This is a genomic window from Streptomyces sp. NPDC050422 (genome assembly GCF_044458665.1).
Classification (GTDB): Bacteria; Actinomycetota; Actinomycetes; order Streptomycetales; family Streptomycetaceae; genus Streptomyces.
Window position 1 is genome coordinate 170,967 of record NZ_JBITIE010000002.1, and the last position, 57,671, is coordinate 228,637.

General features: G+C 72.7%; 17 protein-coding genes (2 of these 17 cut by a window edge). 2 read left to right on the top strand and 15 right to left on the bottom strand.

Annotation, left to right across the window (positions count from 1 at the left end; translation table 11 throughout):
• The 4 genes in view from ACIBJG_RS03695 to ACIBJG_RS03710 are tightly spaced (at most 16 nt apart) and all read right to left on the bottom strand, a layout consistent with a single transcriptional unit that may run on beyond the window.
• Positions 1 to 465 carry the 5' portion of a type I polyketide synthase gene (locus tag ACIBJG_RS03695; protein WP_399303540.1) on the bottom strand. 2,493 nt of this gene lie to the left of the window's left edge, so 465 of the gene's 2,958 nt are visible here — the first part of the coding sequence; its start codon is at positions 463 to 465; the stop codon falls past the left edge of the window.
• Positions 465 to 785, bottom strand: coding sequence for an acyl carrier protein (locus ACIBJG_RS03700; protein ID WP_399303542.1), 321 nt, complete (start codon positions 783 to 785; stop codon positions 465 to 467). Before ACIBJG_RS03700 ends, ACIBJG_RS03695 begins: the two co-directional genes overlap by 1 nt.
• Positions 786 to 801: 16 nt before the next feature.
• Positions 802 to 2,568 (bottom strand): acyl-CoA dehydrogenase, encoded by a 1,767-nt coding sequence (locus ACIBJG_RS03705; protein ID WP_399303544.1) that lies wholly within the window; start codon positions 2,566 to 2,568, stop codon positions 802 to 804.
• Positions 2,565 to 4,388, bottom strand: a complete 1,824-nt coding sequence (locus ACIBJG_RS03710) for a fatty acyl-AMP ligase (RefSeq protein WP_399303546.1) — start codon at positions 4,386 to 4,388, stop codon at positions 2,565 to 2,567. Before ACIBJG_RS03710 ends, ACIBJG_RS03705 begins: the two co-directional genes overlap by 4 nt.
• Before the next feature lie 175 nt (positions 4,389 to 4,563).
• Here ACIBJG_RS03710 and ACIBJG_RS03715 point away from each other — a divergent pair, with 175 nt between their 5' ends.
• Complete coding sequence (locus tag ACIBJG_RS03715; RefSeq protein ID WP_399303548.1) at positions 4,564 to 5,529, top strand: ACP S-malonyltransferase; 966 nt, start codon at positions 4,564 to 4,566, stop codon at positions 5,527 to 5,529.
• A 134-nt stretch (positions 5,530 to 5,663) separates the two neighbouring features.
• Here the strand turns inward: ACIBJG_RS03715 and ACIBJG_RS03720 are convergent, their stop codons facing one another.
• Together ACIBJG_RS03720 and ACIBJG_RS03725 are read right to left on the bottom strand one after the other, a co-directional pair.
• A complete protein-coding gene (locus ACIBJG_RS03720) occupies positions 5,664 to 7,259 on the bottom strand; it encodes a PQQ-binding-like beta-propeller repeat protein (RefSeq protein WP_399303550.1) in 1,596 nt (531 codons plus the stop codon).
• Positions 7,260 to 7,309: 50 nt separating this feature from the next.
• Complete coding sequence (locus ACIBJG_RS03725) at positions 7,310 to 8,905, bottom strand: AMP-binding protein (protein WP_399303552.1); 1,596 nt, start codon at positions 8,903 to 8,905, stop codon at positions 7,310 to 7,312.
• A 73-nt stretch (positions 8,906 to 8,978) separates the two neighbouring features.
• On the opposite strand from ACIBJG_RS03725, the gene ACIBJG_RS03730 reads away from it, so the two are divergent.
• Positions 8,979 to 9,248 (top strand): phosphopantetheine-binding protein, encoded by a 270-nt coding sequence (locus ACIBJG_RS03730; protein WP_399303553.1) that lies wholly within the window; start codon positions 8,979 to 8,981, stop codon positions 9,246 to 9,248.
• A gap of 59 nt (positions 9,249 to 9,307) precedes the next feature.
• Here ACIBJG_RS03730 and ACIBJG_RS03735 read toward each other — a convergent pair whose 3' ends face one another.
• The 9 genes from ACIBJG_RS03735 to ACIBJG_RS03775 form a co-directional block, all read right to left on the bottom strand.
• Complete coding sequence (locus ACIBJG_RS03735) at positions 9,308 to 10,558, bottom strand: pyridoxal phosphate-dependent aminotransferase (RefSeq protein ID WP_399303555.1); 1,251 nt, start codon at positions 10,556 to 10,558, stop codon at positions 9,308 to 9,310.
• Positions 10,555 to 11,937: a KamA family radical SAM protein gene (locus ACIBJG_RS03740; RefSeq protein ID WP_399303557.1), complete on the bottom strand. Its 1,383-nt coding sequence runs from the start codon at positions 11,935 to 11,937 to the stop codon at positions 10,555 to 10,557. The genes ACIBJG_RS03735 and ACIBJG_RS03740 overlap by 4 nt, the downstream gene beginning before the upstream one ends.
• 241 nt (positions 11,938 to 12,178) lie before the next feature.
• Entirely contained in the window at positions 12,179 to 13,804 is a 1,626-nt protein-coding gene (locus ACIBJG_RS03745) for an MFS transporter (protein ID WP_399303559.1), read from the bottom strand.
• A 237-nt stretch (positions 13,805 to 14,041) separates the two neighbouring features.
• Complete coding sequence (locus tag ACIBJG_RS03750) at positions 14,042 to 15,637, bottom strand: AMP-binding protein (protein WP_399303561.1); 1,596 nt, start codon at positions 15,635 to 15,637, stop codon at positions 14,042 to 14,044.
• A 92-nt stretch (positions 15,638 to 15,729) separates the two neighbouring features.
• The gene (locus ACIBJG_RS03755) at positions 15,730 to 32,154 is read right to left on the bottom strand and encodes an SDR family NAD(P)-dependent oxidoreductase (protein ID WP_399303563.1); all 16,425 of its coding nucleotides are present in this window, start codon (positions 32,152 to 32,154) and stop codon (positions 15,730 to 15,732) included.
• 112 nt (positions 32,155 to 32,266) lie between these two features.
• Complete coding sequence (locus ACIBJG_RS03760; protein WP_399303565.1) at positions 32,267 to 37,225, bottom strand: type I polyketide synthase; 4,959 nt, start codon at positions 37,223 to 37,225, stop codon at positions 32,267 to 32,269.
• A gap of 88 nt (positions 37,226 to 37,313) precedes the next feature.
• A complete protein-coding gene (locus ACIBJG_RS03765) occupies positions 37,314 to 40,652 on the bottom strand; it encodes a type I polyketide synthase (protein ID WP_399303567.1) in 3,339 nt (1,112 codons plus the stop codon).
• A gap of 238 nt (positions 40,653 to 40,890) precedes the next feature.
• Entirely contained in the window at positions 40,891 to 51,225 is a 10,335-nt protein-coding gene (locus tag ACIBJG_RS03770; protein WP_399303861.1) for an SDR family NAD(P)-dependent oxidoreductase, read from the bottom strand.
• Positions 51,226 to 51,265: 40 nt separating this feature from the next.
• Positions 51,266 to 57,671: the 3' end of a type I polyketide synthase gene (locus tag ACIBJG_RS03775; RefSeq protein WP_399303863.1), read on the bottom strand. 9,998 nt of this gene lie beyond the right edge of the window; 6,406 of the gene's 16,404 nt are visible here — the last part of the coding sequence; its start codon lies beyond the right edge, outside the window; it ends in the stop codon at positions 51,266 to 51,268.

Below are 57,671 nucleotides of genomic sequence, written 5' to 3' on the forward strand. Positions count from 1 at the left end.
GGGTCCGGTGAGGTCGAAGTGGTACGAGATCCTGTTGGCCGCCATTCCGGCGCTGCTGCCGGAGCCGAGCAGCGGGGTGACGCGGGCCAGGTCGCTCATGGTGAGGCGGCCCCATTCGCCGCCCATCACACCGATGAACACCCCGGTCTCCGTACCCGCGAGTTCCCCCGGGGCGCGGCCCGAGTCCTCCAGGGCCCGCCAGGCGCAGGGCAGCAGCAGCCGGTGGTGCGGATCCATCGCGGCCGCCTCGCGCGGGGTGACGGAGAAGAAGTCGCTGTCGAAGACATCGACGTCGTCGACGAAACCGCCGCTGTCACCGACGGCGGGAAAGTCCCGCGCCTCCCAGCGCTGTCCGGGCACGGGGCCGATGCCGGCCCCGCCGGACATCAGCAGGTCCCAGTACGCCCGCACGCCCGCCGCTCCGGGAAACGCGCAGTCGATCCCGACGACGGCGATGTCGCCCATCAGAGCCGGCCCTGTGCCGGGGCCGTGTCCACGGCCGCGTCCGGCAGTACGGCCGTCAGATGGCGGACCAGGCCCGCGACGGTCGGGTAGTCCCACAGCAGGGTCGGCTCGACCTCCAGGCCGAACTCCTCCTCCAGGTCCCCGCACAGGCTGAGCGCCGCCACCGAGTCCATGCCGTACTCGGCGAGCGGCACGGTGGGGTCGATGGCCTCGGGCGCCCGCCGCAGGTAGAGCGCGACGCGGGCGGACAGCCACTCGTACACGCCGTCGGCCTTCGCGGTGTCGGCTGCCACGGCCTGCCGGCCGGTGGGAATGGTCATGGCGGGACTCCTTCGGTCAACCCGGGATCGGGGTCGAGTAGAGGTCGTAGCTGGTCCGGGTGGAGAAGCGGAGCTGGACCTCGTGCCGGATCCGCGTCTCGCACTCCGGCGGGAGTGCGGCGACGCGGGTGCCGAGCCGCCGGCAGATCCGGTGCAGCGCGGCGGCGGCCCAGGACGGGTCGGCGAGGAACGGATCGGAGCCGTAGCGGCCCTGGTCCCACACACCGAGCACGGCGGCCCCGGCCAGCAGCAGCGTGTACCGGTCCATGAGGGCGAACCTGGCGGGCTGCGCGCGGGAGGCGGGACCGGCGGCCTCCAGCCTCAGCACCCGGCCCCGGACGTCACGGAACTCCTCGACGAGCAGGCCCGCGAGCGTGCGCAGGGCGCGCTCCACGGGTCCGTGGCCACGGATGCCCGCGGCGACGGCGAGCATCGTCGCGCTCAGCGAGTCGCGTCCGCAGGCGAGGGCGAGCCGGTCGCCGCGCAGCGGCGGCAGGTCACCGTCCAGCCGGAACAGCGCGGCGGGCGCCTCGTCCTCGACGAACCAGGAGCCCCGGGCCAGCCGTGGCATCTGCGGGATGACGGTGGCCTGGCAGGCGACGGTCCCGGCGTGGCCGAGGCTGAGCACCGGTACGTCCCTGACGTGTTTCTGGAAGATGCCGAGGGTGCCCTCGCGGGTGTAGAAGTCCGAGCCCAGCACGATGGACAGGTCGTACATCGTCTCGGTGAGCACCCGGGGCAGCAGGTACTTGAGCGCCGACGAGTAGACGCTCGTCTCGGCGGGCAGCAGGTGCAGGGCGCGGGTGGCGACGACCGCGAGGCTGTCGTAGAGCAGCAGGTCGACGAAGGCGTGAGTGAGGGCCGCGCCGGTACGGCTGTCGTCGGTGCCGCGCGCCTGCCAGCCGCCGGACTGTTCCCGGTCGATGCGGACGGCGGTGCGCAGGCTGGTGTCGAGGGCGGCGACGGCGGTCGCGGCGATCACGGTACGGCTGATCTGGAAGGAGCGCAGCGCGGTCTCGATGCCGCTGCCCTCGGGGCCCAGCAGCGCGGACCGCGGCACCGGGCAGTCGTCGAACTCCACACCGGCGAAGCGGCATCCGCGCAGCCCGACGGGGGTCCTGCGGGCGGTGACGGCCGCGCGGGCGTCGCCCAGCTGCCCGGGCTCCAGCAGCAGCACCGAGTGGCTGCGGCTGCCGGGATCCGGATCCGTACGGCAGAACAGGACGAGCGCACCGGCCCGTTCCAGGTTGTTGACCAGCGGCTTGCCGCCACTGATCAGATAGCCGCCGGTGCTGCGGCGGGCGGTGACCTGACTGCGTACGTAGTCGTTGCTGTGGGCGGTCTCGTGCTGGGCGATCGCCGCTCTGCCGCCCTTGCGCAGCAGATCCGCCAGCCAGTGCCGCTGCCGGTCACTGCCCGTCGCCCATACGTCTGACGCGGCCATGAAGGTGGTCATGCCGTGCCCGATGGCCAGGCCCACGTCCCGGCGCATGACCGGGCGCATGACCCTGACCAGGGTGTCCATCGCGTCGAGCCGGCCGCCGAGCTCCTGCGGTACGTACTCGTCGACGATCCCGAACTCGTCGAGGAGCGCCTCCCCTTCGGCGAAGGGAACGGCCGCCCGGTCGGCTTCGAGCAGCGCGGTGTAGCCGGCCGGGTTGGCCGGGTCCGACGGGTCGCCGAGCAGGGCCTCCAGATCGGCGACGCGGGCCCGCACGGCGCTCTCGCGCCGCTGCGCGGCGGCCGCGTTGGCCTCCGGCCGCTCGACGGGCAGGGTCGTCACCACCGCCTTCCTCCGTCGGCTCCTTCCGGCCGCAGCAGGTCGCCTCCGAACAGCACGTCCTCGGCGCGGGCCAGTGCCCACACGTCGGGGGTGAGCACCTCGTACTCGCCGCGTACGGCCCCGTCGAGGAAGAGCTTGCGCATCAGGGTGCGCTGGACCTTGCCGCTGCTGGTGCGGCGGACGGTGCCGGGGCGCACGAGCAGGACGTTGCCGGCCGGGATCTCGAACTCCTGGCCGATCAGGGCCTGGATCTTCTGGGCGACCGGCCGCAGCTCGGTGCTGCCGACCCCGCGCACCTCCTGGACGAGAACCAGGTGCTCGCGGCCGGCGTCCACGGAGAACGCGGCGCCCGCGCCGAAGGTCAGGGCGGGGCTGACGGTCCGCGCCGCCCATTCGACGTCCTGCGGGTACACGTTGCGGCCGTTGATGATGATGACTTCCTTGAGCCGCCCGGTGACGAACAGCTCACCGTCCACCAGCATGCCCAGGTCGCCGGTGCGCAGGAAGTTGCTCTCCTCGTCGTTGAGGCTGGCGCGGAAGGTCCTTACGGTCTCGGTGGGGCGGCGCCAGTAACCACGGGCGATGCTGTAGCCGCGCAGCCAGATCTCACCGACGGCGCCGGGCGGCATCTCGTGGTGGGTCAGCGGGTCGACGATGCGCACCTCCATGTCCACGGGGGTGCCGCAGCCGACGAGGGTCTGGTGGCGCGCCGGTGTCCCGGCGGTGTCGGTGGCGTCCGCGACCCGGTCGTACTCGAGCTCCGTCTTGTCGAACACCTTGCGCACGTGCGGGGTACCGGGCACGCCGCCGGAGACGACCAGGGTCGCCTCGGCCAGTCCGTAGCAGGGGCGCAGCGCCTCGGGGCGGAATCCGGCGGGGGCGAAGCGCTCGGCGAACGCGTCGAGGCTCTCGGCGCGCACCGGCTCGGCGCCGTTGAGGGCGAGGCGCCAGCGGGACAGGTCGAGGGTGGCGATCTGCTCGTCCTTGACACGGTGGACGCACAGGTCGTAGCAGAAGTTGGGGCCGCCGCCGACGGTGACGCCGTACTCGTCGATGGCCTGGAGCCAGCGCAGGGGGCGCTTGACGAAGGACAGCGGGGTGACCTGGACGCTGTGGCTGCCGAGGAAGACCGGGTGGAGCAGGTGCGCGACCAGCCCCATGTCGTGGAAGTAGGGCAGCCAGCTGCCGAAGACGTCCTCGCGGGTGGTGCGCAGCAGCTTGTGCAGCGTGGCCTGGTTGGCGAGGAGGTTGCGGTGCGAGACCGTCACCCCGCGCGGTTCGGAGACCGAGCCGGAGGTGTACTGGAGGAAGACGAGGTCGTCGGGGCGTGCGGCGACGGGCTGCCACTTCTCCGGGTCGCCGATGTCGGAGACGTCGGTGACCAGGCAGGCGGCGCCGGAGCGGGAGTTGCGGGCGAGCCACAGCGCGACCTCGGGGGCGGCGGAGGTCTCGGTGAGCACGACCTCCGCACCGGTGTCCTTGAGGACGGCGGTGGTGCGGTTGAGCCGCTTGTCGCGGCCCGCCTCGCCCGGCAGCGGAACGGGGACCGCGACGGCTCCCGCGTACAGGCAGCCGGCGAAGGCCTTGAGGAACTCCACGGTCGAGGAGTAGGCGAGCAGCACAGGCTGTCCGGCCGCCCCGTACTCCTGGAGGCAGGCCGCGATGCGTCGCGCCTCCCGGTCGAGCTCTCCGTAGGTGAGGTGCTCGGCCACGGTTCCACCGGCGGTGTCGCGGAGGAAGATGTGCACGTCCTCGTCGGCGAGTTCGGCCGTCCGGGCGCGGAGCAGTTCGGTGAAGGTGGCGAAGCGTGACTCTGACATCCGCGGCATCCCCTCGCATCTGCGGGCCCGTGGATGGTGCGGCCCTCGTTCCCGCCGATCCTCCGCAAACGCCCTTAAGGCTCGCTTGCGCGGGCGGCCGGTCAGCGGCTGCCGGGCGGCCTCTCAGGGGGCGACAGGGGTGCTCGCGGGCCGTGGTTGACGCGAGGCTCGGGCCATGAACACTCACACCGAAACCGGGAGTGCGCCGAGCACGGCCATCGTCTTTCCCGGGATGCAGCCGACGGCCTTCTCCGAGGTCGCCCGATTCATGCTGGTCAACCCGTACGCGCGCGAGCTGTTCGCGATCGCCGACGAGACCCTGGGGTACCGGCTGGCCGACCGCTACCGGGACACCGACGGCGACTACTCCGTCTACGGACAGATCTCCTTCGTGGTGAACTGCCTCGCCCTGGCGCGCTGGGCCGGTGAGCGGCTGGGGATCCAGCCGGCCTGGGTGACGGGGCCGAGCTTCGGCGCCCGCGCCGCGGCCGTGCACGCGGGAGTGCTGGACTTCGCCGACGCCGTGACGATGACCGCCCGGCTGGCCGACACGATGGAGGAGTACTTCACCCGGGAACACCCCGCCCTGGTGACGCAGTCGATCGCCCGGGTGCCGCAGGACAGGATCGGGGAGCTGCGCGGGGAGCTGGAGGAGCGGGGCGAGTGGAGCGACATCTCCTGCGTCGTCGACCACGACTTCACCATGCTCACCGTGCACGAGTCGGTACTGGAGTGGCTCCAGCGCAGGATCAGGTCGCTGGGCGGGATGGCGATGTACACGATGAAGCCGCCCATGCACTCGCACCTGTTCGGCGGGCTTCGTGACCGGGTCGCCGAGGAGATCTTCGGCGGGCTCACCTGGTCCGACCCGCGGCTGCCGGTCGTCGCCGACCAGGACGGCCGGGTCGTGACCACCGGCGCCGGGGTGCGCGACATGCTGCTGGACGGCTTCGTCCGCACGGTGCGGTGGCCCTCGGTGGTCTCCACGCTCCAGGAGGCGGGCGTCGGCCGGCTGTACGTGGCAGGCGCGGACGGGCTGTTCACCCGGGTCGCGTGCACCACCCGGGCCTTCGAGGTGGTGCCGGTGACGCCCACGTCGGCGATGCGTCCGGTGCGGCGGCGGCTGCCCGTCGCCGCCTGACACCTCCGGGAACGGACAACGGCGGGAGCGGCCGGCGACCCGGAAGGCGCCGGCCGCTCCCGCCGCGTATGAGAGGGTCCGGCAGTTGGGGGGCGGCGTCACGTGCTGGGCACGCCCCCCCATTGCCGGCCCTCTTACCTGCCGTCCACGGTGAAGGCGTAGAAGGTGCCTTCGGTGCTGCTGCCGGTGGTTCCGGCGCCGGCGGAGAATCGGGCGTACCCGTTGCCCCAGTAGACGGTGCCGTCGACGACCGCGGGCCCCGCGTTCGAGGAGTACGGCGCGGTGAACTCCCACAGGTAGTCGCCGGTCGCCGCATCGAGCGCGTACATGTGGCCGCTGGTGGAGCCCCCGAAGACGACGCCGTTCGCGGCGGTCAGGGCTCCCCAGGCGAGTCCGTCCGTACGGTCGGCGACCTGCCAGAGGATCTTGCCGGTCTGCGGGTCGAGCGCCGCGAAGGAGCTGCGGGTCGTGGTGGTGCCGTCGGCCAGCTGGTAGCTCAGCTTGTTGAAGTTGGCCTCGGCGATGTAGATCCGCCGGTCGTCGTTGGCCGTGCCCCACTCGATGCCGCCGACGTGGCCGCCGGGGCCTGCCGCCGCGCTCCAGATCACCTCTCCGGTGGTGGCGTCCATCAGCCAGTACTCGCCGCTCTTCTCACCCGCGCCGATCACCTTGCGGGGGCAGCCGTCCGGGCCCTTGATGGTGAACAGGTGCGCGCCGTCACCGAAGTCGTAGTCGTAACCGGGGTTCGGCGGGCAGTTGTTGGGCGGGAAGCCCGGGAGGCAGCCGGTGTTCCAGGCGTCGAAGCGCTTGGCGCCGGTGTTCCACTTGATCCGGCCGGTCTTCATGTCGAGCGCCAGCACGGTGTCCACGTAGTTGTCGGACGCGTAGCACTCGGCGGGGGTGCCGCCGGCCGTCTGGCAGTCGGAGACCGACTTCGGAACGGTGTAGTTGTTGCCGGTGGTGAAGTACACCGTGTTCGTCGACGGGTCCAGGGCCGGGGTGCCCCAGACGGCGACGCCGCTGTAGCCGCCGGCCACGCCGCCGTTGTCCGGGGTCGTGAACTGGCGCCACAGCACCTTGCCGGTGGCCGCGGAGACGGCGTTCACGCTGCCGCGGAAGGTGCAGCAGGGATACGAGGGGTCGAGCGCGCCCTCGGACTCACGGGAGGAGACACCCTGGTAGATCACGCCGTTGTGCACGACGGGCGACTGCGTCAGGACCGCCTTGTACTGGGTGTCGATCTCGCGGGCCCAGACCAGGTTGCCGGTGGTCGCGTCGACCGACATCAGGACCGCCTTGGTCCAGTCGGCTATGTAGACCTTGCCGTCCACCACCGTGGGGCTCGACCGGGAGACGGAGGCCGCGTCACCGGTGTACTCGGACACCTTGTGCGACCAGATCGGCCGGCCCGTCTTGGCGTTCACCTTGTGCAGGTAGCCGCCCCAGTCCGGGAAGTAGACGGCACCGTCGACCACGGCCGGGGTCGCCGACACGTCACCGTGCGTGGCGTACGTCCACTTGGCCTTCAGCCGGTTCGCGTTGTCCTTGGTGATCGTCCGCTCCTGGGAGGCGGAGCGGCTGTTGCTCAGGTCGTGACCGCCGGTCGGCCACTGGGGCCGGGGCGCGGCCGCGTTGACCGGAGCGGTGCCCAGCGTGGCCGCCAGCGTGATGACGGCGAGCAGCGTGAACCTGCGGACCGTCTTCCGCAGGGACCAGGGTCTTGTGTACATGGCTGACTGTCCTCCTGAGGACGTGAACGACGGAATCGGTACGAGGCGGTTCATGGGACGGGCACCGGCACCCGGGTGCCGTGCCGTTCGGCCGCGAGCGCGGCGAGCGCCAGCCGGTCGGTCTTCTTGTTGGTGTTGAGGGGGAACTCGTCCAGCCGGTGGTAGTGGCGCGGGATCAGCTGGGCGGGCAGCACGGGGGCCAGATCGCGGTGGAACTCCTGCGGCGAGCGCTGCTCACCGAGGTAGAAGGCGACCAGTTCGGTGCTGTTGGCCACGGGTACGCCGACCACGACGGCCCCGCCGACCGGCGAGGCGGCACGCAACGCGTGCTCCACCTCGGCGAGTTCGACGCGATAGCCCTGCACCTGCACCTGGGAGTCCATGCGGCCCAGGTAGACGAGCTCACCACCGGCGAGGCGCCGGACCCGGTCGCCCGTGCGGTACCAGCGCACCCCGTCCTGCTCCAGGTACTTGCCCCGGCCGTCCTCCGGATCGAGGTAGCCGTCCGACAACTGCGGCCCGGACAGCCACAGTTCTCCCTCGTCCGCCGAGGGCTCACCGAGTTCGTCGAGCAGCAGCTCAGCGTGGCCGTCGTGGAGCAGGCCCAGCGGGACCACCCCGTTCACGCCGAGCCGGGTCGACTCCTCGGGCGACCAGCGGTGCCGGTGGGTGGTGATGGTCATCTCGGTCGGCCCGTAGACGTTGATCACCGCCGAGTCCGGCGCGGCCTGCTGCCAGGCGTCGGTGTCCTCGAACTGGAGGGCCTCGCCGCCGAAGAACGTCCAGCGCAGCGAGGGCATCCTGCCGGGCGCCAGCCGGCCCGTGCGGCGGGACAGCGAGATCACGCTCGGCGCCGAGAACCACACGGTGATGCCGTGCTCGGCCACGAAGCCGGGCAGGTCGCGGTAGGCGTGCGGGGGGACGGAGACGAGCGGGGCACCGGCCGCCCAGGCGCACCACAGGTCCGAGACCGCCGAGTCCCAGTTGAGGTTCGCGGCCTGGGAGAAGACGTCCGCCGCGGTGAAGTCGTACCAGGCGTCCATCAGGGCGAAGTAGTGCGCCATGTTGCCGTGGGTGAGCCGGACCCCCTTGGGCCGGCCGGTGGATCCCGAGGTGAACAGGATGTACGCCACGTCCTCGGGCGCGACGGACCGCGGCGCGTCCAGCGCGGTGCCCGGACCGGCCACCAGCGCCGGCAGCCGGGTGGCGCCGGCCAGGTCCCGCGCACCGGCGGCGTCGAGGTGCGGCGCGAGGACCGGCAGGCTCCCGAGCTCCGCCCCCATGCCCCCGGCGAGCAGGGCCGCGCCCTCCTCGTCCACGACCAGGGCGGAGACCTGCGCCGAGCCGAGCATCGAGACGATCTTGCCGGACGGGAAGTCGGCCGGGACGGGCACGGCGGGCAGTCCCGCGTACAGGCTCGCCAGAATGGCGAGGTACGCGATCGGGCTCCGGCCGGCCAGGATGCCGACGGCCTTCGGCGGACCGCCGGGGGCGGCCAGGAGTGCGCCCGCCCAGGCAAGGGCCGTCTCATGGGCCGTCGTGTAGTCGACGGTGTCCCTGCCCACGCGCACCGCCACCCCGTGCGGCGATTTCTCCAGGCCGCGCAGGAAACGTGCGTGCAGCGCCTCTGGCGCCATTGATTCCATTTCCGCTCCTCATTTCCCGGAACATTCACGGGACACGTTGACAGCCATCGACGGCCGCCCCCATCATTCCCTTATGCCAGAACTCACGAATCACACCTGGGACGAAGCCTTCGAGGACGTCATCCGCCCGTTCCTGCCCTATCTCCCCCCCGGCGAAAAGCTTGCCGAGCATTCCCCGCTCAAGGAACTGGGGCTGGACTCGATGGGCACGATCGAGCTGCTCGCGGCGCTGGAAGGCGCCTATTCCGTGCGCTTCCTGGATGATGCGCTGAAGCTGGAGAATTTCGCCAGCCCGGACATCCTCTGGAATACGTTGATAACCAAGACAGAATCCACCGCGTGAGAAAGCGGACCCACCGCCCGGCCCGACACGGATATCACATCCGAGTCGGGCCGCTCCTTTTACAGAAGCTGCTGGAAACTCTCCTCGATGCGGTCCAGCACGGACCGGACATGGGGGAGAGCGAGTGGGTCCTCGGCAGCCAGCGCCCTTTCCTGCTGCTCCGCGTTCTCGCCGTACAGCATGCTGGTGGCGCACTTGAACCGGAGGGCCCCGGCCTCGTCGCCGAGCAGGTGTCCGGCCAGGACGACGATCCCCAGGTCCAGCATCCGCCGCGCCAGCGACACCGAGTCGTGCACCTCGTGCTTGGTCAGCTCCTCGCGGACCGGCTCGAAGTCGGGGTAGACGTAGAAGGCCCCGGTGGGCGGCCGGCAGCGGGCTCCGGCCCCGACGACGATGCGGTGGACGTCGCGGGCGACGGCCCCGTGCAGCCGGGCGCTGGCACGCAGCCGGTCCCGGATCTCCTCGGGCTCGTCGAAGGCGTACTCGGCCACCTCCTGCATCGGTCCCGCCAGGGTCGACCAGACCTCGCTGGCCACGGAGAGCACCCCGCTGCGGATCCGCTCGCCCCACGGCCCCTCGGGGAAGCGGGCCACCCCGATGCGCCAGCCGCCCACGGCCAGGCTCTTGCTGAGGCCGGTGGCGACCACCGTGATGCCGGGGGCCACCTCGGCGGGGCTGAGGTAGTCGGTGGCCGGATCGTGCATGACGTCCCGGTAGATCTCGTCCGAGACGATCAGCAGGCCCTCCTCCTCGGCGATCGCGCACAGTTCGCGGATCATCGCGGGCGGAGCGAGGGTTCCCGTCGGGTTGTCCGGCAGGGTCAGCACCATGATGCGCGGATCGTGGCCCAGCGTCCGGGCCGCCCGCAGGCACTCCCGCAGCGCGTCCGGGTCCGGCACCCCGCCGCACTCCTCGGGGATCGGAACGGCGATCGGGTGCTTGCCGGCCAGCCGGGCCTGCGGCGCGTACGTGTTCCACGCCGGGCGGGGCAGCAGCACATCACCCGGGACGGCGTGGTTGATGGCCATGAGCAGCGGCTTGCTGCCCGGGGCCACCACGATCTGTTCCGGGTCGGTGGGCAGGCGACGCCGGCCGAAGTAGCCCGCGGCCGCGGCGCGTACCCCGGGCGAACCGGCCACCGGGCCATAGGCGTTGCGGTGCGCGCCCGCGGCCAGGCGTTCCACGAGCGGGGCGAAGGCGGGCAGCCTGGACTCGCCGAAACCTAGGTGGACCAGCGGCTCACCGGCGGCCTGCCGCTGCGCCACCAGCTGGTTGAGCGCCAGGTTCGGGGACATCCTCATGTCGCTCATGCCTGGCTCCCCACCGCTGCCGCAGCCCTCGTGCCGAAGAGTTCGGGCTCGTCCGGCCAGGCCGGTCCGGCGATGGCGCGGGCGATGTCGGCGGGCACCGAGCGGTCGAGGCGCAGCTCGTCCAGCCAGGCGGCGTCGGCGTCGTAGTGCGCGAGGAAGGGGCGGCTCACGAGCGAGGGGTCGCGGGCCTGCAGCATGCGCAGCTGGAAGAAGCGGCCCTCGGGCTTCTCGATGACCCCGTCCACGGCCACCTTGCCGGGCGTCGCGGACATCACCGGGCCGCGGACCGTGCGGGCGAGGCCGGGCAGGGTGCTGTAGGCGTCCCGGTAGATCTCCGCAGCGCGGGCGAGCGGCACCCGGAAGTAGTCGTACGGGCCGGTGTCACGCTCCACGAACATGTAGTACGGCACGGCGCCGGCGGCGAGTTCGGCCCGCCACATCCGGCTCCAGACGTCCGGGTCGTCGTTGACCTTGGCGATCAGCGGGGCCTGGCAGTAGACCAGGGCGCCGGTGGACCGGATGCGGGCGATCGCGCGCCGCGCGAGGTCCGTCTCCAGCTCGCGGGGGTGGCTGAAGTGAGCCATCACGGCGAGGTTGCGCCCCGAGGCTACGACCTTCTCGAACAGCCGCAGGACGTCGTCCGCGTCGGGGTCGGTGACGTAGCGCTGCGGCCAGTACGCGACGGACTTCGTACCGATCCTGATGGTCCGCACGCTCTCCAGGGAGAGCAGCGGCTCCAGGTGGGTGCGCAGCCGCTCGGTGGTCATCACCATCGGGTCGCCGCCGGTGACGAGCACGTCGCCCGCGTCGGGGTGCGCCTCCAGGTAGGACATGAGCCCGCGCGGGTCGGGGGCGGCGAAGCGCAGTTCGGTGTCGCCGACGAACTGCGCCCAGCGGAAGCAGTAGGTGCAGTACGCGTGGCAGGTCTGGCCCTGGCTCGGGAAGTACAGGACCGTCTCGCGGTACTTGTGCTGGAGGCCGGGGATCTCCGCGCCCGCCCGGGTGGGGACGTTGAGCTCCTTCTGCCCGGAGGGGTGCGGGTTGAGCCGGCCCCGTATCTGCTGCACGAGGGCGCGCAGGGCGACCTTGCCCGCGGGGTCCGCCGAGAGGTCCGCCAGGTCCCGCTCGTTCTGTTCGGTGAGCATTCCCCGCTGCGGGAAGACCAGTTGGAACATCGGGTCGTCGGGGATCCGGTCCCAGTCGATGAGCTGCGACAGGACGTACTCGTTGACCCGGAAGGGCAGCACCATCGACACGAGCCGGACGGTCTCCCGTATGTCGGCGGGCAGGCCGTGGCGGTCGGCGATCTCATCGAGTTGCCGTGGTCCGAAGGCGCGGAACCGTGCCGCCTCGGCCGAATCGGTTGCCAGCAGGGACATGCGGATATTCCTCCAGCCTGGTGCCTGGCAGTTCGAGCGTGTGCTCGAACACGATGCGATGCTAGGGACGCGAATCGGCCACCGGACCCCAGAACCGACCCCAGCTCTACCCTTACGACGGCACTGCGCGCCCATGGGCGCGGACATGGTGAAGCCGCCCAGGAGCGACGGGGGATGCGACTCCTGGGCGGCTGTCCGTGGGCCCGGCGGGACCGGGCGTACGGGGTTGTACCGGGACCGCTTACGCGATGCCGGTACCGGGCTCCTGGGCGGCGCCGTTCGAGGCCTTCGCGGCCGTCTCCGGCGCCGGCTCGGCAGCCGCGGCGTTGTCGTGCTGGACGGAGCGCAGCCCGATCAGGGCCACGACGGCCGCACCGGCCATCACCACCGCACCGGCCACCGACGCGACGTGCACCTCGGTGGTGAACGCCGCACGGGCCGCGTCGACCAGAGACGCGGACGCGTCACCCGGCAGCTTTCCGGCCGCGGCCAGCGCACCGCCGATGGTCTCCCGCGCCTGGTCCAGCGCGTCGGCGGGCACCCCGGCCGGGGCGTCCAGCTGGTCGCTGTTGCGGTAGGCGGCGGAGCCGATGGAGCCGAGGACGGCGACACCTAGGGCGCCGCCGAGCTCCTGGCAGGTCTGCAGGAGCGCGGAGGCGGTACCGGCGCGCTCCGGCGGCACCTGCCCGACGACGAGTTCGGTGACCAGGGTGAGTACCGGGGTGAGGCCGACCGCGAGCGCGATGATGCCGATCAGGATGAGCACCAGGCCGTCCTTCTCCGGTACCTGCGTGAGCATCAGCAGCGCGACCGTGGCGAGGCCGAACCCGCTGGCGATGATGACGGCCGGCCGGATGGTCCGGACGAGAACGGTGGCGAGCGGCACGACGGCACCCACCGCGAGGGTTCCGGGGATCGTCCACAGCGCGGACTTGAGGGCGCTCATCCCGAGGACCGACTGCATGTACTGGGTGGAGAAGAGCGAGTAGCCGACCAGGGTGAAGCAGGCCAGCAGATTGACGGTCACCGAGGCGCCGAAGGCCTTGTTGCGGAACAGCGAGACGTCGATCATCGGGTCGCTGCTGGTGCGCTGCCGGCGCAGGAACACCGGGACGAGCGCGAGTCCGATCACGATGGCGACGACGTTGACGACGGAGAAGCCGTCCGCGGCGATCTTCTTGAAGCCGTAGACGACCGGCAGGATGACGGCGAGCGAGAGCGCGGCACTGACCAGGTCGAACTTCCCGGCTGCGGCGTCCTTGAACTCCGGCAGCAGGAACGGCGCCGCGACCAACAGGAGCACCATCACGGGCACGTTGATCAGGAAGACCGACCCCCACCAGAAGCCGGCCAGCAGGGCGCCGCTGACCACCGGGCCCAGCGCCGCGCCGGCGGCCATGCCGGTGGACCAGACCGCGATGGCGGTACGGCGCTGGGTCTGGTCACGGAACAGGTTCCGGATGAGGGCCAGCGTGGAGGGCATCAGGGTGGCGCCGCCGATGCCCTGGAACGCCCGGGCGCTGATCACCATCTCCGGGCTGGAGGCGTAGGCGGCGAGCAGGGACCCGCCGCCGAAGACCACGGCACCGATGAGCAGCAGCTTGCGGCGGCCGATGCGGTCGCCGAGCGCGCCCATCGTGAGCAGCACCCCGGCCAGGACGAAGCCGTAGATGTCGATCATCCACAGCTGCTGGTTCCCGGACGGCCTGAGGTCCTCGCTGATGGAAGGGATCGCGAAGTAGAGGACGGTCAGGTCCATCGAGACGAGCAGCACGGGCAGGAGCAGGACGCCGAGGGCGATCCACTCCTTGCGGCCCGCTCTGGGCTCCGGTCCGGAAGTGCCGTTCTCGCTCTGGGAGCTGGTCATGGGAGCAGTCCAATGCAGTGGGGTCGGGACGTATGTACCAGTGAACGGAATGACCTGCACAGCAGGATGCTCCGTGCACGGGAACAGGGGTGGAAACAGGGCCCTGGATAGGGGTCGGAACAGGGGTGGGGGGCCCGGTCGCCGCACCCGGGAACGGGCCGCCGCACCTGGGCCGGGGCGCCGCACCTGGGCCGGGGCGCCGCACCCGGGAACGGGGCGCCTGCCGGGCCGGGGGGGTCAGCCCTCCCCGGCGACGAGCGCCGCGAGTGCCCTGCGGTCGGTCTTGCCGTTGGGGGTGAGCGGCAGGGCCGCGATCAGCTCGACCTTCCGCGGCACCATGTAGTCGGGCAGGGTCTCCTTGCAGAAGGCGCTGACCGCCACGGGGAGGGCGTCGAAGTCACGGGCGGGCACCACGTACGCGTACAGCTCCGGGTCCTGGCCCGGCCGGGGCCGTACCACCACCGCGGCCGCCTCGACGCCGGGGAACTCCAGGAGCCGGCGCTCGATCTCGCCCAGCTCCACCCGGTTGCCGCGCATCTTGACCTGGAGGTCGGAGCGTCCGACGAAGTAGAGCTCGCCGCTCTCCCCCCGGTACGCCAGGTCGCTCGACCTGTACACGAGCTGCCCGGACCTGGGGTTGAGCGGATCGGGTACGAGCACGGACCGGGTGGCCTCGGGGTCGTCCCAGTACCCGGTGAAGAGCGACGGCCCGCGCAGATGGATCTCGCCCACCTCGCCCGGCTCCTCCACGGGGCGGCCCTGCTCGTCGATCAGCAGCATCTCCGCTCCGGGGTAGGCGAATCCGATGGACAGCTTGTCGATGCCCTCGGGCAGCGGGTTCGGCACGTCGGTGAGGGAGAACGCCATGGCCTCGGTCGGACCGAAGCAGTTCACCACCCTCAGCTGCGGCAACAGGCTCTGCAGTTGGCGCAGTTCGGGCAGCGGGAAGGCCTCGCCGGAGAACAGCACCCCGCGCACCTGCCCGGCCAGCGCGGCCACTCCCTGGGGCTCGTGGCGCAGCAGCGGCCGCCAGATGGACGGGACACCGTCGACCTGGGTGGCGCCGGTGTCGGCGAGGAAGCGCAGCAGCCTGCGTGGCCAGTGCGTCAGTTCGCGCGGTACGGGGATCAGCTGGGCGCCCGAGCCGAGGGCCAGGCCGATGTCCAGCAACGCGAAGTCGAACTGGAGCGGCGAGGTGGTGGCCAGCCGGTCCTGCGCGGTGACGATGGAGTGCCGGAGCATGCCCCGGTAGAAGGAGAGGACCCCGCGGTGGCTCATGACGACACCCTTGGGGCGGCCCGTGGTGCCGGAGGTGAAGATCATGTACGCGGCGTCGGTGGAGACCGGGTCGCGCCGGTGCCTGACGCGCGGCACCGGGGCCCTCTCCACGACCACCCCCTCGGGGCCGAAGCGCGCCGTGCCGATGGACTCGGGCACCCCTTCGCGCACGCCCCGCACCGTCTGGAGATGCAGGGCGGGCTCGGCGGTGGCGGCGATCGCCAGCAGCCGGGGGGTGGGGACGTCGGGGCTCACCGGAATGAAGGTGAGCCCGAGCATCGAGCAGGCGAGCAGGGCGGCCACGGCCGAGGCCGAGTTGTCCGTCTCCAGGATCACCCGGTCCCCGACGTCGAGGCCGAACGAGTCCAGGGTCACGGCGTAGTCGTGGGCCCTGCGCTCCAGTTGGCGGTAGCTCAGCACCCGGGACGTGCCGTCCTCGTCTGCCTCCCAGGCGGCCGGGCTGTCCGGCGCGGTCCGGGCCGCCGCCAGCAGGAACTCGTGCATGCGCTCCGCCGGCGCGCCGACCGCTGCCGGCTGCTCCGTGATCGGGCTCATCGCCCGGCCTCCTCTGCTCGTCCGTGTGCTGGTCGTCCGTGTGCCGGCCGTCCGTGTGCCGGCCGTCCCGTGCTGTGCTCGTTGCCCCGTGCTCATGAGGAGATCCGCTCCTTGAGGTCCTTCAGCCAGCTGTCGATGACGGGGGCCGTCGTGTCGACGTGCTGCTCGACGATGGTGAAATGCGTGCCGGGGACGGTCGCCACGGTGTCCGCGCCCTCCCAGTCGGCCTGCCAGCCGTTGCCTGGCCCGGTCACGGCTTCCTCGCCCTTCTCGAAGAGGTCCCCGGCCCGTACGAACAGCACGGGCGCCTCGATGTCCGCCTGCGTGAACTGCGGCAGCAGCTCCACGTACCGGCCCATCGCGGAGAGTTCGGCGCTGCTGAACGAACCCAGCGTGGCGGCCTTGTCGGGGACGGCGAAGGCCATCTGGTCGAAGATCGCGTCGTTCGTCCGGCCCATGTAGTACGTGTCCAGGAGCACGAGCCCGGCCGGCCGTACCCCGTGCACCCGCTCCAGGCGGGCCACGGTGGCGTGGGCGAGCAGGCCGCCCGAGGAGAAGCCGAGCAGGACGAACGGTTCCCCTCCGGCGGTACGCAGGACGGCCTCGGCGAGGACGTCCACGGCCGCGTCGAACGACTCCGGCAGCGCGTCACCGCGCGCGAACCCGGGGGTGGGGATCCCGGACACCGGCATCGAGAGCCGGGCCGCGAGCCGTGCGTGCTGGTGCACGCCGCCCGCCACGGTCGGGGTGGAGAGGCAGATCAGCCGGGGCGCCGTCGGCCCGTCGACGGCCTGCTTGGTGCGGGCCCCGTACGCGACCGCTTCGGGCAGCTCGGCCAGCTCGGCCGCGGTGGCGAAGGAGGGCCGCAGCGCGGCCACCGAACGCAGCATGGCCAGTCCGGGCTGGAGGTTCCCCGACATGATCGCGTCGAGGAACAGCCCGTACAGGGTGTCGTCGACCCGGTTGTCGGTGTCCGCGGCGGGTGCGGCGGTCTGCCCCGCGTCCCCCTGGGCGGCCAGCCGGCCGGCGACCAGCCGGGCCAGGTCGAGCGGGTGCTTGCTGTCGAAGACCACCATGGCCGGCAGGGCGAGCCCGGAGGCCGCGTTCAGCCGGTTGCGCAGTTCGACGGCGGTCAGCGAGTCGAACCCGGCCTCCAGGAAGCCCGCTTCGGCCTCCACCGCACCGGCGTCGGCGTGCCCGAGGACCTCGGCGGCGTGGCTCAGCACCTCGTCGAGCACGAGCCGTGTCCGGGCCGCCTCGTCCAGCCCGCGCACCTTCTGGGCGAGCCCGCCGGCCTCCCGGGCGGCGGCCGCCGCACCGGCCCGGCGACGCCCGGCGGGCGCCAGGGCCCGCAACAGCGCCGGGACGACATCGGTACGGGCCCGCAGGGCGGCGAGGTCGACCCGGAGCGGGACGAGCGCGGCGGCGTCGGCGGCGACGGCCGCGTCGAAGAGCCACAGGCCCTCCTCCTCGGTCAGCGCCGGTGTTCCGGTGCGCCGCATCCGCTGGAGGTCGGCCTCACCGAGCCACTGGCTGAGCCCGGTCTCGGTGGCCCACAGCCCGAAGGCCATGGAGGTGGCGGCGAGACCGCGTGAGCGGCGGTGGGCCGCGAGTGCGTCGAGGAAGACGTTGGCGGCGGCGTAGTTGCCCTGCCCCGCGGCCATGACCAGCCCGCCGGCCGAGGAGAACAGCGCGAACACGGACAGGTCCAGCCCGGCGGTCAGCTCGTGCAGGTGCCAGGCCGCGTCCGCCTTGGCCCGCAGCACGTGGTCCACCTGCTCGGGCGTGAGCGCCCCGACCAGCCCGTTGTGGGCGACACCCGCGGCATGGACGACCCCGCGCAGCGGGTGCTCCGGGTCGATGCCCCCGATCAGTTCCGCCACGGCCGCCCGGTCGGAGACGTCGCAGGCGGCGATCTCCACCCGCGCGCCGAGCGCGGCCAGTTCGTCGCGGAGCCCGGCCGCGTTGGGCGCTGTGAGCCCGCGCCGGCCGGCGAGCACCAGGTGCCGTACGCCGTGCTCGGTCACCAGGTGACGGGCGACGATCGCGCCGAGCCCGCCGGTGCCGCCGGTGATCAGGACGGTCCCGTCGGGATCCCACGGCGATGCGCCGCCGGGTGCCACCGACCGTGCGAGCCGGGGCGCGAGCACCTTGTCCCGGCGGACGGCGAGTTCGGGTTCGTCCGAGGCGAGTGCGGCGGCCAGCGCGCGCGGCGACGGCTCGCCCTCCTCCAGGTCGAGCAGGACGAAACGGCCGGGGTTCTCCGCCTGTGCGGCCCGCAACAGCCCCCACACCGGGGCCTGGCGCACATCGACCGGGTCGCCGTCGGCGACGGCCGCCGCGGCCCGCGTGACCAGCACCAGCCGCGACTGCGCGAACCTCGGCTCGTCCAGCCATCGCTGCACGGCGGCCAGTGCCCCGTCCACGGCGGTACGCACCCCTGCGGGGACCTCGTGCTCACCGCCGGCGGCGGGCCCGTCCGCCAGGACGGGCAGCAGCACCAGGTCCGGCACGGCGGCGCCCGCCGCTCCCAGCGCGTCGAGCCCCGGCACCGCCGGCAGCCCGGCGAGCTCCAGGCCCGGACCCGCGACCGCCCAGTCCCAGCGCGGCCCGCTGCCGCCGCCGACCGGCTGCCACTCGACGGCCAGCAACGCGTCCCGGAACCCGGCGGCGGCGAGCTGCCCCACGGCGACCGGCCGCAGTTGCAGCGCGTCCACCGAGGCCACGGGGGCCCCGGCCGGGTCGGTGAGGTCGAGGCGCACCGCGTTGCGCCGGCCCTCGACCGGCGCGAGCCGGACCCGTACCGCGGTCGCGGACGCGGCGTGCAGGGTGACGCCCGCCCAGGAGAAGGGGAGCAGCGCCTGCCCCTCGTCCTCCTCGGCGCCGAGACCACCGAAGCCGAGCGCGTGCAGGGAGGCGTCGAGCAGGGCCGGGTGCAGCCCGAAGCGCCCGGCGTCCGCGTGCGCCTGCTCGGGCAGCACGATCTCGGCGTAGAGCGCGTCACCGTGCCGCCAGGCCGCGGTCAGCCCCTGGAACACCGGGCCGTAGCCGAACCCGCGCTCCTGAAGGCTGTCGTACAGCCCGTCGGCGTCCAGCTCCTCGGCTCCGGCGGGCGGCCAGACGGTGAGCCCGTCGCCCGCCGCGCCGCCGGCCGGGGCCAGCATGCCGTCGGCGTGACGGGTCCACGGCTCCTCGGGGTGGCTCTCCGGGCGCGAGTACACCCGGACGGCCCGCCGGGCCTGCGCGTCGGGCTCGCCGACCACGACCTGGAGAGCGACTCCGCCGCGTTCGGGCAGGACGAGCGGTGCGTAGAGGGTGAGTTCCTCCAGCAGCCCGCAGCCGACGTGGTCGGCGGCCCGCAGGGCGAGTTCCACGAAGCCGGTGCCGGGAAGCAGGATGCTGCCGTGCACGGCGTGGTCGGCCACCCAGGGCTGGGCGTCCAGGGAGATCCTGGTGGTGAACGTCACCGCGTCGGAGTCGGGGGACGCCACGACGGCCGCGAGCAGCGGGTGGTCCAGGGCGCCCTGGCCGACGGCCACGGCATCGGTGGCCGGCTTGGCCGCGTCGACCCAGTAACGGGTGCGCTGGAAGGGGTACGTGGGGAGGTCGACCCTCCGAGCACCGCTGCCGGCGTAGAACGCCTCCCAGTCGACCCGTACGCCGTCCACGTACAGCCGGCCCACGGCCGCGACGAGGGACTCGGGCTCGGGGCGGTTGCGGCGCACGGCCGGTACGAGGACTCCCTCACCGCCCGCATCGTTCGCGCCGGCGCCGCCACCGTCACCGTCGATGAGCTGCTGGGCAAGCCCGGTCAGGACCCCGTCCGGGCCGACCTCCAGGAACCGGGTGACGCCCTGCCGCTCCAGCGCAGCGACGGCGTCGACGAAGCGGACGGGCCGGCGGACCTGGCCGACCCAGTACTCCGGCGACTCCCAGTCCGAGGACAGTTCGCCGGTGACGGTGGACACCACCGGGAGGCTCGGCTCGGCGTAGGTCAGCTCCGTGGCCACGGTCCGGAACTCGGCCAGCATCGGCTGCATGAGGTCCGAGTGGAAGGCGTGCGAGACAGCAAGCCTGCTGGTCTTGCGACCGGCGTCGGCGAAGTGCTCACCGACCGCGAGAACGGCCGCCTCGGTTCCTGAAACCACGACCGCCTGCGGCCCGTTGACCGCCGCGATCCCCACCCCGTCGGTGAGCAGCGGCAGGACTTCATCCTCGGATGCCTGGATGGCGACCATGGCGCCACCGGCCGGCAACGCCTGCATCAGCCGACCACGGGCGACGACCAGCCGGGCCGCATCCGCCAGGGAGAGAACCCCCGCCACGTGCGCGGCAGCCAGCTCACCGATCGAGTGCCCCACCACCACATCAGGGGTCACACCCCACGCCTCGACCAGCCGGAACAACGCCACCTCGAACGCGAACAGCGCAGGCTGAGCGAACCCGGTCGCATTCAGCTCGTCCGCGTCCTCACCCCACACCACCTCACGCAACGACCGCCCCAGCTGCGCATCGACCTCCGCACACACGGCATCGAAGGCTTCGGCGAACGCGGGGAACGCCTCGTACAACTCACGGCCCATACCCAGCCGCTGCGCACCCTGGCCGGTGAACAGGAACGCCGTCCTCCCGCTGCGGCGAGCCTGTCCGGCGGCCACCGCGGGGGCGTTGCGCCCCTGGGCCAGCGCGGTCAGTCCGCGGAGCAGCTCCTCGTTCCGCACGCCCACCACCACGGCCCGGTGGGCGAATGCGGTGCGTGTGGAGATCAGCGAAAGGCCGAGGTCGGCCGGATCGGTCTCCGGCTGTTCCCGCACCCGCTCCACCAGCCGCTCGGCCTGAGCGGCCAGGGCCTGCGGGCTCTTGGCCGACAACACCCAGGGCACGACGGGAAGTTCACTGGCCTCGCCCGCCGGCTTCGCAGCCTCTTCGGGCGCTTCCTCGACGATCACGTGGGCGTTCGTCCCGCTGATCCCGAAGGAGGAGACGCCGGCTCGGCGCGGCCGGTCCACGGGCTGCCATGCGCGGTCCTCGGTGAGCAGCGCGACGTTCCCGGCGGTCCAGTCGACCTGGGTCGAGGGTTCGTCCACGTGCAACGTCCTCGGCAGGACACCGTGGCGCATGGCCATGACCATCTTGATGACACCGGCGACGCCCGAGGACGCCTGTGTGTGACCCATGTTGGACTTGATGGACCCGAGCCACAGAGGCTGGTCCTCCTCGCGCCCCTGACCGTAGGTCGCCAGCAGCGCCTGCGCCTCGATCGGGTCGCCCAGGGTCGTACCCGTTCCGTGTGCCTCCACCGCGTCGATCTCCGCCGCCGTCAGGCCCGCGTTGGCGAGCGCCTGGCGGATGACCCGCTGCTGGGAGGGCCCGTTGGGGGCCGTCATCCCGTTGCTGGCGCCGTCCTGGTTGAGTGCGGAGCCACGGAGGACGGCGACGACGGGGTGGCCGTTGCGGCGGGCGTCGGAGAGCCGCTCCAGCAGCAGGACGCCTGCGCCCTCGCCCCAGGCGACGCCGTCCGCCGAGGCCGCGAAGGACTTGGACCGGCCGTCCGGGGCGAGCCCGCGCTGCCGGCTGAACTCGATGAACATGCCCGGGGTGCCCATGACGGCGACCCCACCGGCCAGGGCCAGCGAGCACTCGCCCGCCCGCAGGGCCTGGGCGGCCATGTGCAGAGCGACGAGTGAGGACGAGCAGGCCGTGTCGACGGTGACGGAGGGTCCTTCGAGGCCCAGCGTGTACGAGGTACGGCCCGAGACGAGGCTGCCGCCGCTGCTGGCCGCGGCCTCCACGCCAAGTGCGTAGTCGTGGTACATCACGCCGGCGAAGACACCGGTGGACGACCCCTTGAGCGTCGTCGGGTCGATCCCGGCCCGCTCGATCGCCTCCCACGACACCTCCAGCAGCAACCGCTGCTGCGGATCCATCATCAAGGCCTCGTTGGGACTGATCCCGAAGAACACCGGATCGAAGTCGGCCGCGTCATAGAGGAAGCCGCCCTCGCGGGCGTACGTCCTGCCGGGCGTACCCGGCTCCGGGTCGTACACCTCCGGATCCCAGCCACGGTTCCCCGGGAACTCGCCCATGGCGTCGACCCCGTCCGCGACCAGCCGCCACAACCCCTCCGGCGTCGTCACACCGCCCGGGTACCGGCACCCCATCCCGACGATCACCACCGGATCGCCGTCCCCGTCCGGTCCGCCGCCGACGGGCAGAGCGCGGGCGGGCACGAGCGCGGCCCGGTCCGAACCGGCCACCTGCTCGCCCATGAAGGCGGCGACGGCCTGCGCGGTCGGATAGTCGAAGATCAGCGTGGCGGGGAGCCGAAGGCCCGTCGTCTCACCGAGCCGGTTGCGCAGCTCGACCGCGGCGAGCGAGTCGAAGCCCAGTTCGCTGAAGGCCCGTTCCGGCTCGACGGCATCGGCGGAGGCGTGCCCGAGCACGCCGGCCACCTGGGTCCGCACGAGGTCGAGGAGCGCGGCGGCGCGCGCATCGGCGTCGAGTCCCGCCAGACGGGCGAGGAGCCCGTCGCCGCCGTCCGCGGACTGCGCACTGCGGCGGACGGGAACCCGTACGAGGCCGCGCAGCAGGGCGGGGAGGGCGGCGGCACGGGAACGCAGGACGTTCGTGTCGATCCGGAGCGGCACAGTGGCCGCCAGGCCCGACGCCAGTGCGGCGTCGAACAGGGCCAGGCCCTCCTCCTCGGACAGCGCGGGCAGCCCCTGGGCCGCCATCCGCTCCGCGGCCAGGTCCAGCATGTCGACGCTGGTCATGCCGGTGTCGACGCCCCACAGCCCGAAGGCCATCGCGCAGGCTGGAAGCCCCTCGGCGTGGCGCTGGGCGGCGAGGGCGTCCAGGAAGACGTTGGCGGCCGCGTAGTTGCCCTGCCCCGCCGCCAGCACCAGACCACCGGCGGAGGAGAACATCACGAACGCCGACAGGTCCAGGTCCCGGGTCAGCTCGTGCAGATGCCAGGCCGCGTCCACCTTCGGGCGCAGCACCGCGTCCACCCGATCGGGCGTCAGCGCCCCGACCACGCCGTTGTCGACGACGCCTGCCACGTGCACCACCCCGGAGAGCGGGCGATCCGGGCCCACGGACGCGATCACCGAAGCGAGGGACTCGCGGTCCGCCACGTCGCACGCGGCCACGGCGACCGTGGCGCCCAGGGCCGACAGCTCGGCCACCAGCTCACCGACCCCGGGCGCCCCGGCGCCCCGGCGCCCCACCAGCAGCAGACCCCGTACGCCGTGCTCGGCCACCAGGTGCCGGGCCACACGCGCACCCAGCCCGCCGGTACCGCCCGTGATCAGTACGGTCCCGTCCGCGTCCCACACCGGCGCGGCCCCGTCACCCGGCGCGGCGAGGACCAGGCGCGGCACCCACACCTCTCCGTCCCGGACGACCAGCTCCGGCTCGCCGAGAGCGGTCAGCCGCTCCCAGGGCACGGACCCGTCGGAGTCGACCAGGACGAACCGCCCCGGGTTCTCCGCCTGCGCGGCCCGCACCAGACCCCAGACCGGGGCCTGCCGCACGTCGACCGGCTCGCCGTCGGACACGGCCACCGCGCCGCGCGTGGCGACCGCCAGCACCGCGCCGTCGGGCCGGTCCGCCGACAGCCACTCCTGCACGGCCTCCAGCACCTGGCCCACAAGTCCGTGCACCGCACCCGGCACGTCCCCGGGCACCTCCCGCGTCCCGCAGTCGAAGACAGCGGGGGCGGGCCCCTCGGCGGGTGTGCGGGGCTGCGCGGCGGGCAGCCGGTTCCAGGCGATGCGGAAGAGGGAGTCGTTCCCGCCCGTGGCGAGCTGTTCGGTGGAGACGGGCCGGCCGACGACCGCGCCCACGGTGGCCACGGGGGCCCCGGTGGCGTCCGCGACCTGCAAGGAGAGGCTTTCCGGGGTGGGCTGGGTGATGCGTACCCGTACGACGGAGGCGCCTGCCGCGTGCAGGGTGACGTCCCGCCAGACGAACGGCAGCACGGTCTCGTCACCACCGGTGCCGTTCACGAGCGCCGCGTGCATGGCGGCGTCCAGGAGCGCCGGGTGGATCCCGAACTTCGCGGCCTCGGCGTGCGCCTGCTCCGGGAGGGCGACCTCCGCGTACAGCACGTCGCCGTCACGCCAGGCGGCCTTGAGTCCCTGGAACGTCGGCCCGTATCCGAAGCCCCGCTCGCGCAGCCCCTCGTACGCACCGTCCATCGACAGTTCGTCGGCCCCTGCGGGCGGCCAGGCCGAAAGGTCGAAGCCGGTGGCCCCGGCGCCGGCGGCGAGTACGCCGTCGGCATGCAGGGTCCACGGCAGATCCGGCCGGTCCTCGGCGCGGGAGTAGACGCTCACCGAGCGCCGGGCAGAGGCATCGGCGGCACCGAGGATCATCTGCACGGTCACGGCCCCGCGCTCGGGAAGGACAAGCGGCGCCTGCAGCGCCAGCTCCTCCAGCACGTTGCACCCGACCTGGTCACCGGCCCGGATGGCCAGCTCCACGAATCCGGTGCCCGGCAGCAGGATGCTCCCGAGGACGTCGTGGTCGACGATCCAGCCGTGCGTACTGGCGGACAGCCGGCCGGTGAACGTGACCACATCGGTGTCGGGGGACGGCAGCACCGCACCGAGCAGCGGGTGCCCGGCATCGGTCAGACCCGCCGTCGCCATGCTGCCGCCGCCGGCGCCGATCCACGAGTTGGCGAGGTACTCCTCCGTGCCCACCCAGTAGCGGGTGCGCTGGAAGGCGTACGTGGGAAGCTCGACCCGACGGGCACCGGAACCGGCGTAGAACGCCTCCCAGTCGACCCGGGCACCCTCCACGAACAGACGGCCCACAGCCGCGACCAGAGCCTCGGACTCGGGACGGCTCCGGCGCAGCAGCGGGACGAAGGTCGCGGAGTCCGTACCGAGAGCGGTCAGGACCGCATCCGGGCCGATCTCGACGAACGTACGAGCACCCCACTCCTCGGCACTGCGCACAGCATCGGCGAAACGGACAGGCTTACGGACCTGGTCGACCCAGTACTCCGCAGACTGCCACTCCGCTGTCAGCTCACCCGAGACGGTGGAGACCACCGGAATGCGTGGCTCGGAGAAAGAAAGCCCTTCTGCCACCGCACGGAACTCGTCCAGCATCGGCTCCATCAGAGCCGAGTGGAAGGCGTGCGACACCGACAGCCTGCTGGTCTTACGGCCTTCGGCGGCGAAATGCTCCCCGACCGCTAGGGCGGCAGCCTCCGTACCCGAAACCACCACAGAATGCGACCCGTTGACCGCCGCGATCCCGACCCCGTCCGTGAGCAGCGGCAGGACTTCGTCCTCGGATGCCTGGATGGCGACCATCGCACCGCCTGCCGGCAGTGCTTGCATCAGCCGGCCCCGGGCGACGACCAGTCGAGCCGCGTCCGCGAGGGAGAGAACCCCCGCCACGTGGGCGGCGGCCAGCTCACCGATCGAGTGCCCCACCACCACATCCGGAGTCACACCCCACGCCTCAACAAGGCGGAACAACGCCACCTCGAAAGCGAACAGCGCAGGCTGAGCGAACCCGGTCGCGTTCAACGCCTCCGCATCCTCGCCCCACACCACCTCACGCAACGACCGCCCCAGCTGCGCATCTGTCTCCGCACACACCGCGTCGAACGCGGCCGCGAACACCGGGAAGCTCTCATACAACTCACGACCCATACCCAGCCGCTGCGCACCCTGCCCCGTGAACAGGAACGCCGTCCGGCCCGGCGCGGCCGCCCCCCGCACCAGCCCCGGGTGGTCCACACCCCCCACAAGGGCGGCGAGCGCGCCCGCCCGGTCGCCGAGGACCACCGCCCGGTGCTCGAACAAGGGCTTCGACGCCACCAGGGAGTACCCGACGTCCTCGGGCCTGTGGTCGCCGGCCACGGTCAGCAACTGCTCGGCCTGCCCGGCCAGCGCCTCGGCGCTCTTCGCCGACACCACCCAGGGAACCACGGGAAGTTCAGCCCTCTGAGCCGGCTCCGCCGCCTCCACCGGGGCCTCTTCCACGATCACGTGGGCGTTCGTCCCGCTGATCCCGAACGAGGAGATGCCCGCGCGCCTCGGGTGGCCGGCCGGCTGCCAGTCCCGGGCCTCGGTGAGCAGTTCCACGTCACCCGCCGACCAGTCCACCTGGTCCGAGCGTTCCTCCGCGTGCAGTGACGGCGGCAGGATGCCGTGGCGCATCGCCATGACCATCTTGATGATGCCCGCCACACCGGCCGCCGCCTGCGTGTGGCCCATGTTCGACTTGATGGACCCCAGCCAGAGCGGGTGGCCCTCCTCGCGCCCCTGACCGTAGGTCGCCAGCAGCGCCTGGGCCTCGATCGGGTCGCCCAGGGTCGTGCCGGTGCCGTGTGCCTCCACCGCGTCGACCTCGGCCGCCGTCAGGCCCGCGTTGGCGAGCGCCTGGCGGATGACCCGCTGTTGCGAAGGCCCGTTCGGGGCGGTCAGGCCGTTGCTCGCGCCGTCCTGGTTCAGGGCGGAGCCCCGGACCACCGCCAGCACCGGGTGGCCGTTGCGGCGCGCGTCGGAGAGCCGCTCCAGCAGCAGAACTCCCGCACCCTCGCCCCAGCCCGTGCCGTTGGCGTCGATGCCGAAGGACTTGCAGCGGCCGTCCGGGGCTAGACCGCGCTGGCGGCTGAACTCGACGAAGACCTCGGGGGTGGCCATGACCGCCACCCCGCCGGCCAGCGCGAGCGAGCATTCGCCGGACCGCAGCGCCTGGGCGGCCATGTGCAGGGCCACCAGCGAGGACGAGCACGCCGTGTCGACCGTGACGGCGGGGCCTTCGAGGCCGAACACGTACGAGACGCGTCCGGAGGCGATGGCTCCGGTGCTGTTGTTGGCCGCGTAGTCGTGGTACATCATCCCGGCGTAGTAGCCGGTCATGCTGCCCCGCAGGGTCTCCGGGTCGATCCCGGCCCGCTCGAACGCCTCCCAGGCCGTCTCCAGCAGCAGGAACTGCTGCGGGTCCATGACGGTGGCCTCGTTGGGGCTGATCCCGAAGAACGCCGGGTCGAACTCGCCTGCCTCGTGCAGGAATCCGCCCTCGTTGGCGTAGCTGGTGTGCGGCCGCTCAGAGGTCGGGTCGTAGATGCGGCCAGTGTCCCAGCCCCGGTTGGCGGGGAAGGCGGAGACGGCGTCCACGCGGTCGGCGACGAGCTGCCAGAGCTGCTCGGGGGTGCGCACCCCGCCCGGGTAGCGGCAGGCCATGGAGACGATCACGATCGGGTCGCTCTCCGACGAACCGCTCGCGACCGCCGCGTTCGTCGGCCTCGACTCGCTTATGGAGTCCCCGAGTTCGTCGAGCAGATGGCGGGCCAGTGCGCGGGGGCTGGGATAGTCGAAGGCGAGGGTCGCGGGCAGTCGCACCTCGGCCGCGGCGCTGACCGCGTTACGGAACTCGACGGCCGTCAGGGAGTCGAATCCGAGTTCGCTGAAGGCGCGGGTCCCGTCGACCGCGTCCGGCCCGGGGTATCCGAGGGCCACCGCGACCTGCGTACGCACCAGGTCCAGCAGGATGCTCTCCTGCTCGTCCCGGTCCAGTCCGGCCAGCCTGCCGCGCAGGGCTCCGGCCGCCTCCGGTGCGGACGCGGCGGTGCGCCGGGCCCGTACGCGTACCAGCTTCCGGAAGAGCGGCGGCAGGGCGTCGCCCGCCTCGGCGAGGGTGCGCACGTCGAGCCGGATCGGCAGGACGACGGGGGCGTCGACCGTCAGGGCCCGGTCGAAGAGGTCCAGGCCGTACGCGGAGGTGAGGGCTCCGATCCCGGTGCGGCTCATCCGCTGGAGGTCGGCGTCCGTCAGGGTGCCGGACATGCCGCTCGCCCACAGCCCCCAGGCGAGGGACTGGGCGGGCAGGCCGTGGGCGCGCCGGTGGGTGGCTAGCGCGTCGAGCAGGGCGTTGGCCGCCCCGTAGTTGGCCTGTCCGGGGACACCCAGTACACCGGTGGCCGAGGAGAAGAGCACGAAGGCCGACAGCTCCCGGTCCCGGGTCAGTTCATGCAGGTGAAGCGCGGCGTCGGCCTTGGCGCGCAGCACGGTGTCCAGGCTCTGCGGGGTCAGCGAGGCGATGAGCGCGTCGTCGAGCACACCGGCGAGGTGGACGACGCCGGTGAGCGGTACCCCGGCGACGAGCGCGGTCAGGGCGTCGCGGTCCGCGACGTCGCATGCCTCGACGGTGACTTCCGCTCCGAGGCCCTGGAGTTCGGCACGGAACTCGGCCGCGCCGGGGGCGTCGATGCCACGTCGGGAGACCAGCAGCAGGCTCCGTACGCCGTGAATCTCGACGAGCTGACGGGCCACGAGGCGGCCGAGCGCGCCGGTCGCGCCGGTGACCAGGACGGTGCCGGTGCCGAAGTCCGGGCGGACGCGCGTCTCGGGGTCGTCCGTGAGACGGGTGAGGCGGGCGCCGTACACGGCCGTGCCGCGCACGAGGGCCTGGGACTCACCGGTGGCCAGCGCGGCGGCGGCCTGCGCGTCATCGGCGAGGTCGTCGAGGTCCGCGAGGACGAAGCGTCCGGGGTTCTCCGCCTGTGCGGAGCGCACCAGGCCCCAGACGGCCGCCCCTGCGAGGTCGGGCACGTCCTCGTGGGGCTCGCCGGTACGGGCCACGGCCCCGTGGGTCGCGATGAGCAGGCGCGAGGCGGTGTACCGGTCGTCGGCCAGCCAGTGCTGGAGTGCGGCGAGTATCTCGGTGGTGGCGGCGCGGACGCTCCCGGGGTCCGTACCGGCGTGCCGGGAGCGCAGGACGACGCTCTCGGGTACGGGCCCGTCGGCGCGCAGCGTGGCCCAGTCGGCCGGGCCGGACTCCTGTGCCGCGGAGGGGAGTTCGGCCCAGTCCAGGGCGAACAACGACTCGTGGGCGACGGCGCGGGCGGCGGCCAGTTGCCGGGCGGTGACCTCGCGCAGGACGAGGGAGTCGACGGACAGGACGGGCCGGCCCGTCTCGTCGGCGACGGACAGGGCGATCGCTCCGGCACCGTCCGGGGCGATACGGACCCGCAGGCGCGCGGCTCCGGAGGCGTGCAGCCGTACCCCCGTCCAGACGAACGGCAGGACCGGGCCGGTGGCCTCGGCGAACAGGTCGGTGAACACGGAACCGTGCAGGGAAGCGTCCAGCAGCGCCGGGTGCAGCCCGAAGGCGGCGGCCCCGGGCCGGGCCCGGTCCGGCAGTCCGACCTCGGCGAAGACCTCGGTACCGGCCCGCCAGGCACCGGTCAGGCCGCGGAAGGCGGGCCCGTACGCGAGGCCGGCGGCGGCCAGCGCCTCGTACACCCCGTCCGTGTCGATCGGGGTGGAGGCGGCGGGCGGCCAGGCCGCCAGGTCGAAGGGGGCGGGGTCCGCGGTGGTGGCCGCCAGGACGCCGGCCGCGTGCAGGGTCCAGGGCTGGTCGGGCTGGTCGTCGCGGCGGGAGTGGATGCTGACCGGGCGCCGCCCGGACGCGTCGGCGGCGCCGACCTCGACCTGGAGGGCGACGGCACCGCGCTCGGGCAGGACCAGGGGGGACTGGAGCATCAGCTCGTCGAGCGACTCGCAGCCGACCTGGTCACCGGCCCGTACGGCCAGTTCGACGAAGCCCGTGCCGGGGAAGACGACGGAACCGCCGACGACGTGGTCGGCCAGCCACGGCTGGGCCGAGACGGAGACCCTGCCGGTCAGGACGACACCGCCGGAGTCGGCGAGGGAGACGACGGCACCGAGCAGCGGATGGCCGGCGGCGGCGAGACCGGCGGCGGAGAGGTCACCGGCGGAGCTGCCGCCCTCGACCCAGTAGCGGGTGCGCTGGAAGGGGTACGTGGGAAGGTCGACCCGGCGGACGCCGGTACCGGCGTAGAACGCCTCCCAGTCGACGTCGGCCCCGCGCGCCCAGACCGCTGCGATGCCGGCCAGGGCCTCCCGCACCTCGTCGCGGCGGCGGCGCAGCAGGTGAACGAAGCCGGTGGAGTCGTCGGTGGCGGAACCGGTGCCGAGAGCGGTCAGTACGGCGTCCGGGCCGATCTCCACGAACGTACGCGCACCGAGGTCCTCGGCGCTGCGGACGGCGTCGGCGAAACGGACGGGCCGGCGGACCTGGTCCACCCAGTACTCCGCGGACTGCCAGTCCGAGGACGGTTCGCCGGTGACGGTGGAGACCACGGCGAAGCGCGGCTCGCTGAACGCCACTTCCTGCGCCACGGCACGGAACTCGTCCAGCATCGGCTCCATGAGCGCCGAGTGGAAGGCGTGCGAGACCGCCAGTCTGCTGGTCTTACGGCCTGCGGCGGCGAAGTGCTCACCGATGGCGAGGGCGGCAGCCTCCGTGCCGGAAACCACCACCGCCTGCGGTCCGTTGACGGCCGCGATGCCTACGCCCTCGGTCAGCAGCGGCAGGACTTCCGCCTCGGTGGCCCGTACGGCGACCATGGCGCCACCGGCCGGCAACGCCTGCATCAGCCGCCCACGCGCCACGACCAGCCGAGCCGCATCCGCCAGGGAGAGAACACCCGCCACATGCGCGGCGGCCAGCTCACCGATCGAGTGCCCCACCACCACATCAGGGGTCACACCCCACGCCTCGACCAGCCGGAACAACGCCACCTCGAACGCGAACAGCGCAGGCTGGGCGAACCCGGTCGCGTTCAGTTCGTCCGCGTCCTCACCCCACACCACCTCACGCAACGACCGCCCCAGGTGCACGTCCGTCTCCGCGCACACAGCGTCGAACGCCTCCGCGAACACCGGGAACGCCTCGTGCAGACCACGCCCCATGCCCAGCCGCTGCGCACCCTGCCCCGTGAACAGGAACGCCGTCCGGCCCTGCGTGACGACCCCCTGCACCAGCCCGGGATGGGGCTGCCCCCCGGCCAGTGCCGTGAGCCCGGACAGAGCCGCGTCGCGGCCGTCCGCGAGGACCACCGCCCGGTGTTCGAGTGCGGCGCGGCCGGTCGCCAGGGAGTACGTCAGGTCGGCGACGGGCAGCTCCGGCCCGGCCGTGGCGTGGGCGTGGACCCGGGCCGCCTGGGCGGTGAGGGCCGCGGCGTCGCGGCCGGAGACCGGCCAGGGCAGGAGCGCGGGCAGCGGCACCACAGCGGCGGGCGCCTCGGGTGCCTCGGCCGGCTCCTCGGAGGCCGGGACCGACGCCGGGGCCTCTTCGAGAATGATGTGGGCGTTGGTTCCGCTCACGCCGAAGGCCGAGACACCGGCCCGCCTCGGCCGGTCCTCGGCACGTTCCCACTCCCGGGTCTCGGTCAGCAGCCGTACCCGGCCCGCGGACCAGTCGACGTGGCTCGACGGTTCGTCCACGTGGAGGGTCTTCGGCAGCACGCCGTGGCGCAGCGCCTCGACCATCTTGATGATGCTGCCGACACCGGCGGCGGCCTGTGCGTGGCCCATGTTGGACTTGATGGAGCCCAGCCACAGCGGCCGGTCCTCCTCGCGCGCCTGACCGTAGGTGGCCAGCAGCGCCTGGGCCTCGATCGGGTCACCCAGAGTCGTGCCGGTGCCGTGTCCCTCGACGACGTCGACGTGTGCGGCGGAGAGCCGGGCGTTGGCGAGGGCCTGGCGGATGACCCGCTGCTGCGCCCGGCCGTTGGGGGCGGTCAGGCCGTTGCTGGCGCCGTCCTGGTTGACCGCGCTGCCCCGCACGACGGCGAGCACGGGGTGCCCGTTGCGCCGGGCGTCCGCGAGCCGTTCGAGGACGAGCATGCCCGCGCCCTCGGACCAGCCGGTGCCGTCCGCGGCCTCGGCGAAGGCCTTGCAGCGGCCGTCGGGGGCGAGCCCGCGCTGCCGGCTGAACGCGATGAAGGGCGACGGGGTGGACATCACCATGACGCCGCCGGCGAGTGCCAGCGAGCACTCCCGCTGCCGCAGTGCCTGGGCGGCAAGGTGGAGGGAGACGAGCGAGGAGGAGCAGGCCGTGTCGATGGTGACCGCAGGGCCTTCGAGGCCCAGGGTGTAGGAGATCCGGCCGGAGATGACGGCCGCCGCGTTGGCGGTGGTCATGTAGGCCTCGGCGACCTCGCCCGCCGCGCCGGTGAGGTACTCGTAGTCCTGGATTCCGGAACCCGCGAACACACCGACGGGCTTTCCGCGCAGCGACTCCGGGTTGATCCCGGCCCGCTCGATCGCCTCCCAGGACACCTCCAGCAGCAGTCGCTGCTGGGGGTCCATGGTGAGCGCCTCGTTGGGGCTGATCCCGAAGAAGCCGGCGTCGAATCCGGCCACGTCCTGGACGAAGCCGCCCTCGTTGACGTAACTGCTGCCGGACCCGCCGTCGGAGTCGGCCTCGTCGCCGCGGAGCCCGTCGAGGTCCCAGCCGCGGTCGGTGGGGAAGGTCGTGATGGCGTCCCGGCCCTCGGCCACGAGCCGCCACAGGTCGTCTGGGGTGCTGACGCCTCCCGGGTAGCGGCAGCTCATCGCCACGATGGCGATGGGTTCGTGGTCCTGGTCCTCGGCCTCCTGAAGCCTGCGCCGGGTCTGGTGCAGATCCGCCGTGACCCGCTTGAGGTAGTCGAGAAGCCGTGCGTCGTCATTGGACATGTTGGGTCCCACCGAGTCCTTGTTCATGCCGTGAGGTCGAATCGGGTCGCGTCGGGTCGCGGAGTTGCGAAGCGGGGCCCGGTGCCGGTCACAGCACTGGCCGCGCGGTCGGTCAGGTGAGGCCGAGTTCGTTGTCGATGAAGGCGAAGACGTCGTCGGCGGAGGCGGTTTCGAGCTGTTCGCCGACCTTCCGGCCGCCGGTACCGGTCTGGGCGTCGAGGGTTCCGGTCAGCCGTGCCAGCAGGCTCTGCAGGCGGGCGGTGATCCGGGTGGCCTCGATGTCCTCGGCGGCGAGTGCCGCAGCGGCCTCCTCGAGCCGGTCGAGCCGGTCCAGTACGGGGAGTTCGCCGAGGTTCTCGTCCTGGCAGAGCTCGGACCACAGGTGGGTGGCGAGCGCCCCCGGACTGGGGTGGTCGTAGATCATGCTGGTGGGCAGGGGGCGTCCCGTGGCGGCGACGAGTTTCGTGCGCAGGTCGACGGCGGCGACGGAGTCGAAGCCGAGGTCGGTGAAGCCGCGGTCGGGCGCGACCTCGGCCGCGTCGTCGTAGCCGAGCAGTGCGGCCACGTGGGTACGGACCAGGTCGAGCATGACGGACCGCTGTTCGGCCCGGGGCAGAGCGGCCAGCCGGTCCGCGAGGCCGGGGTCGGCGCCCGCACCGTCCTGCGTACCGTCCGCGCCGAGGGCGGCGAGGGCTTCGGGCAGGGCGTCGAGGAGCGGGCGCGGCCGGGCGAGCGCATAGGTGGGGGCGAAGCGCTCCCAGTCGAAGTCGGCGACGACCGCGTGCGAGGCGCGTCCTGCCAGGATGCGGCGCAGGGCCCCGACGGCGAGGCCGGGCGCCATCGCGGGCGCGCCCATCCGGCGCATGACGGCGGCGAGTTCGGCGTCGACCATGCCTCCGTCCCAGGAGCCCCAGGCCACGGACGTGGCGGCGAGGCCGCGTGCGCGGCGGTTGTGGGCGAGGCCGTCGAGGTAGGCGTTGGCGCTGCCGTAGGCGGACTGGCCCGCGCTGCCCCAGACCGCGGCACCGGAGGAGAAGAGCACGAAGGCGTCGAGCGGGGTGTCTGCGAGGAGTTCGTCGAGGTGACGGGCGCCGAGCACTTTCGCCTCGGCCACCCCGGCCAGCTCCGCGAGCGTCAGTTCGCCGAGCGGGGCGATGCGCTGCGGCAGACCGGCCGCGTGGAAGACGGCGGTCAGGCCGGACAGCCCGGCGAGCAGCGTACGGACGGCCTCACGGTCGCCCATGTCGCACGCCTCGACCGAGACCCGTGCGCCCATTGCGGCGATCTCGTCGACGAGTTCGGCCGCCCCCGGCGCTTCGGGGCCGCGCCGGCCGACGAGGACGATGTGCTCCGCCCCGTCCGCGGCGAGCATCCGGGCGACGTGGGCGCCGAGCCCGCCGGTGCCTCCGGTGACCAGGACGGTGCCTCGCGCCTGCCACGGCCCGACGGGGTCGGGCTGCGCGGGACGGACCAGGCGGCGGGCGTAGATGCCTTCGGGCCGGACGGCGACCTGGTCCTCACCGGTGGCCCGGGAGAGGGTGTCGCACAGCCGCAGCAGGACCGCCGCGTCGGGGTCGGCGCCCGCCGGGAGGTCGACGAGGCCGCCCCAGGTCCCGGGCGCCTCCAGGGCGAGCGCGGCCCCCAGCCCCCAGACGGCGGTCTGCGCGGGCCGCACGGGGCGGGCCGCCCGGTCGGTGTCGTCGGTGGCCACCGCGCCCCGGGTCAGGCACCACACCGGGGCGGTCCACTGCCGGGCGGCCGCCTCCCGCACCAGGCCGACGGTGTCCACCAGGCCCTGGGAGAGCGCGGGGTGACCGGGGTGCGGGGCACTGTCCAGGGCGAGCAGGCTGACGACGCCGGCCGGGGTGGCCGATGCCTCGGGCAGCGCGGCGCCCTCCACCCGTACGGGGTTGGCTCCCCGGGCGGTCAGCGCGGCGCTGAGCGCATCCGCGAGTGGCCGCTCCTCGGCGGTGTGGACGACGAGCCAGTCCCCGGTGAGCGGGACGGGCGCGGCGGGGTCGGCGACCGGCGCCCAGGAGATCCGGTAGCGCAGCGCGTCCACCGCCGAGGCCTCCCGCCGCCCGGCCCGCCAGCTGGTGAGCGCGGGCAGCACGGGGCCCAGGTCGGCGGGGTCGAGCCCGAGCCGCTCCGCGAGCCCTGCCGCGTCCTCGCGCTCCACGGCGTCCCAGAACTGGGTCTCCCCGGGGTCGGCGGCGGACGAGGCGGCGGCGGAGCCGGAGGACGCGTCGGACAGGTCGGCCCAGTAGGTCCGGCGCTGGAAGGCGTAGGTGGGCAGGTCCACGCGACGGGGCCGGTGGCCGGTCGCGGTGAGGAAGGCGTTCCAGTCGACAGGGACACCACGGGTGTGGGCGAGCGCGACGGCTTCGGCCAGCACGCGTTCCTCGTCCCGGCCGCGGCGCAGGACGGCGGTGAACACCGGCCGGTCCGTTCCGTCGTCGGGTCCGGTCAGGCAGTCGGGGCCGAGCGGGGTGAGCGCGGCGTCGGGGCCGAGCTCCAGGAAGGTGTGGACCCCCTTGGCCGCGAGCACACGTACGGCGTCGTCGAAGCGGACGCTCGCGCGAACGTGCCGCACCCAGTAGTCGGCGCAGGCCAGTTCGTCGTCGCCCGCGAGTTCCCCGGTGACGGTGGAGACGATCGGCGTACGGGCGGTGCCGTACGTGATGCTCTCGGCGACGGTACGGAACGCCTCGAGCATCGGCTCCATCAGCGGGGAGTGGAAGGCGTGCGACACGGCGAGCCGCTTGGTCCTGCGCCCCAGGCCGGCGAAGTGCGCGGCGACGGCGAGGGCGTCGCTCTCGTCGCCCGAAACGATCACGGAGGCCGGCCCGTTGAGCGCGGCGATGCCGGTGGTCGGGGCGAGCAGTGGCGTCACCTCGTGCTCGGCCGCCTCGACAGCGACCATCGCGCCGCCCCGCGGAAGGGCCTGCATCAGGCGGCCCCGGGCGGCGACCAGACGGGCGGCGTCGGGCAGCGTGAGCACACCGGCGACGTGGGCGGCGGCGAACTCACCGACGGAGTGACCGGCGAGGAAGTCGGGCCGCACGCCCCAGGACTCGATGAGCCGGTACAGGGCGACTTCGCAGGCGAACAGGGCGGGCTGGGCCCGGTCCGTACCGTCGAGAAGCGCACGGTCCTCGCCCCACATCACCGTGCGCAACGGGGTGTCGAGGTGCGCGTCCAGGGCCGCGACGGCCTCGTCGAAGGCGTGCGCGAACACCGGGTACGCGGCGTGCAGTTCGCGCCCCATGCCGAGGCGCTGGGCGCCCTGGCCGGTGAACAGTACGGCGCTCAGCGCGTCGGGCCGGGCCTCACCGGTGACGATGCCGGCCGTTGCACCGGCGGCGGACCCGGCGGACCCGGCGGACTCGGCGGACCCGGCGGACTCGGCGGACCCGGCGGACCCGGCGGACTCGGCGGACTCGGCGGCGAGGACGCGGAGGGACCGTATGAGCTCGCTGTGGTCCGCGGCCCGGCCGTCGGCGACGATCACGGCGCGGTGCTCCAGGGCGGCCCTGCTCGTGGCCAGCGACCAGCCGGTGTCGACGAGCGCCTGACCGGGGTGCGCCTCCAGGTGATCGGCGAGCCGGGCGGCCTGGGCGGCCAGTGCCTCGGGGCGGCGGGCGGACACCAGAACGGGCACGAAGCGCGGGGCGGTGTCGCCGGCGCCGCTCGCGCTCTCGTCGGCTGCGGCCGGAACGTCCGGCGCCTCCTCCACGATCACGTGGACGTTCGTCCCGCTCATGCCGAACGAGGACACTGCGGCCCGCTTGGCACGGCCGCGGTCCGGCCAGGCGACCGGCTCGGTCAGCAGCCGTACGGTGCCGGCGCTCCAGTCGACGTTGTGGCTCGGCTCGTCCACGTGCAGCGTGCGCGGCAGGACACCGGCGTGCATGGCCTGCACCATCTTGATCACGCCGCCGACCCCGGCCGCGGCCTGCGCGTGCCCGATGTTCGACTTGAACGAGCCCAGCCACAGCGGCTGGTCCGGGGACCGTTCCCGGCCGTAGGCGGCGATGAGGGCCTGCGCCTCGATGGGGTCACCGAGCGTGGTGCCGGTGCCGTGCGCCTCGACGGCGTCGACATCGGCGGGGGCCAGCCCGCCCGAGGCGAGGGCCTGCTGGATGACCCGCTGCTGCGAAGGACCGTTCGGCGCGGTCAGTCCGTTCGACGCGCCGTCGGAGTTCATGGCCGAGCCACGGATGACGGCGAGGACGGGGTGACCGTGGCGACGGGCGTCGGACAGCCGCTCGACGAGGAGCATGCCCGCGCCCTCGGACCAGGTGGTGCCGTCGGCGGCGGCCGCGAAGGACTTGCACCGCCCGTCGGGGGCCAGGCCGCGGTCCTGGCTGAAGCCGACGAAGGAGTCCGGGCTCGCCATCACGGTGACACCACCCGCGAGAGCCAGCGTGCATTCGCCGGTACGTACCGACTGCACGGCGAGATGGAGGGCGACGAGCGACGAGGAGCAGGCCGTGTCCACGGTGACGGCGGGGCCCTCGAGCCCCAGCGTGTACGCCACCCGCCCGGACGCGACGCTGGCCAGACCGCCGGTACCGCCGCCGCCCGGGTAGTCGTGGTAGACCACACCGGCGAACACCCCGGTGCGGCTGCCCTTCAGGGAGGTGGGGTCGATCCCGGCCCGCTCGATGACCTCCCAGGACACCTCCAGCAGCAGCCGCTGCTGCGGGTCGGTGTCCCGCGCCTCGCGCGGGCTGATCTTGAAGAAGTCCGCGTCGAACCCGCCGGCATCGTGCAGGAAGCCGCCCTCGCGGCAGTACGTCTTGCCGGGCGTCGACGGCTCGGGGTCGTACAGGTTCTCGATGTCCCAGCCCCGGCCGTCCGGGAAGAGCGAGACGGCGTCCCGGCCGGAGTCCACCAGGCGCCAGAGATCCTCGGGCGACGCGATGCCACCCGGGTAACGGCACCCCATCGCCACGATCGCGACCGGCTCGCTGTTGCGCTCCTCGGCCTCCGCCAACTGGCGTCGGGTGCGCTGGAGTTCGGAGGTGGCGCGCTTGAGATAGTCCCGGAGCTTCTCGTCGTTGCTCATCGAACCTCAACCAATCTAGAGCTGATTGCTGGCCAGGAGGATGCTGAAGATCTGCGCCGCGAGCCCGGCCACGACCTTCGAATCGCTCCTAGGAGATGCCGAATTCGCTGTCGAGCACGTCGAACAGCTCCTCGTCGGTGACCGTTTCGAAGTCGGGGCCCTCGCCTGGCGATGCCTGGTCGCCGTGTGCGTCGCGCCAGCGGCGCACGATGGCTTCCAGCCGGGTGGTGATCGCGTCCGCACGGGCACCGATCGTCTCCGCGATCCCGTCGGTCGCGGGGAATCCGCTGAGCACGGCCTCGATCCGGTCGAGCTCGGCCAGGGCCGCGACGGCCGGATCACCGACGGCCGACCCGGACCCGGAGCCGGATTCCAGGCTCTCCGCCAGGAAGGCGCTGACGGAGCGCGGGGTCGGGTAGTCGAAGATCAGGGTGGCGGGCAGATCGCATCCGGCGGCGGCAATGAGCCGCTTGCGCAGGTCCACGGCCGCCAGCGAGTCGAAGCCCATGTCACGGAAGGCGAGATCGGTCTCGACGACGCCGCTGGAGGCGTGCCCGAGGACGGCCGCGACATGCGTACGCACCAGCGCCAGCAACACCCGCCCCCTCTCGGCGGCCCCGAGCCCGTCGAGCTGCACCCGCAGATCCGCCGCGGCCTTCCGGGCCTCCTCGGCGGAGGGAACCTCGTGGTCCGCCACCAGGCCCCTGGGGTCGAAGCCGGCGGAGGTGCTGCCCTCGACCCAGTAGCGGGTGCGCTGGAAGGCGTACGTGGGAAGCTCGACGCGACGCGCACCGGAACCGGCGTAGAACGCCTCCCAGTCGACGCGTACGCCGTCCACGTACAACCGGCCCAGAGCCGCAACCAGGGCCTCAGCCTCCGGACGCTTCCTGCGCAACAGAGGGACGAAGGTCGCGGAGTCGGAGCCGAGAGCGGTCAGGACCGCATCCGGGCCGATCTCCACGAACGTACGAGCACCCCACTCCTCGGCACTACGCAATGCGTCGGCGAAACGGACCGGCCGGCGAACCTGATCGACCCAGTACTCAGCAGACCGCCAATCCGCAGACAGCTCACCCGTAACCGTAGAGACCACCGGAATACGCGGCTCGGCAAAGGACAACCCCGCCGCCACCGCACGGAACTCCTCCAGCATCGGCTCCATCAAAGCCGAGTGGAAGGCGTGCGAGACAGCCAGCCTGCTGGTCTTACGACCGGCGGCGGCGAAGTGCTCCCCGACCGCCAAAGCAGCAGCCTCCACACCTGAAACCACAACTGAAAGCGGGCCGTTGACCGCCGCTATACCCACGCCGTCGGTCAGCAATGGCAGGACTTCCGCCTCGGACGCCTGCACAGCGACCATCGCACCACCAGCCGGCAACGCCTGCATCAAACGACCACGCGCCACGACCAGCCGAGCCGCATCCGCGAGCGACAACACACCCGCCACATGAGCGGCAGCCAGCTCACCGATCGAATGCCCCACCACCACATCAGGGGTCACACCCCACGCCTCAACAAGGCGGAACAACGCCACCTCGAAAGCGAACAGCGCAGGCTGAGCGAACCCGGTCGCGTTCAACGCCTCCGCATCCTCACCCCACACCACCTCACGCAACGACCGCCCCAGCTGCGCATCGACCTCCGCACACACCGCGTCGAAGGCTTCGGCGAACACCGGGAAGTTCTCGTACAACTCATGGCCCATGCCGACCCGCTGCGCACCCTGACCCGTGAACAGGAACGCCGTCTTCCCACCACGACGTGCCCGGCCGACCACCACCCCCGGATGCTCCTCGCCTCCCGCGAGAGCGGCGAGCGCATCCGCCCGGTCGCCGAGGACCACCGCGCGGTGAGTGAAGGCCGTGCGTGTGGTGGCCAGGGAGAGCCCGATGTCCGCCGCATCGGTCTCGGGCTCCCCCACGACCCGTTCCCGCAGGCGGGCGGCCTGAGCACTGAGGGACTGCTCAGTCTTTGCCGACACCACCCAAGGAACCACGGGAAGCCCGGCCCGCACGGCCGTCTCCCCCGTCTCCGCCGGCGCCTCCTCGACGATCACGTGGGCGTTCGTCCCACTGATCCCGAACGAGGACACACCGGCCCGCCGTACCGCGCCGGCAGGCACCCAGGCGCGCGACTCGGCCAGCAGCTCCACCTCGCCCGCCGACCAGTCCACCTGGTCAGACGGCGTGTCCGCGTACAGGGTCCTGGGCAGAGTGCCGTGGCGCATGGCCATGACCATCTTGATGATGCCCGCGACACCGGCCGCCGCCTGGCTGTGGCCCATGTTCGACTTGATGGACCCCAGCCGGAGCGGGTGCCCCTCGGGCCGTTCCTGGCCGTACGTCTCCAGCAGTGCCTGGGCCTCGATCGGGTCGCCGAGCCGGGTCCCCGTGCCGTGCGCCTCCACCACGTCGACCTCGGCGGCCGACAGACCGGCGTTGGCGAGCGCCTGGCGGATGACGCGCTGCTGGGCCGGGCCGTTCGGGGCGGTGAGCCCGTTGCTCGCGCCGTCCTGGTTCAGGGCCGAACCCCGGACCACGGCGAGCACCCGGTGCCCGTTGCGGCGGGCGTCGGACAGCCGCTCCAGCAGCAGGACGCCCGCGCCCTCCGAGCAGGCGACGCCGTCGGCGGACGCGGAGAAGGACTTCGAGCGGCCGTCGGAGGCGAGCCCCTGCTGGGTGCTGAAGTACACGAACATGTCAGGGCTCGGCATCACCGTCACGCCACCGGCCAGGGCCAATGAGCACTCCCCGGACCGCAGGGCCTGAGCGGCCATGTGCAGGGCCACCAGCGAGGACGAGCACGCCGTGTCGACGCTGACCGCCGGGCCCTCGAGGCCGAGTGTGTAGGCCACCCGGCCGGAGACGACGCTGCCCGCCGTGGTGCTTCCGGGCTCCACGCCGAGTGCGTAGTCGTGGTACATCACGCCGGCGAAGACACCGGTGGACGACCCCTTGAGCGTCGTCGGGTCGATCCCGGCCCGCTCAATCGCCTCCCACGACACCTCCAGCAGCAACCGCTGCTGGGGGTCGGTCATCAGGGCTTCGTTAGGGCTGATCCCGAAGAACACCGGATCGAAGTCGGGGGCGTCGTAAAGGAAGCCGCCTTCGCGGGCGTACGTCCTGCCGGGCGTGCCCGGCTCCGGGTCGTACACCTCCGGATCCCAGCCGCGGTCCGCCGGGAACTCCCCGATGGCGTCGACCCCGTCCGCGACCAGCCGCCACAACCCCTCCGGCGTCGTCACACCGCCCGGGTACCGGCACCCCATCCCGACGATCACCACCGGATCGTCGTGGTGCCCGGGACGGCCGCCGGACCCGCTCGACCCACTGAGACGGCGCTCGGCCTCCGCCAGCCGGCGACGGACCTCACGCAGGTCGGTCGTGGCCCGCTTCAGATACTCGAGAAGTCGCTCCTCGTTGCTCACCGAGACCTACTCCCTCTGGTCGACGATCCGTGGCGACTCACTCACGCGGCGTCCAACGCTGATCGGATGTGAACGCTACTGAGGGCGCCGAGGGGCGGCCTACCCTTAGCCCACCCCTGCCCAAAGCCACGGCCGGACAGGGGAAAACACGCCAAAGGCCGGGGTGCGTGGCGGCTGCGGCACAGCTGTCACTACCCCGGCCAAGTGCCCGGTTCCGCCCTGCCGGGCGATCAACCTCTTATGGGGTGGCGGGCGCTCCGAGCTCGTTGTCGAGGATGTCGAACAGCTCGTCCGCGGTGACCTCGTCGAGGTCGGGGCCGGCATCCGGGGTCTCCGGCACAGCAGGGTCCGGGGCGTCGATCCGGGGCCCTTCCAGCCGGCCCGCCAACCCCCGGAGACGCTCGACGATTCGGGCGCGGCCGGGGCCGTCCGCCGGGGCGTCGGTCGTCAGCAGGGCCTCCAGTTTCCTCAGGTCCGCCTCCGCCCTGGACACGGGTTCGGCCGGAACCAGGCGGGCGTCGATATACGCGGCGACCTCCGCCGCGCTCGGGTAGTCGAAGACCAGCGTGGCGGGCAGCCGCACTCCGCTGGCCGCCGTGAGCTGGTTACGCAGTTCCACCGCGGCGAGCGAGTCGAAGCCCAACTCACCGAAAGCCCGGTCCGGTTCGATTGCCTCGCCGGAGGAGTGACCGAGTACCGCAGCAGCCTGGTCCCGTACGAGCTCCAGGATGATGTGGGTCCGCTCCTCCTCGCTCCGCCCCGCGATCCGGTCGGCGAGCAAGGCTCCCTTGGCCGGCCCCGTGGTGGTCCGCTTGCGGGCCGGCGGTGCCATGGCGCGCAGCAGGGCGGGGAGTTCGTCGGTACGGGTGCGCAGCGCGCCCGCGTCGACCCGGAGCGGCACGGTGGCGGCCACGCCCGACGCCAGTGCGGCGTCGAACAGGGCCAGGGCTTCCGCCTCGGACAGCGCGGGAGTTCCGGCGCGGCGCATGCGCTCCAGGTCGGCATCGGCGAGATCGGCTGCCATGCCGGTGTCGACGGCCCAGAGGCCGAAGGCCATGGAGCACGCCGGAAGCCCCTCAGCACGACGATGAGCGGCCAGTGCGTCGAGGAAGACATTGGCGGCCGCGTAGTTGCCCTGCCCCGCCGCCAGCACCAGACCACCGGCAGACGAGAACATCACGAACGCCGACAGACCCATGTCACGCGTCAACTCATGCAAATGCCAGCCCGCGTCCACCTTCGGACGCAACACCGCATCCACACGCTCGACGGTCAGCGACCCGACCACACCATTGTCCGCGACACCAGCCACATGAACCACACCCGACAACGGACGCCCCGGATCCACCGACCCGATCACCCCGGCCAACGCCTCACGATCCGCCACATCACACGCAGCCACCGCCACCGAAGCACCCAAACCCGAAAGCTCCGCCACCAGATCAGCCACACCGGGCGCATCCCCGCCCCGACGGCCCACCAACAACAAACTCCGCACACCATGCACCGACACCAGATGCCGGGCCACCCGCGCACCCAGACCACCCGTACCACCAGTAATCAATACGGTCCCGTCCACATCCCACACCGAACCCGAACCCGAACCCTCACCCGAAACGGCCCGGACCAACCGCGGAACACACACCGCACCCCCGCGAACCGCAACCTCCGGCTCACCCAGACCCACCACCTGCTCCCACGGCACCGAACCATCCGTATCCACCAACACGAACCGACCCGGATTCTCCGCCTGCGCAGCCCGCACCAAACCCCACACCGGAGCCTGACGCACATCCACCGCATCACCCTCACCCACAGCCACCGCACCCCGCGTGACCACCACCAACTCCGCACCCTCGGGCCGGTCCACCGACAACCACCCCTGCACCGCACCCAACACACGACCCACCACACCGTGCACCGCACCCGGAACGTCCCCGTCCCGATCGCTCACCACACACTCGAAGACGGCGGGGTCGGGCCTTTCGGCCGTCTGCTCGCTCAGTGGTACGGGGTGCCAGTCCACCCGGAGCAGCGCATCGCCGGCTCCGGCGCCGAGCCCCTCGGCCCACACGGGCCGGGAGAGCAGTGATTCCACGGACAGGACAGGGTTGCCGTGCTCGTCGGCGACGGTCAGCGAGAGCCCGTCCTGCTGCGCGACCGGAGTAAGCCGCACCCGGAGCGACGTGGCCCCGGCCGCGTGCAGCGCGACTCCGTTCCACGCGAAGGGCAACAGTGTCTGCCCACCGTCCTCACGGCCCGGGATGTCGAGCAGCCCGACGTGCATCGCCGCATCCAACAGGGCGGGGTGGAGGCGGAATCGGGCAGCATCCGCGTGTGCCGTTTCGGGCAGACGGACTTCCGCGTAGAGCACGTCCCCGAGTCGCCAGGCCGCGGTGAGGCCCTGGAACACCGGCCCGTAGTGGTACCCGACGGACGCGAGGTCCGGGTAGGCACCCGCGACGGTCAGCTCCTCGGCCCCTGCCGGCGGCCAGTCGGTGAGTCCCTCCGCCACTTCCGCCTCCACCGGCGGTGCCAGCACGCCGTCCGCGTGACGGGTCAACGGCAGATCCGGGTGGTCGTCGGCGCGCGAGTGGATCGTCACGGACCGTCGCCCGGTGTCGTCGGCCTCCCCGACCACCACCTGAACGGCGATGCCGCCGAGCGGTTGCAGCACCAGGGGGGCCTGCAGGGTGAGTTCCTCGAGCATCCCGCAGCCGAGCTGTTCGCCCGCCCGGATGGCCAGCTCCACGAATCCGGTGCCCGGCAGCAGGGTGCTCCCGAGGACGTCGTGGTCGACGATCCAGCCGTGCGTGGCAGCGGACAGCCGGCCCGTGAGGACGATGCCGCTGTCGTCGGGCAGAACCACGGCTGCCCGCAGCACCGGGTGATCGAGGGCAATCTGCCCGGACGCCGAGGCGTCCGCGCCGGCGGCGGGGGCGTCGAGCCAGTAGCGGGTGCGCTGGAAGGCGTACGTGGGAAGCTCGACGCGACGGGCACCGGAACCGGCGTAGAGCGCCTCCCAGTCGACGCGTACGCCGTCCACGTACAACCGGCCCAGAGCCGCAACCAGGGCCTCAGCCTCCGGACGCTTCCTGCGCAGCAGCGGGACGAAGGTCGCGGAGTCCGTACCGAGCGCGGTCAGGACCGCGTCCGGGCCGATCTCGACGAACGTACGAGCACCCCACTCCTCGGCACTACGCACAGCATCGGCGAAACGGACCGGCCGGCGGACCTGATCGACCCAGTACTCAGCAGACCGCCAATCCGCAGACAGCTCACCCGTAACCGTAGAGACCACCGGAATACGCGGCTCGGCAAAGGACAACCCGGCCGCCACCGCACGGAACTCCTCCAGCATCGGCTCCATCAAAGCCGAGTGGAACGCATGCGACACCGACAGCCTGCTGGTCTTACGACCTGCGGCGGCAAAGTAGTCACCGACCGCCAGAGCAGCAGCCTCCGTACCCGAAACCACCACAGACTGCGGCCCGTTGACCGCCGCGATACCCACACCGTCCGTGAGTAGCGGCAGGACTTCGTCCTCGGATGCCTGGATGGCGACCATCGCACCGCCTGCCGGCAGTGCCTGCATCAGCCGGCCCCGGGCGACGACCAGACGAGCCGCATCCGCGAGCGAAAGAACCCCCGCCACATGAGCGGCGGCCAGCTCACCGATCGAATGCCCCACCACCACATCCGGAGTCACACCCCACGCCTCAACAAGGCGGAACAACGCCACCTCGAAAGCGAACAGCGCAGGCTGAGCGAACCCGGTCGCGTTCAACGCCTCCGCATCCTCGCCCCACACCACCTCACGCAACGACCGCCCGAGGTGCGCATCGACCTCCGAACACACCGCGTCGAACGCCTCGGCAAACGCGGGGAACGCCCCATACAACTCACGGCCCATACCGACCCGCTGCGCACCCTGCCCCGTGAACAGGAACGTCGTCTTCCCACCGCGTCGAGTCTGGCCGACCACCACCCCCGGGTGCTCCGCACCCTCCGCGAGGGCGGCCAGGGCGCTCTCCCGTTCACCGAGCACCACCGCCCGGTGCTCGAACTCCGACCTCGACGCCACCAGGGAGTACCCGACGTCCTCGGGCCTGTGGTCGTCGGCCACGGTCAGCAACTGCTCGGCCTGACCGGCCAGCGCCTCGGCGCTCTTCGCCGACACCACCCAAGGAACCACGGGAAGTTCAGCCCTCGGAGCCGGCTCCGCCGCCTCCACCGGGGCCTCTTCCACGATCACGTGCGCGTTCGTCCCGCTCAGCCCGAACGACGAGATGCCCGCACGCCTCGGACGGCCGCCCGCCCGCCACTCCTGTGCCTCGGTGAGCAGTTCCACGTCACCCGCGGCCCAGTCCACCTGGTCCGAACGTTCCTCCGCGTGCAGCGACGGCGGCAGGATGCCGTGGCGCATGGCCATGACCATCTTGATGATGCCCGCGACACCGGCCGCCGCCTGCGTGTGGCCCATGTTCGACTTGATGGACCCCAGCCACAGGGGCCGGTCCTCCTCGCGCCCCTGACCGTAGGTCGCCAGCAGCGCCTGCGCCTCGATCGGGTCGCCGAGCCGGGTCCCCGTGCCGTGCGCCTCCACGGCGTCGACCTCGGCGGCCGACAGACCGGCGTTGGCGAGCGCCTGGCGGATGACGCGCTGCTGGGCCGGGCCGTTCGGGGCGGTCAGGCCGTTGCTCGCGCCGTCCTGGTTCAGGGCAGAGCCCCGCACCACCGCCAGCACCGGATGGCCGTTGCGGCGCGCGTCGGACAGCCGCTCCAGCAGCAGCATGCCCGCACCCTCGCCCCAGCCCGTACCGTCCGCACCGGCACCGAAGGACTTGCAGCGGCCGTCCGGGGAGAGGCCGCGCTGTTCGCTGAAGTACACCAGCATGTCCGGGGTCGACATCACCGTGACACCGCCCGCGAGGGCCAGGGAGCACTCACCGGACCGCAGCGCCTGAGCTGCCGTATGCAACGCCACCAGCGAGGACGAGCACGCCGTGTCGACCGTGAGGGCCGGACCCTCCAGCCCCAGCGTGTAGGCCACGCGGCCGGAGACCAGGCTCCCGGCCGTGCCGCCCGCGTAGTCGTGGTACATCACACCGGCGTACACACCGGTCCGGCTGCCCTTGAGCGACGTCGGGTCGACCCCGGCCCGCTCGATCGCCTCCCACGACACCTCCAACAGCAACCGCTGCTGCGGATCCATCGCCAACGCCTCACGCGGACTGATCCCGAAGAAGCCCGGATCGAACTCCGCCGCGTCGTACAGAAACGCACCATCACGCGCATACGACTTCCCCGGCACACCCGGCTCGGGGTCGTACACCCCCGGATCCCAGCCCCGGTCATCGGGCAGCGGGGCTATCGCGTCGACGCCGTCCGCGACCAGTTGCCACAGTGCGTCCGGTGAGGTCACGCCGCCCGGGTACCGGCAGGCCATGCCCACGATCACGATCGGGTCCTCGTCGCCCGCGCGGGCGGCGGCCGGTTCCGGCTTCGGGGCCACGTCCGCAGTGCCGTCGAGGAGCGTCAGAACGTGCGCGGCGACGCCCTCGGCTGTCGGGTGGTCGAAGATCAGCGTGGCCGGGAGGCGCAGTCCGGTCTCGGCGTCGAGCCGGTTGCGGAGTTCGACGGCGGTGAGGGAGTCGAAACCCAACTCGTCGAAGGCGCGCCCGGGTTCGATGGCGTCGCCCGAGGCGTGTCCGAGTACGGCCGCGACCTTCGTACGGACCAGGTCCAGGACGGCATCCTCGCGGTCGGCCCCGGTCAGGCCGGCCAGCCGGGTGCGCAGGACCGGGGCTGCGGCACGGGCGGCCCGGCGGCCGGGAGCCCGTACGAGGCCGCGCAGCAGGGCGGGTATCTCGTCGCCGTGCGTACGCAGCACCGCGAGGTCGAGGCGGACGGGAACGGTGGCCGCCGCGCCCGACCGCAGCGCGGCATCGAAGAGCGCGAGCCCCCGGTCGGCGGGGATCGCCGGGGTGCCGGCCTGCCGCATGCGTTCCCGTTCGGCGGTTCCGAGCAGGGCGCCCATGCCTCCAGGGGTGTCCCACAGGCCGAAGGCCATGGACGACGCCGGCAGGCCACCGGCCCGGCGATGGGCGGCGAGCGCGTCGAGGAAGGCGTTCGCGGCGGCGTAGTTGGCCTGGCCCGTCGAGCCGACTGTTCCGGCGATGGAGGAGAACAGGACGAAAGCGGTGAGGTCGAGTCCGCGGGTGAGGTCGTGCAGCAGCCAGGCCGCATCCGCCTTGGGTGCGAAGACCCCGCGCAGGCGCTCGGCCGTGAGCGAGGTGACCATCGCGTCGTCAAGTACCCCTGCCGCGTGGACGATCGCCCGCAGCGGGTGGGCCGGGTTCACCCCGGCCAGAAGTGCGGCCACGGCGTCACGGTCGGCCACGTCGCACGCGGCGAGTGTCACGCTCGCGCCCAGCTCCACCAGTTCCGCCCGGAGTTCAGCGGCCCCCGGAGCCTGCTCACCACGTCGGCCGACGAGCAGCAGGTGCCGTACGTCGTGCTCGGCCACCAGGTGGCGCGCCACGAGCGCACCCAGGCCGCCCGTTCCGCCCGTGATCAGTACGGTCCCGGCCGGGTCCCACACCGGTTCGGCATCGGCGGGGACGCTGATCCGGGCCAGCCTGGGGGCCAGCAGCCGTCCGTCGCGGACCGCCGACTCCGGCTCCTCCCCGCCACCGACGGATCCGAGGTCCTCGGATCCGTCGGTGTCCAGGAGTACGAACCGCCCGGGGTTCTCCGCCTGCGCTGCCCGCACCAGACCCCACACCGGGGCCTGGCACACGTCGACCGGGTCGCCGTCGGCCACGGCCACGGCGTCGCGTGTGACGACCACCAGGGAGGACGCGGCGAACCGCTGGTCCGCCAGCCACTGCTGGAGCACCTCAAGGACCCGTTCGACCACCGTGTGGGCGGCGGACGGCACGTCCTGCTCCGCCGGCACCGGCTGGGCGCACTCCAGAACGACCGTGCCGGCCACCGGACCCTCGTCGGGTACGTCCTCCCAGCGCAGCCACTCCGCCGGCGAGGCCGGGCCGCCGACCGGCTGCCACACCACCCGGTACAGCGGGTCGGCAGCCGGGCCTCCGGCACCGGACGCCTCGTCCACCGCCCGGCCGACCACACCCCCGACCGATGCGACCGGAGCCCCGGCCGCGTCCGCGATCTCCAGCGAGAAGCTCTGCGGGGTCGGCCGGGACACACGTACACGCGCTGCGGACGTCCCGACCGCGAACAGCCGCACGTCCTTCCACACGAACGGCAGGACCGTGCCGCCGTCATGCTCCCCGGCACCGTCCACCAGCGCCGCGTGCATCGCGGAGTCCAGCAGCGCCGGGTGCAGCCCGTACGCGTCGGCCGCAACGTCCTCGGTCAGCGCGACCTCCGCGTAGACGGCCCCGTCGAGCCGCCAGGCGGCCGTCAGCCCTTGGAACGCCGGGCCGTACGCGAGGCCCTGCTCGCGCAGCGTCTCGTACGCATCGTCGACCGGGAAAGGGACCGCGCCCGGAGGGGGCCATGCGGTCAGGTCGAAGGCGGGCTCCTCCACGCCTCCGGCCAGCACGCCTTCCGCGTGCAGGGTCCAGTCAGGGCCGGAGTCGCTCTCGTCCCGGGCGTACACCCCGACCGTACGCCGGGCCGTTTCGTCGGCAGCTCCGACGACGACCTGTACGGCGACGGCGCCGTCCTCGGGAAGAACGAGGGGCGCGTGGAGCGCGAGCTCTTCCAGGACGTCGCAGCCGACGTGGTCACCCGCGCGGACGGCCAGCTCGACGAACCCCGCACCGGGGAAGAGGACCGTGTCCAGGACCACATGGTCAGCAAGCCAGGGCTGTCCGGCCACGGCGAGCCGTCCGGTGAGCACGGCACCACCGGAGTCGGCCAAGGTGACCACCGACCCGAGCAGGGGGTGCGCGTGCTGGGCACTCCCCGGCCGGACAGCGTCGAGCCAGTAGCGGGTGCGCTGGAAGGGGTACGTGGGAAGCTCGACGCGACGGGCGCCGGAACCGGCGTAGAACGCCTCCCAGTCGACCCGGGCACCCTCCACGTACAACCGGCCCAGAGCCGCAACCAGGGCCTCAGCCTCCGGACGCTTCCTGCGCAACAGAGGGACGAAGGTCGCGGAGTCGGAGCCGAGAGCGGTCAGGACCGCATCCGGGCCGATCTCCACGAACGTACGAGCACCCCACTCCTCGGCACTACGCAATGCGTCGGCGAAACGAACGGGCCGGCGAACCTGATCGACCCAGTACTCAGCAGACCGCCAATCCGCAGACAGCTCACCCGTGACCGTAGAGACCACCGGAATACGCGGCTCAGAGAAGACCAACCCGGCCGCCACCGCACGGAACTCCTCCAGCATCGGCTCCATCAAAGCCGAGTGGAAGGCGTGCGAGACAGCCAGCCTGCTGGTCTTACGACCGGCGGCGGCGAAATGCTCACCAACCGCGAGAGCAGCCGCTTCCGTGCCGGAAACCACCACCGACTGCGGCCCGTTGACCGCCGCGATCCCCACACCGTCCGTGAGTAGCGGCAGGACTTCGTCCTCGGATGCCTGGATGGCGACCATCGCACCGCCTGCCGGCAGTGCCTGCATCAGCCGGCCCCGGGCGACGACCAGACGAGCCGCATCCGCGAGCGAAAGAACCCCCGCCACATGAGCGGCGGCCAGCTCACCGATCGAATGCCCCACCACCACATCCGGGCTGACACCCCACGCCTCGACCAGCCGGAACAACGCCACCTCGAACGCGAACAGCGCAGGCTGGGCGTACGCGGTCGCGTTCAACGCCTCCGCGTCCTCGCCCCACATCACCTCACGCAACGACCGCCCCAGCTGCGCATCGACCTCCGCACACACCGCGTCGAACGCCTCGGCAAAAGCGGGGAACGCCCCATACAACTCACGTCCCATGCCGACCCGCTGCGCACCCTGCCCCGTGAACAGGAACGCCGTCCGGCCCGGCGCGGCCACCCCCTGCATCAACCCCGGATGCTCCTCGCCCCCCGCCAGGGCCGCCAGGGCGCTCCTCCGGTCACCGAGGACCACCGCGCGATGTGGGAAGGCAGTACGCGTGGTGGCGAGGGAGTAGGCGACGTCCTCGGCCGCGTGGGCCTCGGCGCCGGCCAGCAACTGCTCGGCCCGCACGGCCAGCGCCTCGCTGCTCTTCGCCGACACCACCCAAGGAACCACGGGAAGTTCGGCCTTCTCAGCCGGCTCCGCCGCCTCCACCGGGGCCTCTTCCACGATCACGTGCGCGTTCGTCCCGCTCAGCCCGAACGACGAGATGCCCGCACGCCTCGGGCGGCCGACCGGCTGCCAGTCCCGGGCCTCGGTGAGCAGTTCCACGGCACCCGCCGACCAGTCCACCTGGTCCGACGGCGTATCCACGTGCAAGGACTTCGGCAGCACCCCGTGGCGCATGGCCATGACCATCTTGATGATGCCCGCCACACCGGCCGCCGCCTGCGTGTGGCCGAAGTTCGACTTCACCGAGCCCAGCCACAACGGCTGTCCCTCGGGCCGGTTCCGACCGTATGTAGCCAGGAGTGCCTGAGCCTCGATCGGGTCGCCGAGCCGGGTCCCCGTGCCGTGCGCCTCCACCGCGTCGACCTCGGCCGTCGTCAGGCCCGCGTCGGTCAGCGCCTGGCGGATCACCCGCTGCTGGGCGGGCCCGTTGGGTACGGTCATCGCGCTCGACGCACCGTCCTGGTTGACCGCCGACCCGCTGACGAGCGCGAGCACCGGGTGACCGTTGCGCCGCGCGTCGGAGAGGCGCTCCAGCAGGAGGACGCCGGCGCCCTCGCCCCAGCCCGTGCCGTCGGCCGCGGCGGCGAACGGCTTGCAGCGGCCGTCCGGCGCCAGGCCGCGCTGCCCGCTGAAGTACACCAGCATGTCCGGGGTCGACATCACCGTGACACCGCCCGCGAGGGCCAGGGAGCACTCACCGGACCGCAGCGCCTGAGCCGCCGTATGCAACGCCACCAGCGAGGACGAGCACGCCGTGTCGATGGTGACGGCCGGGCCCTCCAGGCCCAGCGTGTACGCAACCCGGCCGGAGACGAAGCTGCCCGCGCTGCCGTCGGCGTAGTCGTGGTACATCACACCGGCGTACACACCGGTCCGGCTGCCCTTGAGCGACGTCGGATCGACCCCGGCCCGCTCGATCGCCTCCCACGACACCTCCAACAGCAACCGCTGCTGCGGATCCATCGCCAACGCCTCACGCGGACTGATCCCGAAGAAGCCCGGATCGAACTCCGCCGCGTCGTACAGAAACGCACCATCACGCGCATACGACTTCCCCGGCACACCCGGCTCGGGGTCGTACACACCCGGATCCCAGCCCCGGTCGGCCGGGAAGCCGGACACCGCGTCGACGCCCCCGTCCACCAGCCGCCACAGATCCTCCGGTGTGCCGGCCCCGCCCGGGTAGCGGCACGCCATGGCCACGATCGCGATCGGGTCGTTGTTCACGGAGGTGAGCCGCGCGTTCTCCTCACGCAGTCGCTCATTGTCCGTGAGCGACTTCCGGAGTGCTGCTACGACCTGTTCCATCGATGTGCTGCTCACGTCATCCTCATCATCCAGGTCGGGATCAGCTGAGTTCGCCGCCGGCCATGGCGGCTCGTACGAGGTCGTCCACGGCCATCTCCTCGATGGCCGGCCCCTGTTCGTCGGATGCCTCGGAGGCCTCTGAAGCGTCGGCAGCCTGGGCCGGGTCTGCCTTCGCCAGGCCGAGCAGGGTGTCGAGGAGGCCGGCCTCGCGCAGGCGCGCCGCCGGGATCGACAGCAGCGCCTGCCTGATGCGCTCGTCGTCCAGGGGCTCCTGGCCCACAGTGGCTGCCGGTTCGGGCTCCAGCTCCTCCAGCAGGAACCCGGCCAGGGAGGCCGAGTTGGGGTAGTCGAACATCAGGGTGGCGGGCAGACGCAGCCCGGTCGCCTTCTGGAGCCGGTTGCGCAGTTCGATGGCCCCGAGGGAGTCCAGGCCGAGCTCGGTGAAGCCCCGGTCGGCCGCTACCCCCGTCGGATCGCCGTGGCCGAGTACGGCGGCGGCGTGGCCCCGTACCAGCTCCTCCAGATAGCGGGTCTGCTCCGGTCCGGCCGGCAGCGCGGCCAGCTTGGCCCGTACGAGAGAGCCGGCGCTGTCACCGGCCCCCGCAGCCGGGACCGTGGTGGGCCTGGGCCCCTTTCGGGCGGGCGGGCCGGCCAGCCCGCGCAGCAGGGCCGGGATCTCGTCGGCCCGCTCGCGCAGCGCGGCGCGGTCGAGCCGGACCGGTGCGAGCAGGGCGTCCTCCGTGCCCAGCGCCGCGTCGAACAGCGCGAGCCCGTCGGCGAAGGAGAGCTCCAGCACCCCGGAGCGGCCCATCCTGCGCAGGTCGGCGTCGGTGAGCTCCGGCCCCTCCCCGACCGTGCCCTCCCACAGGCCCCAGGCCAGGGAGGTGGCGACGAGTCCGGCGGCACGGCGTTCGGTGGCCAGGGCGTCGAGGAAGACGTTGGCGGCCGCGTAGGTGGCCTGCCCGGCGGAGAGGATCTGGCCGCCGGCCGAGGAGTACAGCACGAACGCCGACAGGTTCAGGTTCCTGGTCAGCTCGTGGAGGTGCCACGCGGCATCGACCTTGGGCCGCAGCACCCTGCCGACCTGTTCCTGGGTGACGGCCCCGACCAGGGCGTTGTCCATGACGCCGGCGGCGTGCACGACCCCGGTCAGCGGGTGCGCGGACGGGATCTCGTCGAGCAGCGCGGCGAGCGCGTACCGGTCGGCCGCGTCTACACCGACGATGCGTACCGACTCGGCGCCCAACTCGGTGAGCTGTGAGCGCAGTTCCGCCGCACCCGGGGCGCCCTCACCCCGTCGGCTGGTGAGTACGAGGTGGCGTACGCCCTTCTCGGCGACCAGGTGCCTGGCGAGTACCCCGCCCAGCAGGCCGGTTCCGCCGGTGATCAGTACGGTGCCGTCCGGGGACCACACCAGGGGCTCGCCGGCACCGCCGGTGGTGGCCGCCGCGTAGCGGGGCACCAGGACCTGGCCCCGGCGGATGGCGATCTCGGTCTCGGCCTCCGTCTCCGTCGCGCTCCCGGTGGGGGCGAGGGCGGCGGGCAGGGCCGCCACCGATTCGGGGGCGTCGTCGAGGTCGACGACGGTGAAGCGGCCCGGGTTCTCGGCCTGTGCCGCGCGCAGGACACCCCACAGCGGGGCCTGTACGACGTCCACCTCGTCCCCGTTGCCCGCGACCACGGCGTTCCGGGTGACGAGCACCAGCCGCGCATCGGCGAACCGGTCGTCAGCCAGCCACTGGCCGAGCCCGTCGACGAGCCGCCCGACGGACGTACGCACCTGCTCGGGGACCCCGCCCGCGGTACCGAAGACGTCGGACACGTCGGGCGCGGTCAGCAGAACCGTGCCTGGGGCCCACTCCTCCGCGCCGGCCTCGGCGAGCGAGGACACCGACCGGATGCCCGGCAGCGGGGCCCCGACGACGAGCCAGTCATCGGTGGAGTTCGCGGCCGCCGAGGGCCGGTTCGGCCGAGGGGCCTGCCAGTCGATACGGAACAGAGCCGCATCCCGGCCGGCCCCGTCGCCCGCGAGTTGCGCGGCGGACACCTCACGCACCACGAGCGACTCGACCGTGGCCACGGGCTCGCCCGTCGGCGCGGTGATCCGCAGGGCGACCGCGTCGGGGCCCGGCTTGGTCAACCGCACCCGCAGGGCGGGGGAACCGGTGCTGTGCAGGGTGACGCCGTTCCAGGCGAAGGGCAGGGCGGCCCGGACGGGCCCCTCGTGATCCCCGTCGAAGATGCGCTCCGCGTGCAGGGCTGCGTCGAGCAGGGCCGGGTGCAGCGCGAACGCGGCGGCGTCGGTGCGGGCGTGCTCGGGCAGGCTGATCTCGGCGAAGAGTTCGTCGCCGCGCCGCCAGGCCGCCGTCAGGCCCTGGAACACGGGGCCGTACCCGTAACCGAGCCCGGCGAGGTCCTCGTACATGCCGCTGACGTCCACAGCCCGGGCACCGGCCGGGGGCCAGGCCTCCAGGTCGGGCACGGCGGGCGCCGGCTCGGCGGCGAGAACACCCCGGGCGTTGCGGGTCCACGGGGCATCGGCGGCCAGATCCTCGGCCCGCGAGTACACGACGACGTCACGCCGCCCGGACCCGTCCGCCTCGCCCACGGTGACCTGCACGGCGACACCGGCCTTGGCCGGCAGCAGCAGCGGGGTCTCCTGGGTCAGCTCCTCCAGCTGGGCGCAGCCTGCCTCGTGGCCGGCGCGGAGCGCCATCTCCACATACGCGGTGCCGGGCAGCAGCACGCTGCCGTGCACGGCGTGATCGGCGAGCCACGGGTGCGTGGCGACGGAGATCCGTCCGGTGAGCACAGGAGCCCCGGTCTCCGGGGAGACGACGACGGCGCTGAGCAGCGGGTGTCCGGCGGGCAGCTGCCCGAGGCCGGCGGCATCACCGACGGCGGCGGGTGCGTCGAGCCAGTAGCGGGTGCGCTGGAAGGGGTACGTGGGAAGCTCGACGCGACGGGCGCCGGAACCGGCGTAGAACGCCTCCCAGTCGACCCGGGCACCCTCCACGTACAACCGGCCCAGAGCCGCAACCAGGGCCTCAGCCTCCGGACGCTTCCTGCGCAACAGAGGGACGAAGGTCGCGGAGTCGGAGCCGAGAGCGGTCAGGACCGCATCCGGGCCGATCTCCACGAACGTACGAGCACCCCACGCCTCGGCACTACGCAATGCGTCGGCGAAACGAACGGGCCGGCGAACCTGATCGACCCAGTACTCAGCAGACTGCCAATCCGCAGACAGCTCACCCGTAACCGTAGAGACCACCGGAATACGCGGCTCGGAGAAGACCAACCCGGCCGCCACCGCACGGAACTCCTCCAGCATCGGCTCCATCAACGCCGAGTGGAAGGCGTGCGAGACAGCCAGCCTGCTGGTCTTACGACCGGCGGCGGCGAAATGCTCACCGACCGCGACAGCAGCCGCTTCCGTGCCGGAAACCACCACCGACTGCGGCCCGTTGACCGCCGCAATCCCCACACCGTCCGTGAGCAACGGCAGGACTTCCGCCTCGGTCGCCTGCACGGCGACCATCGCGCCACCAGCCGGCAACGCCTGCATCAAACGACCACGCGCCACGACCAGCCGAGCCGCATCCGCGAGCGAAAGAACACCGGAAACCTGGGCAGCGGCCAACTCACCGATCGAGTGCCCCACCACCACATGCGGAGCCACACCCCACGACTCGACCAACCGGAACAACGCCACCTCGAACGCGAACAGCGCGGGCTGAGCGAACCCGGTCGCGTTCAGTTCGTCCGCGTCCTCGCCCCACACCACCTCACGCAACGACCGCCCGAGGTGCGCATCGACCTCCGCACACACCGCGTCGAAGGCTTCGGCGAACACCGGGAAGTTCTCGTACAACTCACGGCCCATACCGAGGCGCTGCGCACCCTGACCCGTGAACAGGAACGCCGTCCTGCCCTGCGCGGCGACTCCCCGTACGCCCTCACCGTCGGCCAGCGCACCCAGCTCATGCAGCGCGCTCTGCGTGTCCGTGGCCAGGACCACCCCGCGGTGTTCCAGCGTCGCCCGGCCGGTGGCCAGGGTGTACGCGACGTCGTGAAGGTCCAGCCCGGGCTCGGCGAGCAGGCGGGCCCGGAGGTCCGCGGCCTGGCGGGCGGGGGCCTCCGCGTCCGAGCCGGAGAGCACCAGGGGCAGCGGGCGGCCGGTCACGGGCCGTACGCGTGGCTCGGCGGCCGGCTCCACCGTCTGCGGCGCCTCCTCGACGACGAGGTGGGCGTTGGTGCCGCTGAGCCCGAACGAGGAGACGGTTGCGCGGCGCGGCCTGTCCGGCCGGCGCGGCCAGGGCCGGGCCTCGGTGAGCAGGCGTACGTTTCCGGCGTCCCAGTCCACCTCGGGCGAGGGCTCGTCCACGTGCAGGGTCCGGGGCATCAGGCCGTTGCGCAGCGCCATGACGGACTTGATGACACCGCTGACACCGGCCGCCGCCTGGGCGTGGCCGATGTTGGACTTGATGGAGCCCAGCCACACCGGGTCGTCGGCGGGCCGCCCCTGACCGTAGGTGGCAAGGAGGGCCTGGGCCTCGATCGGGTCGCCGAGCCGGGTGCCCGTGCCGTGGCCCTCCACGAGGTCCACGTCGGCTGTCGTGAGGCCGCTCGCGGCGAGGGCGCGGTGGATGACCCGCTGCTGCGACGGACCGTTCGGGGCGGTGAGGCCGTTGCTCGCGCCGTCCTGGTTGATGGCGGAGCCGCGGATCACGGCGAGGACGTCGTGGCCGAGGCGTTCCGCGTCGGAGAGCCGCTCGACGAGGAGCAGGCCGACGCCTTCCGCCCAGCCCGTGCCGTCGGCGCCGCCCGCGAAGGCCTTGCAGCGGCCGTCGGCGGAGAGCCCGCGCTGCTGGGCGAACTCCACATAGATCTCGGGGGTCGACATCACGGTGACACCGCCGGCGAGGGCCATGCCGACCTCGCCGCGCCGCAGGGCCTGGCAGGCCATGTGGAGGGCCACCAGGGACGAGGAGCACGCGGTGTCGACGCTGACCGCGGGCCCTTCCAGGCCGAGGGTGTAGGCGACGCGGCCGGTGAGGATCGAGGCGGCGGTGCCGTTGCCGAGGTAGCCGGCGACGTCGTCGGGGATGTGCTGGAGGCGGGAGGCGTAGTCGTGGTACATCACACCGGCGTAGACACCGGTCTGGCTGCCGCGCATGGCCGTCGGGTCGATGCCCGCGTCCTCGAAGGCCTCCCAGGCCGCCTGGAGCAGGAGCCGCTGCTGCGGGTCCATGGCGATGGCCTCGCGGGGGCTGATGCCGAAGAACGCCGGGTCGAACTCGGCGGCGTCGTACAGGAATCCGCCTTCGCGGGCGTAGGTCTTGCCGTGCAGGCCCGGCTCCGGATCGTAGATGCCGTCGGTGTCCCAGCCCCGGTCGGCGGGGAAGCCGTCGATGGCGTCGCGGCCTTCCGCGACGAGCGTCCAGAGATCCTCGGCGGAGCGGACCCCACCGGGGAAGCGGCAGCTGATGCCGACGATCGCGACGGGCTCGTCGTCCGAGAGGCCTGTGGGGGCGAAGTCGGCCGTCGCGGCGGCGGACTCGTCCTCCGTGCCTCCGAGTTCCGTGTCGAGGTAGTCGGCCACGGCCCCGGTGTTCGGGTAGTCGAAGACGAGGGTGACCGGAAGCCGCAGCCCGGTCGCGGAGTTGAGCGCGTTGCGCAGTTCCACTGCTGCCAGCGAGTCGAAGCCGAGTTCCTTGAAGGCGCGGTCGACGCCGACGCTGGCCGCGGACTCGTGGCCGAGGACGGCCGCGACCTGGCCGGCGACCAGATCGCGGAGGGTCTGGCGGCGTTCGGCGGCGGTGAGCGGGGCCAGGCGGCCGGCCAGGCTGTCGCCGACGGGCGCAGAAGCTGCCGTACGGCGGAGCGCGGGCCGGGCGGCGGCCGCGGTGGCACGCAGCAGCGGCGGGACGTCGGTGCCGCGGGCGTGCAGGGCGGCCGGGTCGACGAGGAGCGGCGCGAGCAGGGCGTGCCGGGTGCGCAGGGCCTCGTCGAAGAGTTCGACGCCGCGGGCGGCGGGCAGGGCCGGGAGGCCGAGCCGGTTCATCTTCTCCACGTCGGCGTCCGTGAGTTCGCCGCCGAGCCCGGTGTTGACGGCCCACAGCCCGTACGCGAGGGAGGTGGCCGGCAGTCCGGCAGAGCGCCGGTGGGCGGCGAGGGCGTCCAGGAACACGTTGGCGGCCGCGTAGTTGCCCTGCCCTGCCGGCAGGACGAGCCCGCCGGCGGAGGAGAACATCACGAACGCCGACAGGTTCATTCCCGCAGTGAGTTCGTGCAGGTGCCAGGCCGCGTCCGCCTTGGGCCGCATGACGGTGTCGAGGCGTTCGGGGGTGAGGGCGCCGATCAGGCCGGGGTCGACGACTCCGGCCGCGTGGACGACTCCCCCGAGCGGGTGCCCGGACCCGATGCCGTCGAGGACCTCCGCCAGA

What these genes read in the sequence shown, in the direction of transcription:
- ACIBJG_RS03700 (WP_399303542.1), bottom strand. Translation starts at nt 785, where the DNA reads ATGACCATTCCCACCGGCCGGCAGGCCGTGGCAGCCGACACCGCGAAG.
- ACIBJG_RS03710 (WP_399303546.1), bottom strand. Translation starts at nt 4,388, where the DNA reads ATGTCAGAGTCACGCTTCGCCACCTTCACCGAACTGCTCCGCGCCCGG.
- ACIBJG_RS03715 (WP_399303548.1), top strand. Translation starts at nt 4,564, where the DNA reads ATGAACACTCACACCGAAACCGGGAGTGCGCCGAGCACGGCCATCGTC.
- ACIBJG_RS03720 (WP_399303550.1), bottom strand. Translation starts at nt 7,259, where the DNA reads ATGTACACAAGACCCTGGTCCCTGCGGAAGACGGTCCGCAGGTTCACG.
- ACIBJG_RS03725 (WP_399303552.1), bottom strand. Translation starts at nt 8,905, where the DNA reads ATGGAATCAATGGCGCCAGAGGCGCTGCACGCACGTTTCCTGCGCGGC.
- ACIBJG_RS03730 (WP_399303553.1), top strand. Translation starts at nt 8,979, where the DNA reads ATGCCAGAACTCACGAATCACACCTGGGACGAAGCCTTCGAGGACGTC.
- ACIBJG_RS03735 (WP_399303555.1), bottom strand. Translation starts at nt 10,558, where the DNA reads ATGAGCGACATGAGGATGTCCCCGAACCTGGCGCTCAACCAGCTGGTG.
- ACIBJG_RS03740 (WP_399303557.1), bottom strand. Translation starts at nt 11,937, where the DNA reads ATGTCCCTGCTGGCAACCGATTCGGCCGAGGCGGCACGGTTCCGCGCC.
- ACIBJG_RS03745 (WP_399303559.1), bottom strand. Translation starts at nt 13,804, where the DNA reads ATGACCAGCTCCCAGAGCGAGAACGGCACTTCCGGACCGGAGCCCAGA.
- ACIBJG_RS03750 (WP_399303561.1), bottom strand. Translation starts at nt 15,637, where the DNA reads ATGAGCCCGATCACGGAGCAGCCGGCAGCGGTCGGCGCGCCGGCGGAG.
- ACIBJG_RS03755 (WP_399303563.1), bottom strand. Translation starts at nt 32,154, where the DNA reads ATGTCCAATGACGACGCACGGCTTCTCGACTACCTCAAGCGGGTCACG.
- ACIBJG_RS03760 (WP_399303565.1), bottom strand. Translation starts at nt 37,225, where the DNA reads ATGAGCAACGACGAGAAGCTCCGGGACTATCTCAAGCGCGCCACCTCC.
- ACIBJG_RS03770 (WP_399303861.1), bottom strand. Translation starts at nt 51,225, where the DNA reads ATGGAACAGGTCGTAGCAGCACTCCGGAAGTCGCTCACGGACAATGAG.